General features: G+C 73.2%; 52 protein-coding genes, 2 tRNA genes and 1 pseudogene (1 of these 55 only partly in view). 20 read left to right on the top strand and 35 right to left on the bottom strand.

The window, feature by feature from the left end; genetic code table 11:
* The first annotated feature begins 132 nt into the window (after window positions 1–132).
* Complete coding sequence (locus ACGF5G_RS06775; RefSeq protein ID WP_393259599.1) at window positions 133–663, top strand: SigE family RNA polymerase sigma factor; 531 nt, start codon at window positions 133–135, stop codon at window positions 661–663.
* Entirely contained in the window at window positions 660–1,874 is a 1,215-nt protein-coding gene (locus ACGF5G_RS06770) for a hypothetical protein (RefSeq protein ID WP_393259597.1), read from the top strand. Before ACGF5G_RS06775 ends, ACGF5G_RS06770 begins: the two co-directional genes overlap by 4 nt.
* Window positions 1,875–1,897: 23 nt before the next feature.
* On the opposite strand, the gene ACGF5G_RS06765 is transcribed toward ACGF5G_RS06770, so the two are convergent.
* From ACGF5G_RS06765 to ACGF5G_RS06740, 6 genes are all read right to left on the bottom strand, one after another.
* Window positions 1,898–2,800 (bottom strand): sulfurtransferase, encoded by a 903-nt coding sequence (locus ACGF5G_RS06765; RefSeq protein ID WP_393259595.1) that lies wholly within the window; start codon window positions 2,798–2,800, stop codon window positions 1,898–1,900.
* 93 nt (window positions 2,801–2,893) lie between these two features.
* Window positions 2,894–3,340 carry a hypothetical protein gene (locus ACGF5G_RS06760; RefSeq protein ID WP_393259594.1) on the bottom strand — a complete coding sequence of 149 codons (447 nt, stop codon included), beginning with the start codon at window positions 3,338–3,340 and terminating at the stop codon, window positions 2,894–2,896.
* Window positions 3,341–3,343: 3 nt separating this feature from the next.
* Window positions 3,344–4,111 carry an SGNH/GDSL hydrolase family protein gene (locus ACGF5G_RS06755; protein ID WP_393259592.1) on the bottom strand — a complete coding sequence of 256 codons (768 nt, stop codon included), beginning with the start codon at window positions 4,109–4,111 and terminating at the stop codon, window positions 3,344–3,346.
* 185 nt (window positions 4,112–4,296) lie between these two features.
* Window positions 4,297–5,334, bottom strand: coding sequence for a hypothetical protein (locus ACGF5G_RS06750; protein WP_393259590.1), 1,038 nt, complete (start codon window positions 5,332–5,334; stop codon window positions 4,297–4,299).
* Between the two features lie 166 nt (window positions 5,335–5,500).
* Entirely contained in the window at window positions 5,501–6,676 is a 1,176-nt protein-coding gene (locus ACGF5G_RS06745) for a hypothetical protein (RefSeq protein ID WP_393259588.1), read from the bottom strand.
* Window positions 6,673–7,203 carry a SigE family RNA polymerase sigma factor gene (locus ACGF5G_RS06740; protein ID WP_393259586.1) on the bottom strand — a complete coding sequence of 177 codons (531 nt, stop codon included), beginning with the start codon at window positions 7,201–7,203 and terminating at the stop codon, window positions 6,673–6,675. The genes ACGF5G_RS06745 and ACGF5G_RS06740 overlap by 4 nt, the downstream gene beginning before the upstream one ends.
* 152 nt (window positions 7,204–7,355) lie before the next feature.
* On the opposite strand from ACGF5G_RS06740, the gene ACGF5G_RS06735 reads away from it, so the two are divergent.
* The 4 genes from ACGF5G_RS06735 (at window position 7,356) to ACGF5G_RS06720 (ending at window position 10,761) form a co-directional block, all read left to right on the top strand.
* Window positions 7,356–9,122 carry a proline--tRNA ligase gene (locus ACGF5G_RS06735; RefSeq protein ID WP_393259584.1) on the top strand — a complete coding sequence of 589 codons (1,767 nt, stop codon included), beginning with the start codon at window positions 7,356–7,358 and terminating at the stop codon, window positions 9,120–9,122.
* A gap of 56 nt (window positions 9,123–9,178) precedes the next feature.
* Window positions 9,179–9,604: a CBS domain-containing protein gene (locus tag ACGF5G_RS06730; protein WP_393259582.1), complete on the top strand. Its 426-nt coding sequence runs from the start codon at window positions 9,179–9,181 to the stop codon at window positions 9,602–9,604.
* Between the two features lie 75 nt (window positions 9,605–9,679).
* Entirely contained in the window at window positions 9,680–10,108 is a 429-nt protein-coding gene (locus tag ACGF5G_RS06725; RefSeq protein ID WP_357705247.1) for a SufE family protein, read from the top strand.
* Window positions 10,109–10,128: 20 nt separating this feature from the next.
* Window positions 10,129–10,761 (top strand): DsbA family protein, encoded by a 633-nt coding sequence (locus ACGF5G_RS06720; protein ID WP_393259580.1) that lies wholly within the window; start codon window positions 10,129–10,131, stop codon window positions 10,759–10,761.
* Window positions 10,762–10,815: 54 nt separating this feature from the next.
* Here ACGF5G_RS06720 and ACGF5G_RS06715 read toward each other — a convergent pair whose 3' ends face one another.
* The 6 genes from ACGF5G_RS06715 to ACGF5G_RS06690 form a co-directional block, all read right to left on the bottom strand.
* The gene (locus ACGF5G_RS06715; protein ID WP_393260645.1) at window positions 10,816–11,370 is read right to left on the bottom strand and encodes a YbaK/EbsC family protein; all 555 of its coding nucleotides are present in this window, start codon (window positions 11,368–11,370) and stop codon (window positions 10,816–10,818) included.
* 125 nt (window positions 11,371–11,495) lie between these two features.
* Window positions 11,496–11,690 (bottom strand): hypothetical protein, encoded by a 195-nt coding sequence (locus ACGF5G_RS06710; RefSeq protein WP_350702403.1) that lies wholly within the window; start codon window positions 11,688–11,690, stop codon window positions 11,496–11,498.
* Window positions 11,691–11,727: 37 nt separating this feature from the next.
* The gene (locus ACGF5G_RS06705; protein WP_393259578.1) at window positions 11,728–12,513 is read right to left on the bottom strand and encodes an SDR family oxidoreductase; all 786 of its coding nucleotides are present in this window, start codon (window positions 12,511–12,513) and stop codon (window positions 11,728–11,730) included.
* Between the two features lie 90 nt (window positions 12,514–12,603).
* On the bottom strand, window positions 12,604–13,245 hold the full coding sequence (locus ACGF5G_RS06700) for a GAP family protein (protein WP_393259577.1): 642 nt from the start codon (window positions 13,243–13,245) through the stop codon (window positions 12,604–12,606).
* Window positions 13,246–13,467: 222 nt separating this feature from the next.
* Window positions 13,468–14,868 carry an MFS transporter gene (locus ACGF5G_RS06695; RefSeq protein ID WP_393259575.1) on the bottom strand — a complete coding sequence of 467 codons (1,401 nt, stop codon included), beginning with the start codon at window positions 14,866–14,868 and terminating at the stop codon, window positions 13,468–13,470.
* A gap of 145 nt (window positions 14,869–15,013) precedes the next feature.
* Window positions 15,014–15,274 carry a hypothetical protein gene (locus ACGF5G_RS06690; protein ID WP_393259574.1) on the bottom strand — a complete coding sequence of 87 codons (261 nt, stop codon included), beginning with the start codon at window positions 15,272–15,274 and terminating at the stop codon, window positions 15,014–15,016.
* A gap of 219 nt (window positions 15,275–15,493) precedes the next feature.
* On the opposite strand from ACGF5G_RS06690, the gene ACGF5G_RS06685 reads away from it, so the two are divergent.
* Window positions 15,494–19,996 (top strand): HAD-IC family P-type ATPase, encoded by a 4,503-nt coding sequence (locus ACGF5G_RS06685; protein WP_393259572.1) that lies wholly within the window; start codon window positions 15,494–15,496, stop codon window positions 19,994–19,996.
* A 319-nt stretch (window positions 19,997–20,315) separates the two neighbouring features.
* Here the strand turns inward: ACGF5G_RS06685 and ACGF5G_RS06680 are convergent, their stop codons facing one another.
* Both ACGF5G_RS06680 and ACGF5G_RS06675 read right to left on the bottom strand, forming a co-directional pair.
* On the bottom strand, window positions 20,316–20,735 hold the full coding sequence (locus ACGF5G_RS06680) for a CBS domain-containing protein (protein WP_393259570.1): 420 nt from the start codon (window positions 20,733–20,735) through the stop codon (window positions 20,316–20,318).
* A gap of 130 nt (window positions 20,736–20,865) precedes the next feature.
* Entirely contained in the window at window positions 20,866–21,849 is a 984-nt protein-coding gene (locus ACGF5G_RS06675; protein WP_393259568.1) for an L-threonylcarbamoyladenylate synthase, read from the bottom strand.
* 280 nt (window positions 21,850–22,129) lie between these two features.
* Here ACGF5G_RS06675 and ACGF5G_RS06670 point away from each other — a divergent pair, with 280 nt between their 5' ends.
* A complete protein-coding gene (locus tag ACGF5G_RS06670; RefSeq protein ID WP_393259566.1) occupies window positions 22,130–22,732 on the top strand; it encodes a hypothetical protein in 603 nt (200 codons plus the stop codon).
* 154 nt (window positions 22,733–22,886) lie between these two features.
* Here ACGF5G_RS06670 and ACGF5G_RS06665 read toward each other — a convergent pair whose 3' ends face one another.
* From ACGF5G_RS06665 to gyrB, 9 genes are all read right to left on the bottom strand, one after another.
* Window positions 22,887–24,029, bottom strand: coding sequence for a hypothetical protein (locus ACGF5G_RS06665; protein WP_393259564.1), 1,143 nt, complete (start codon window positions 24,027–24,029; stop codon window positions 22,887–22,889).
* A complete protein-coding gene (locus tag ACGF5G_RS06660) occupies window positions 24,026–24,544 on the bottom strand; it encodes a SigE family RNA polymerase sigma factor (RefSeq protein ID WP_393259562.1) in 519 nt (172 codons plus the stop codon). The genes ACGF5G_RS06665 and ACGF5G_RS06660 overlap by 4 nt, the downstream gene beginning before the upstream one ends.
* 151 nt (window positions 24,545–24,695) lie before the next feature.
* Window positions 24,696–25,916, bottom strand: a complete 1,221-nt coding sequence (locus ACGF5G_RS06655; protein ID WP_393259561.1) for a low temperature requirement protein A — start codon at window positions 25,914–25,916, stop codon at window positions 24,696–24,698.
* A gap of 247 nt (window positions 25,917–26,163) precedes the next feature.
* Window positions 26,164–26,239, bottom strand: a tRNA-Ala gene (locus tag ACGF5G_RS06650).
* Between the two features lie 40 nt (window positions 26,240–26,279).
* Window positions 26,280–26,408, bottom strand: a complete 129-nt coding sequence (locus ACGF5G_RS06645) for a DLW-39 family protein (protein ID WP_320068343.1) — start codon at window positions 26,406–26,408, stop codon at window positions 26,280–26,282.
* A 45-nt stretch (window positions 26,409–26,453) separates the two neighbouring features.
* Window positions 26,454–26,527: transfer RNA gene (locus tag ACGF5G_RS06640), tRNA-Ile, on the bottom strand.
* A 220-nt stretch (window positions 26,528–26,747) separates the two neighbouring features.
* Complete coding sequence (locus ACGF5G_RS06635; protein WP_393259559.1) at window positions 26,748–27,662, bottom strand: DUF3566 domain-containing protein; 915 nt, start codon at window positions 27,660–27,662, stop codon at window positions 26,748–26,750.
* A gap of 4 nt (window positions 27,663–27,666) precedes the next feature.
* Window positions 27,667–30,186: a DNA gyrase subunit A gene (gene gyrA / locus ACGF5G_RS06630; protein WP_393259557.1), complete on the bottom strand. Its 2,520-nt coding sequence runs from the start codon at window positions 30,184–30,186 to the stop codon at window positions 27,667–27,669.
* Between the two features lie 130 nt (window positions 30,187–30,316).
* Window positions 30,317–32,263, bottom strand: coding sequence for a DNA topoisomerase (ATP-hydrolyzing) subunit B (gene gyrB / locus ACGF5G_RS06625; protein WP_357450208.1), 1,947 nt, complete (start codon window positions 32,261–32,263; stop codon window positions 30,317–30,319).
* Window positions 32,264–32,770: 507 nt separating this feature from the next.
* Between gyrB and ACGF5G_RS06620 the strand changes: the two genes are divergently transcribed.
* Window positions 32,771–33,325, top strand: coding sequence for a hypothetical protein (locus ACGF5G_RS06620; protein WP_350677718.1), 555 nt, complete (start codon window positions 32,771–32,773; stop codon window positions 33,323–33,325).
* Here the strand turns inward: ACGF5G_RS06620 and ACGF5G_RS06615 are convergent.
* Window positions 33,310–33,816 (bottom strand): MarR family winged helix-turn-helix transcriptional regulator, encoded by a 507-nt coding sequence (locus ACGF5G_RS06615; protein WP_393259554.1) that lies wholly within the window; start codon window positions 33,814–33,816, stop codon window positions 33,310–33,312. The genes ACGF5G_RS06620 and ACGF5G_RS06615 overlap by 16 nt on opposite strands.
* A gap of 82 nt (window positions 33,817–33,898) precedes the next feature.
* On the opposite strand from ACGF5G_RS06615, the gene ACGF5G_RS06610 reads away from it, so the two are divergent.
* Window positions 33,899–34,126, top strand: coding sequence for a hypothetical protein (locus tag ACGF5G_RS06610; RefSeq protein WP_393259552.1), 228 nt, complete (start codon window positions 33,899–33,901; stop codon window positions 34,124–34,126).
* A 3-nt stretch (window positions 34,127–34,129) separates the two neighbouring features.
* On the opposite strand, the gene ACGF5G_RS06605 is transcribed toward ACGF5G_RS06610, so the two are convergent.
* From ACGF5G_RS06605 to dnaA, 5 genes are all read right to left on the bottom strand, one after another.
* The gene (locus tag ACGF5G_RS06605) at window positions 34,130–34,774 is read right to left on the bottom strand and encodes a DUF721 domain-containing protein (RefSeq protein ID WP_393259550.1); all 645 of its coding nucleotides are present in this window, start codon (window positions 34,772–34,774) and stop codon (window positions 34,130–34,132) included.
* A complete protein-coding gene (gene recF, locus ACGF5G_RS06600; protein WP_393259549.1) occupies window positions 34,764–35,897 on the bottom strand; it encodes a DNA replication/repair protein RecF in 1,134 nt (377 codons plus the stop codon). Before recF ends, ACGF5G_RS06605 begins: the two co-directional genes overlap by 11 nt.
* Window positions 35,898–35,913: 16 nt before the next feature.
* A complete protein-coding gene (gnd, locus tag ACGF5G_RS06595; protein WP_393259547.1) occupies window positions 35,914–36,786 on the bottom strand; it encodes a phosphogluconate dehydrogenase (NAD(+)-dependent, decarboxylating) in 873 nt (290 codons plus the stop codon).
* Between the two features lie 40 nt (window positions 36,787–36,826).
* Window positions 36,827–37,960, bottom strand: coding sequence for a DNA polymerase III subunit beta (dnaN, locus tag ACGF5G_RS06590; protein ID WP_393259545.1), 1,134 nt, complete (start codon window positions 37,958–37,960; stop codon window positions 36,827–36,829).
* Window positions 37,961–38,749: 789 nt separating this feature from the next.
* Window positions 38,750–40,612 (bottom strand): chromosomal replication initiator protein DnaA, encoded by a 1,863-nt coding sequence (gene dnaA / locus ACGF5G_RS06585; protein WP_393259544.1) that lies wholly within the window; start codon window positions 40,610–40,612, stop codon window positions 38,750–38,752.
* A 633-nt stretch (window positions 40,613–41,245) separates the two neighbouring features.
* Here dnaA and rpmH point away from each other — a divergent pair.
* From rpmH to ACGF5G_RS06540, 9 genes and pseudogenes are all read left to right on the top strand, one after another.
* On the top strand, window positions 41,246–41,383 hold the full coding sequence (gene rpmH / locus ACGF5G_RS06580) for a 50S ribosomal protein L34 (RefSeq protein WP_091100492.1): 138 nt from the start codon (window positions 41,246–41,248) through the stop codon (window positions 41,381–41,383).
* A gap of 37 nt (window positions 41,384–41,420) precedes the next feature.
* Window positions 41,421–41,837, top strand: coding sequence for a ribonuclease P protein component (gene rnpA, locus ACGF5G_RS06575; RefSeq protein ID WP_393259542.1), 417 nt, complete (start codon window positions 41,421–41,423; stop codon window positions 41,835–41,837).
* A 44-nt stretch (window positions 41,838–41,881) separates the two neighbouring features.
* Window positions 41,882–42,121, top strand: coding sequence for a membrane protein insertion efficiency factor YidD (yidD, locus tag ACGF5G_RS06570; protein ID WP_393259541.1), 240 nt, complete (start codon window positions 41,882–41,884; stop codon window positions 42,119–42,121).
* A gap of 3 nt (window positions 42,122–42,124) precedes the next feature.
* A complete protein-coding gene (gene yidC, locus ACGF5G_RS06565; protein WP_393259539.1) occupies window positions 42,125–43,114 on the top strand; it encodes a membrane protein insertase YidC in 990 nt (329 codons plus the stop codon).
* A gap of 215 nt (window positions 43,115–43,329) precedes the next feature.
* Complete coding sequence (locus ACGF5G_RS06560; RefSeq protein ID WP_393259537.1) at window positions 43,330–43,920, top strand: protein jag; 591 nt, start codon at window positions 43,330–43,332, stop codon at window positions 43,918–43,920.
* A gap of 199 nt (window positions 43,921–44,119) precedes the next feature.
* Window positions 44,120–44,833 (top strand): 16S rRNA (guanine(527)-N(7))-methyltransferase RsmG, encoded by a 714-nt coding sequence (rsmG, locus tag ACGF5G_RS06555; protein ID WP_393260642.1) that lies wholly within the window; start codon window positions 44,120–44,122, stop codon window positions 44,831–44,833.
* Between the two features lie 283 nt (window positions 44,834–45,116).
* A complete protein-coding gene (locus ACGF5G_RS06550) occupies window positions 45,117–46,436 on the top strand; it encodes an AAA family ATPase (protein ID WP_393259536.1) in 1,320 nt (439 codons plus the stop codon).
* Window positions 46,437–46,463: 27 nt separating this feature from the next.
* Complete coding sequence (locus ACGF5G_RS06545; RefSeq protein WP_393259534.1) at window positions 46,464–47,486, top strand: ParB/RepB/Spo0J family partition protein; 1,023 nt, start codon at window positions 46,464–46,466, stop codon at window positions 47,484–47,486.
* Between the two features lie 1,602 nt (window positions 47,487–49,088).
* A pseudogene (locus tag ACGF5G_RS06540) lies at window positions 49,089–49,799 on the top strand (hypothetical protein); the annotation flags it as partial.
* Window positions 49,800–49,890: 91 nt separating this feature from the next.
* Here the strand turns inward: ACGF5G_RS06540 and ACGF5G_RS06535 are convergent.
* Both ACGF5G_RS06535 and ACGF5G_RS06530 read right to left on the bottom strand, forming a co-directional pair.
* Window positions 49,891–50,889 (bottom strand): D-alanine--D-alanine ligase, encoded by a 999-nt coding sequence (locus ACGF5G_RS06535; protein ID WP_393259532.1) that lies wholly within the window; start codon window positions 50,887–50,889, stop codon window positions 49,891–49,893.
* Window positions 50,890–50,896: 7 nt separating this feature from the next.
* Window positions 50,897–52,210, bottom strand: coding sequence for a PLP-dependent aminotransferase family protein (locus ACGF5G_RS06530; protein WP_393259531.1), 1,314 nt, complete (start codon window positions 52,208–52,210; stop codon window positions 50,897–50,899).
* Between the two features lie 292 nt (window positions 52,211–52,502).
* Between ACGF5G_RS06530 and ACGF5G_RS06525 the strand changes: the two genes are divergently transcribed.
* The gene (locus tag ACGF5G_RS06525) at window positions 52,503–53,168 is read left to right on the top strand and encodes a GNAT family N-acetyltransferase (protein WP_357450258.1); all 666 of its coding nucleotides are present in this window, start codon (window positions 52,503–52,505) and stop codon (window positions 53,166–53,168) included.
* 86 nt (window positions 53,169–53,254) lie between these two features.
* Here ACGF5G_RS06525 and ACGF5G_RS06520 read toward each other — a convergent pair whose 3' ends face one another.
* The 4 genes from ACGF5G_RS06520 to ACGF5G_RS06505 all read right to left on the bottom strand — a co-directional run.
* Window positions 53,255–54,418: an N-acetylmuramoyl-L-alanine amidase gene (locus ACGF5G_RS06520; RefSeq protein ID WP_393259529.1), complete on the bottom strand. Its 1,164-nt coding sequence runs from the start codon at window positions 54,416–54,418 to the stop codon at window positions 53,255–53,257.
* 151 nt (window positions 54,419–54,569) lie between these two features.
* Window positions 54,570–54,893 carry a thioredoxin gene (trxA, locus tag ACGF5G_RS06515; RefSeq protein ID WP_132235478.1) on the bottom strand — a complete coding sequence of 108 codons (324 nt, stop codon included), beginning with the start codon at window positions 54,891–54,893 and terminating at the stop codon, window positions 54,570–54,572.
* A gap of 29 nt (window positions 54,894–54,922) precedes the next feature.
* Window positions 54,923–55,876 carry a thioredoxin-disulfide reductase gene (trxB, locus tag ACGF5G_RS06510; RefSeq protein WP_393260640.1) on the bottom strand — a complete coding sequence of 318 codons (954 nt, stop codon included), beginning with the start codon at window positions 55,874–55,876 and terminating at the stop codon, window positions 54,923–54,925.
* A 182-nt stretch (window positions 55,877–56,058) separates the two neighbouring features.
* Window positions 56,059–56,753 carry the 3' portion of a hypothetical protein gene (locus ACGF5G_RS06505; RefSeq protein WP_393259527.1) on the bottom strand. 385 nt of this gene lie beyond the right edge of the window, so only the last 695 of its 1,080 coding nucleotides appear in the window; its start codon lies beyond the right edge, outside the window; the stop codon is at window positions 56,059–56,061.

The raw sequence follows: 56,753 nt of genomic DNA, 5'->3' as shown, positions 1-56,753 counted from the left end.
GGCGCAGCCTAGCCGGGCACCGCCTGGCGGTGGTGCATCGCGATCCGGCGCTGGGACCGCCCAACCTTTTCCGGGGGCCCGTGCGTCTGCCAGGTGACGCCGCACGCGACGGCTGGCCGGAGGGGAGGGCGGATGGGACCGGCGACGACCGACGACGGGCGGGACGGCTACGTCACCTTCGTCGAGTGCCACCAGCACCGGCTGCTGCGCGCGGCCTACCTGGTCTGCGGCAACCGGCACCAGGCCGAGGACCTGCTCCAGGACGCGCTGCTCAAGCTCGCCCTGCGCTGGCCCACCGTGCGGCACGGCGACCCGGCCGCGTACGTGCGGGCCATCCTCTACCGCGACGCCGTCTCCTGGTGGCGGCGACGCCGACGGGAGTGGCTGAGCGCGTACCCGCCGGAACGGGCGGCGCAGGAGGGCGACGGGGCACTGCGGCTCGCGCTGCGCGACGCGCTCGACCACCTGCCACCCCGGCAGCGGGCGGTGCTGGTGCTGCGCTACTTCGAGGACCTCACCGAGGCGGCCACCGCCGAGGCCCTCGGCGTCACCGTCGGCACCGTGAAGAGCCAGTGCCACGCGGCGCTGCGCCGGCTCCGCGAGGTCGCACCGGAACTGGGCCGCGACGACGGCCTGGCGAGCGGGATGGAGGTGACGTCGTGAAGGAAGAGGAACTGACCCGACTGCTGACCCTGGCCGCCGAGGACGTCCGGCCGGCACAGCCGGCGACGGCGGGCTGGGAACGTGCCCGCCGGGTCCGGCGCACCCGCCGCGCCGCCGGTGCCGCCGCGCTCGCGGTCGCGCTGCTCGCCGGCGGTACGACAATCGCACTGCGCCCCACCGACCCATCGCCACCGGCCACCAGCGCGACACCGAGCCCGACCCGGCACCCCGCGCCCGTGCAGACGCCGCCGGCCGAGCTGAGCTACCCCGGTGATCCGCTGGGCCGGCTCGGTGACCCGGTCGGCGCGACGCTCTCGGCCAAGCCGGTCCGCCGGGCGCTGGCGCTGCACCAGCCGGTCGACCCGCAGACCGGCACCGAGGGGCGGATCCGGGTGCTCGGCGACGACGGCATCGTCCGCGACCTCGACGTGGTCACCCCGGCCCGGACCCGCGACGCCGAGGGCAACGAGGCGGTGCCGCTGAAGACCGGCAGCCTCTCCCGGGACGGGCGGACGGCCGCCTTCGCCCAGACCGACGAGGTGATCGTGGTCGACCTGACCACCGCGGCGGTCCGCCGGTTCCCGCTCAAGGGCTACCTGGAGCACGTCCTCTGGTCCGGCGACCGGCTGCTCGTCGGCGACGACGCGACGACGTACGAGGTGGACCCGCGCACGGGCACCGCCCGGAAGCTGCCGGTGTCGCCCTGGAACGTCGTCACGCCCGACCCGGCCGCCCCCGACCTGCGCGACCCGGCCGACCCCGGTCGGGGCGACCGGCCGAACGTCCTGTTCGAGCTGGGCGGTACGCCGCTGAGCCTGACGCGGATCGAGTGGGGCGGCGGCGACACGCACCGGGGCAGCCGCGCGGTCGACGTCCGCGCGCTGCCTCCCGGCAACCTGGTCGAGGATTTCTACGGGCGCGGCTGGCAGCGCGGCGACCTGGTGGCCCGGGCCGGCTGGATCACCACCGGCAACACGGGTTCGCTGGAGGGGGTCGCGGTGCTGAACGCCCGGACCGGGGTGGTGACCCACCTGCTCAACCTGGGCCGGGACGTCTGGAAGGGCTGCTGCGAGGTGCTCGGCTGGGACCGCGACGGCTCGGTGCTGCTCCGCCACAGCCCCGGCGGGGTGCTGCGCTGGCGGCCGGACACCGTCGAGATCACCGGCGTGACGCGGAACCTGTACGGCGCGGTCTCCCTCGCCGCCGGCTGAGCCCCACGGGACCGGCCGGCGCGTCAGCTCGGCAGGCCGCCGGGCTGGTCGCCCTTCACGACGGGGGCCCGGACCAGGTTGCCCCACTCGGTCCACGAGCCGTCGTAGTTGCGCACCTGCGGGTAGCCCAGCAGGTGCCGCAGCACGAACCAGGTGTGGCTCGACCGCTCGCCGATCCGGCAGTAGGCCACGATGTCGTCGTCCGGGGCGAGCCCGAGCTGGTCGGCGTAGATCGCCCGCAGCTCGTCGGGCGACTTGAACGTGCCGTCGTCGTTCGCGGCGGACTTCCACGGCTTGTTCACCGCGCCCGGGATGTGCCCGCCGCGCAGCGCGCCCTCCTGCGGATAGTCGGGCATGTGCAGCATCTCGCCGGTGTACTCGCCCGGCGACCGGACGTCGACCAGCGGGCGACCCGCCGCGACGTGCGCCATCACCTGCTCCCGGTACGCCCGCAGCGGCGCGTCGTTGCGCTGCGGCACCGGGTAGTCGGCGCGCGGCCGGGACGGCTTGTCGCGGGTCAGCTCCCGACCCTCGGCGGCCCACTTCTGCCGCCCGCCGTCGAGCAGCCGCACGTCGGGGTGGCCGAAGAGCGAGAACACCCAGAGGGCGTACGCGGCCCACCAGTTGAAGTTGTCGCCGTAGAAGACGATCGTGTCGTCCCGGCCGATGCCCTTGGCGGCACACAGCTCGGCGAAGCTCCTCGCGTCGAGGTAGTCCCGGGTCACCTGGTCGTTCAGCTCGGTGTGCCAGTCCACCTTGACGGCGCCCGGGAGGTGGCCGGTGTCGTAGAGCAGCACGTCCTCGTCGCACTCGATGACGACGAGGCCCTCGTCGCCCAGGTGATCGGCCAGCCACTGGGTGGTGACGAGCCGCTGCGGGTCCGCGTACGACTGGAGTCGGGGATCGGGATCGCTCGGCACAGGCATGATCCCCAAGGTACGCCGGATCGTGGGCCGGCGGCCCGCCATCGGCAACCGGGTCGCCGGAGACGGGTGCGGGCAGCGATGCGGGGGCGGCGGTCAGGCGCGGCGGTGGGCGATCCGACCGGCGACCACGGTCACCAGGCAGGCGCCGTCGGCGTCGAACACGGCCAGGTCCGCGCGACCGCCCGGCACCAGGGCCGGGGGCACGGCGGCGGCCAGCACCCGCAGGTCGCCCCGGTCCACGGCGGCCCGCAGCGCGGGATCGGCCGCCTGTCGCGCCAGCACCGCGGTCACTCCCCGACGCAGCAGCGCGTGCACCCGCTCGCGCGGGGTGTCGGCGGCCGGCAGCGGGGCGTCGTGCAACAGCCCCGGCCCGAGCGTGCCCGGCCAGCGGCGGACCCGGGCCCCGGCGTACGTCCCGGTCAGCTCGGCCAGCGGCCCGACCGCGACGATCCGGTCGGCCCGGACCACGACGGCGGCCCCGGCGGTCGGCGGGGCGTCGGGAGCGGTCCGCAGCAGCGGCGCGGTGTGCAGGGTGAGCACGGCTCAGTCCGTGACCGGGCCGAGCGCCGGCCGCTTCGCGGTCACCGTGTCGCCGGACGAGCGGCCGGTGAGCCGGCGCTTGATCCACGGCGCCAGGTGCTGCCCGGCCCAGCGCAGGTCGGCGGCCCGGGCGGCCAGCCAGGGCGTCGGCGCCGGGTGCGGCGGCACCATCAGCCACTCCTCGTCGCAGCCCACGCCGAGCGCGGTCAGCACCTGCCCGGCCACCCGCCGGTGCCCGGCCGCCGAGAGGTGCAGCCGGTCGGTGCTCCACAGCATCGGGTTCAGGTAGGTGTCGTCGGCGTACAGGTCGACCAGGATCGCGCCGTGCCGCTCGGCCGTCTCGCCGACGGCCCGGTTGAGCAGCTGCACCCGGGGCGCGACGAGCCGCTGACCGGGCAACCGGGCCATCACGTCGGCGAACCGGAAGAGGACCACGTCGGCGCCGCCGGAACGCAGGTCCCGCACCACGTCGTCGAAGCGGGCCACCAGCGCGTCCGGGTCGAAGGTGCGGCGCAGCACGTCGTTGCCGCCGGCGGCGAAGCTGATCAGGTCGGGCTTCATCGCGAGCGCCGCCGGCACCTGCTCGGCCACCACGTTCGGGAAGAGCCGGCCCCGGATGGCCAGGTTCGCGTACCGGAAGTCGGGGCCGGCCTCGGCGGCGAGCCGGGTGGCCACGAGATCCGCCCAGCCCCGGTACGTGCCGTCCGGGTACGCGTCGTCCATGCCCTCGGTGAAGCTGTCTCCCACCGCCACGAAACTGCGCCAGCGCACCCGCGCCTCCCTCTGTCGCCCCGGTCGACGCCGGCCAGTCTGTCACCGGGCCGCCCGGCCCGTCACCGCGCCGACCGTCCGACGTGGCGGAGGTCCCACCGGACACGCCGGGGCCGTCGCGCCCCGTGTCGCGACGGCCCCGGCGATGGTGGGCGCCGGGTCCGACCGGCGCACGTGTCCGCGCCTCAGGCGCGGTGACCGATCGGGCGGCCCAGCGCCGCCGGCTCCGGGCGGCTGGTCACCTCGCCGGAGGCGCTCACCTCGTGGATCCGGGCGGGCTGGCCGTTCTCGTGCACCCGGATCACCATCGCGCCGCCCGCGCCGAGGAAGAGGGAGAGGTGGCCGCGGGTGGCCTCGACCGGCAGCGACGCGTTCCGGCCGGTGGCGGTGTCGACCAGCGTCCAGCCCGAGACGATCCGCGAGGGATCGGTGGCCTGCGGGCCGACGGCGACGTAGCGGCCGTCGTCGGAGACGCCGGTGACGGTGAAGCCGCCTTCCTCGGTCTCCGCGCCGTGCCGGACCTCACGGACCAGCCGGCCCCGGGCGTCCCGGACCACGATCCGGTCGTCCGCCCGGTACGCCTGGAAGTCGCCGTTCGCCGAGCGGACCGTGTCCCGGGCGAACTGCTCCGGCGTCTGCGCCGTGAAAGCGCCGGTCGCCAGGTCGAGCAGGCCCTTCGTGCCCGAGCCGACCAGGATCACCTTCATGGAGCCGGAGTCGCCGGCCCAGGCGGGGTGGTTGCCGAGGCAGTAGACCCGCTGCGGCAGGGTCTTCCGGTCGGAGCCGTCCAGGTTCGCCACGGTCAGCCGCCCCTCGCCCCGGTCGTTGCCGGTCACCCAGGCGACCCGCCGGCCGTCGGGCGACACCGAGACCGAGTTGCCCACGCAGTACCGCTCGTTCGGCACCTCCGCGTGCCGGGTCACCCTGCCGTCGCGCAGCGAGGTGACGTACTGGCTGCCGCCGTCGCGGGTCAGGTAGTAGAGGGTGGCCGGGCCGCCCGCCCCGCCGCCGTTGCCGGTGGTCGACACGGTGGAGGAGCCGGCCGGCTGGACCGCCGGGGCGACGGCTGGCGGGTCGGCGGGGGCGGCGGGGGCGGCGACCGGCCCCGAGACCGGGGCGGAGCAGGCCGCGCCGCCGAGGAGGGCCAGGGCGGCCACCGAGAGGGCCACGGCCCGCCGGAGGGTCTGGGTGCTGCGGGCGGCGCGGGCGACGGCAACGGTCATGATTCTGTCCTCTGTGGATGGTGGTGCGCGGTGGTGACGCCATCCCAGACGTCACCTCGATCGCACGGGGTTGCCGGTCGCCGAAAGAAATTCCGCGAACTCTTTCGACGCGAAAGGCGGGCCACCCCGGGGAGGGGTGGCCCGCCTTCGACAGGGCAGATCCGGCTCAGTCGGCGACGCCCAGGATCTGCTGCGCCTTCAGGGACGTCGGCTCCGGCGTCTCGCTGATCTTCCGGCCGTCGCCGTCGAGCAGCACGAGCAGGTTGCGGTCACCCGCGCCGACCCTGGCGACCAGCGTCCCGTCCGCCTGGAAGTACGCCTGGAGCAGCTTCCGCCCGCCGAGTTCCAGGTCGCGCTTCCTGCCGGTACGCGTGTCGAGCACCGCGTTGACGTCGAGTTCCCGCGCCACGTCGCCCGACTCCTCGCCCGGCCCCCGCAGGCGCAGCGCGATCCGGGAGCCGTCCGGGGAGAGGCTCGCGACGTCGAAGCAACTCCTGTCGGCGTTCCCGCCCAGGTTCGGGACGGACCGGCTCTTCCGCCCGTACTGGTCCGTCAGCGTCACCCGACCCGACGAGGCGTCGGGGAAGGCGAGCACCTTCCCGTCGGCGGACCAGAGCGGGTGGCAGCCCCGCAGGTCGCCGATCCGGGTGAACTTCCCGGTCGACAGCTCGACCACCCCGACCTCGGTGACCAGGCTCGGCTCGGCCGAGACGACCCGCAACACGGTGACTCGCTGCGAGTCGGGCGCCCACGCCGGCGTCCAGCAGTCCGGGTCGACGAGGTTGCCGCGGTAGGTCCGCGCGCCTGTGCCGTCGACGTCGGCGACGTGGAGGTACGAGGAGTCGTCGACCCAGGCCACCCGCTCGCCGTCCGGCGAGACGACCGCGTTGCTGATCGCCGCGTCGGTCGGAACGGAAAGAAGCCGGACGGGCTCGGAGCCCGGTCGGAATGACCAGAGGCGCACCGGGCCCGCGCCCTCCGCACTGCGCTGCGGGCCGTAGAAGACCCGCCCGATGGTCGCGGTCGGCCCCGCCGCCCCGGAGCTCACTGCGGCCTCCGGGGAGGCGGTGGTCGTCGGCGTCGCCTCGCTCGGGGTCGGGGTCGGGGTGAGGGTGGTCGAAGGGGTGGTGGCCGGCACGGGCGCGGGGCCGTCGTCGCGGGGCATCAGCGCGAACGCGGTGCCGGTGGCCGCGCCCAGCATCACCACTGCGGCGGCGGAGGTGGCGACGGCGCGCTGGACGCCGAGCCGACGGGAGGTACGCAGGGCCCGGTCGCGCAGGTCGACCGGGCTGACCTCGTCGGCGAGCGCGGCCAGGTCGAGCCGGAGGCGGTCGTCGTTCATCGGGCGCTTCCTTCCAGGACGTACAACTCGGCGAGTTCCGGGGCGACGGTGCGCAGCTTGGCCAGGGCCTTGGAGGTCTGGCTCTTCACGGTGCCGACGGTGACGCCGAGCAGGTCGGCGGCCTCGGCCTCGGTGCGGTCCTCGAAGAACCGCAGGACCAGCACGGCGCGCTGCTTGGCGGAGAGCTTCTGCAACGCGGCCCGCAGGGTGAGCCGGAGCGTGGTCTGCTGGGCGTGGTCGGGGGCCGAGTCGCCTCCGCGCGGCTCGGGCATCTCGCCCGGCATCGACTCGGCGACCCGGCGGCGCCGCCACCAGGAGACCTGCAGGTGGTACATGGTCTTGCGGGTGTACGCCTCGGCGTTTCCGCTGTGGTGCAGCCGGTTCCACGAGCGGTGGGTCCGGGCCAGCGCGGACTGGACGAGGTCCTCGGCGAGGTGCTGGTCGCCGGTGAGCAGGTAGGCCGACCGCAGCAGCGCCGGGGTGCGGGTCCGGACGAACGAGTCGAACTCACTCAGGAGAGGGTCCACACGAGCCGATCCTTGGGGGTAGGTGGTGCAGGGTCGTGACGCCATCCCAGACGCCACCCCGATCCGGCGGGGTTGCCGCCGGCCGCGAAAATCTTCCTCGCGCGCGACAAATCGGATCGCCGACCCGTCGGCGCCCGCCGTACGCTGCGCCAATGCTGCTACGCATGTCGACCCTGCTGCTGCGGACCCTGCGCGAGGACCCGGCCGACGCGGAGGTGCCGAGCCACCGGCTCCTGCTGCGGGCCGGCTACATCCGTCGCGCCGCACCGGGCGGCTACACGTGGCTGCCGCTGGGCAAGCTGGTGCTGGACCGGGTCACCGAGGTGGTCCGGCAGGAGATGACGGCGATCGGCGACCAGGAGGTGCACTTCCCGGCGCTGCTGCCGGCCGAGCCGTACCGGACGAGCGGCCGGTGGACGGAGTACGGCGACGACATCTTCACCTTCGCCGACCGGCGCGGCGCCGAGCACCTGCTCGCGCCCACCCACGAGGAGTTGGCCGCGCTGCTGGTCAAGGACCTGTTCACCTCGTACCGGGACTTCCCGGTGACGCTCTTCCAGATCCAGACGAAGTTCCGGGACGAGGCCCGGCCCCGGGCCGGCCTGCTGCGCGGGCGCGAGTTCCTGATGAAGGACGCCTACTCGTTCGACCTCGACGACGCGGGCCTGGCGGCGGCGTACGACCGGCACCGGGGCGCGTACCGGCGGATCTTCGACCGGCTCGGGCTGGAGCACACGATCGTGCGGGCGACGTCGGGGGCGATGGGCGGTTCGGCGTCGGAGGAGTTCCTGGCGGCGACGCCGGTCGGCGAGGACACCTTCGTCGGCTGTACCGCCTGCGACTACGCCGCGAACACCGAGGCGGTGACCACGCCCGCCCCGCCGGCCGGCGACCCGGACGCGCAGCCTGCGGCCCAGGTGCACGACACTCCCGAGACCCCGACCATCGCCAGCCTGGTCGAGTTGGCCAACGCCCGCCGGCTGGGCGGCCGGGACGACTGGACCGCCGCGGACACCCTGAAGAACGTGGTGCTCCGCCTGCGCCGGCCCGGCGCGGAGGAGGCCGAACTGCTGGTGGTGGGGCTGCCCGGCGACCGCGAGGTGGACCTGAAGCGGCTCGGCGCGACGGTCGCGCCAGCCACCGTGGACGTCTTCGACGGCTGGGACGCCCACCCTGAGCTGGTCCGCGGCTACATCGGCCCGCAGGTGATGGCGAAGCTCGGCATCCGCTACCTGGTCGACCCGCGGGTGGTGCCCGGCACCGCCTGGCTGACCGGCGCGAACGAGCCGGGCCGGCACGCCACCGGCGTGGTCTGTGGCCGGGACTTCGTCCCGGACGGCACGATCGAGGCGGCCGAGGTGCGGGTCGGCGACCCCTGCCCGGCCTGCCGCACCGGTGAGCTGACCATGCGGCGGGGCATCGAGATCGGGCACATCTTCCAGCTCGGCCGCCGCTACACCGACGTCTTCGCCGTCGACGTGCTCGGCCCGGCCGGCAAGCCGGTCCGGCCGACCATGGGCTGCTACGGCATCGGGGTGTCCCGGGCGGTGGCCGCGATCGCCGAACAGCACCACGACGAGCGGGGGCTGGTCTGGCCGGCGGCGGTCGCGCCGTGTGACGTACACCTGATCGCCGCCGGGAAGGGACCGCAGCTGGAGGCGGCGCTGGAGCTCGGCGGGCGGCTCGCCGCCGACGGCCTGCGGGTGCTGGTCGACGACCGGACGCACGTCTCGGCCGGGGTGAAGTTCACCGACGCCGAGCTGGTCGGCATCCCCCGCGCCGTCGTGGTCGGCCGCCGCCTCGCCGAGGGGTACGTCGAGCTGCGCGACCGGGCCTCCGGCGAGCGCGTCGAACTGCCGGTGGACGGGCTGGCGGGGCGACTCGTCGCGGAGGTGCGCCGGGAGCGCGGCGACGTGTAGCGGGCGCGCCACGGGGTACCGCAGTCGGATCGGCCGGATGTTCTCTGGAGGCTCTCATGACCGGTTACCGGGTCAGCGACGTGATGACGAAGCAGGTCATCTACCTGCCCGCCGAGACCACCCTTGACGAGGCGGCCCGGGTGATGAAGGAGGCGGACATCGGCGACGTGGTGGTCACCGACGGTGCCACCCTCGCCGGCATGCTCACCGACCGGGACATCGTGGTGCGGGCGGTGGCGGAACGCAGCGATCCGGCCGCCACCACGATCGGCTCGATCGTCACCCGGGAGGTGGTGATGATCGAGCAGCACTCGACGGCGGCCGAGGCGGCGGCCCTGATGCGGGAGCGGAGCATCCGGCGGGTGCTGGTCTGCGACGCCGATCGCAAGCTGGTCGGCATCGTCTCCCTCGGCGACCTCGCGATGCAGCTCGACCCCCAATCGGCGCTGAGCGAGATCAGCGAGCAGGCCCCGACCGCCTGAGGTGCAAGGAAGGGCCCCTTCCTAACGCCTCCGGTAGAGGAAGGGGCCCTTCCTAACACCGGTAACCTCGGGAGCATGTCTTCCATGCCGGCCAGGCTGGCCGAGATCGTCGACGAGTTCGCCGCCGCGCCCCGCGACGTGGTGCTGGAGATGCTGCTGGAGTACGCCGACGTCGTCCCGCCGCTGCCCGCCGGCGCCACCGACCGGGAGGGCATGGAGCAGGTGCCGGAGTGCCAGACGGCGTTCTTCCTGCGCGCCCGGGTGACGCCGGAGAAGACGGTGGAGACCCTCTTCGACTGCCCGCCCGAGGCACCCACCACGCGGGCGTTCGCCGGCATCCTCGCCGAGGGGCTGGCCGGGGCGAGCCCGGACGAGGTGCTCGCCGTCCCCGACGACCTCTACCAGCGGATGGGGCTGGCGCAGGCGATCAGCCCGCTGCGGGTGCGCGGCGGCACGGCGATCCTGGCCCGGCTGAAGCGGCAGGTCCGGGAACAGATCGGCTGACCTGCGGGTTGTCAACCGGCATGGAGATCGAGATCTACGCCGACGTGGTCTGCCCCTGGTGCTACATCGGCAAGCGTCGGCTGGAGCAGGCCCTGGAGTCGTACGACGGCGAGGTGACCGTCCGCTACCGGCCGTACCAGCTCGACCCGTCGCCGGTGCCCGAGCCGCGCCCGCTGGTCGAGGCGATGGCCGCCAAGTTCGGCGGGCAGGACCGCGCCCGGCAGATGTTCGGGCACGTCACCGAGGTGGCTGCGGGCGCCGGGCTGAAGCTCGACTTCGACCGCGCGGTCGCGGCGAACACCTTCGACGCGCACCGGCTGGTCTCCTGGGCCACCGACCGCGGCCGTGCCGCCGAGACGGTCGACGCGCTCTACCGCGCCCACTTCACCGACGGGGTCGACGTCGGCTCCCGGGACGCGCTCGCCGCGCTCGCGGGCGAGGTCGGCCTGGACGCGGCGGAGGCGCGCCGCTTCCTCGACTCCGACGAGCGGGTGGCCGACGTCTCCGCCGAGCTGGCCGCCGCCCGCCAGATCGGGGTGACCAGCGTGCCGACCTTCGTCCTGGCCGGCAAGTACGCGGTCACCGGCGCCCAGGAACCGGAGACGCTGCTCGCCGCGCTGGCCGAGGTGGGGCGCCGCGAGTCCGCCGGCTGAACCGACGAGCCCGACCGGACGCCGATGTTTCACGTGCAACGGTATCGACGCCGGTCAGCGGCTAGCCGGTCGGGCCAGGTCCTCCACCACGCGGGCGCCGGGCAGCGCGCCGAGCGCCGGCCCCGGCAGCGCGATCTTGCTGTGCCGTACGCCGGACCCGATGATCACGTGTGGCGTGGCGATCACCCGGGAGTCGACCAGGATCGGCCACTGCTCCGGCAGGCCGATCGGGGTGATGCCGCCGTACTCCATGCCGGTCAGCTCCACCGCGTCGGCCATCGGCGCGAAACTCGCCTTGCGGACGTCGAGCGCCCGGCGGGCCACCCCGTTCACGTCGGCGCGGGTGGTGGCGAGCACGACGCAGGCCGCGTAGCGGACGACCCCCTCGCGCTTGCCGGCCACCACCACGCAGTTCGCCGACACGTCCAACCCCACCTCGTACGCCGCGCAGAAGGCGGCGGTGTCGGCCAGCTCGGCGTCGATCGGCGCCACCAGCACGTCGTCGACGTCCACCGGAGCATCGGCGGGCCACTGCCCGATGGCGGCGGCGACCGGCGGGGCGAGCAGGTCGAGCCGGGTGCGGGCGGGTTCGGTCTTCAGCGTCCCCATCACGCCTGCGATCCTCGCACCGCTCCGCCCGGACCGCCCACCGGAGCCCGGCCCGTCCCGGGGACCGGTCACCCGTCCCGGGGACTACCCGCCCGGCAAGCGGTCACCGGGCGGTCGGACGTCGGTCAACTGCCGGTGAGGAAGCCGTTCTCGCGGAGCAGCGTCCGGTCCCGCGCGGCGGCCAACTCCTCCGCCCGCTCGGCCTGGATCCGGCGCACCTCCATCTCCTCCAGGGCGTGGCGGATGGCGAGTCGGATGACGCCGTACAGGAAGACGAACCCGGCGACGTAGAGGATGACGGTGGCGACCATGGCGAACATGGCGTCACGGTAGGCCGGACGTGAACGCGCGGGCCGTTCATCTTGCGCCGGTTCCCCCGTACGTGTCGGCCAGGTGGTCGGCCCAGGTCCGGGCACCCGTCGGGGTCGCCTCGGTGACCAGGCCGCCGGAGCGCAGGGCGCGGCCGACCCTCCCCGGGATCCGCACCGGCAGCAGCGGGCGGCGGGACCGCCGGGCGGCGTTCCAGGCCCGGACCGCCTCGTCGAAGCGGATCACCTCCGGCCCGCCGTACTCCTCGACGCCATGCAGCGGACCGGCCGTGAGCCGCTGGACCAGCCGGCCCGCGACCTCGCCGGGGTCGACCGGCTGGGCGAGCACCGCCGGGTCGCCGATCACCGGGCCGAGCCGGCTCGCGCCGCGCAGCATGCCGTCGAGGAACTCGGGGAACTGGGTGGCCCGCAGCACCGACCAGGGCACCGGCCCGGCCGCCACGACCTGCTCGGCGGCGAGTTTGTGCCGGTAGTAGGGGATCGGGACCCGGTCCACCCCGACGATCGAGACGTAGCCGAGGTGCCGTACGCCCGCCCGACCGGCGGCGACGACCAGCCGGCGGGTGCCGAGCACGTCGACCCGGTGGGTCTGCCGCCCCCGGTTCGGCGACGAGGCCAGGTGCAGCACGGCGTCCACGCCGGCCACCGCCTCGGGCAGCCCTTCCCCGGTGGCCAGGTCGACCACCACCCACTCCGCCGACGGATCGGTACGCGGCCGCCGGCTCGTCGCCCGCACGCTCCAGCCCTCGTCGCGCAGCCGCGGCAGCACCACCCGCCCGAGCCGACCGCCCGCCCCGGTGACCAGCACCCGCATGGTTTCCTCCTTCTCCGGCGTCCCGCGCCCGCCGCGCGGCCACAGGGCTGACGGCGCCGCCCCGACGGGCGTGACGGGCTGTGCGCCGGCTCACCGGAGCAGGTCGGCCGCCGTCAGCAGCACGAAGAACCCGATCACGATCTCGCTGACCACCCAGGAGTGCTGCCGGGCCCAGTCCCGGATCCGGGGCAGCACCGTCGCGGCCCGGTGCCCGAGCAGCAGCAGCGCCAGCAGGGGCAGGGCCAGCAACGCGAGGGTCAGCAGGACGAACGGCAGCAGGTGCCACCAGGGCAGGTCGTGCCGGGCGGCGCTCGCCCCCACGGTGACCATCGTGAGGTCGTCCGACGGCATGGCCAGGAAGAGCAGCACGCCGAGCCGCAGCGCGTAGCCGGGGCCGGCCCGCTGGAGCCCGCCCATCCACTTCGGCGTGCCCGCGGTGTGCCGGCGCAGGAAGACGACCACCGCCAGGACGACCAGCAGCGCCAGCACCACCACGTCGATCCGGCTCTCGACCGCGCGGCGTCCGCCCCCACCGGCCCCGACGTTGACCTTCACGGCCCGGGTGACCAGCCAGCTCGCCGTCACCCCGCCCGAGACCACGAGCCCCGCGCCGGCCAGGTAGCCCAGCGAGGCGGCACGCGGCCGGTCGGCCGAGGCGAGGAAGACCGCCGCGACCAGCTGGGTCCCGGCGACCATCACCACGGCCATCGGCAGGATGGTCAGGAAGTTCATCGCCCGCCCATCCTCCCGGTCGCGCCGTCCGCCCCGGGTCGATTCGCACATCCCCGGTGCCGGCCGGGGGCGGACGGCGGCAAGCCCGGAGCCGGCCCACCGCGCATCCGGCGGGCACGGGGCCCGGCCGGCCGGATGCGCGGTCAGCAGGACGCGGGCACGGGGCCCGGCCGGATGCGCGGTCAGCAGGACGCGGGCACGGGGCCCGGCCGGATGCGCGGTTCAGCCGGCCGCGCGAACTCCGGACGCCCCGGGCGCCACCCGGCCTGCGAGCAGGACCCCCACCAGGGCCAGCCCGCTCGCCACCGCGAGCGTGCCGGCGTAGCTGCCCGGTCCCGGGGCCGCGCCGGCGGCGAGCACCGCGCCGGTGAGCGCCAGCACGGTCGCCGCGAAGAGCGAGTCGCCCAGTTGCAGGGACGAGCTGTTGCGGCCCTGCTCGCCGGGGGCGGACAGCTCCAGGGTGAGCACCGACAGCGAGGGGTAGAGCAGCCCCATGCCGAGCCCCGCGCCGGCCCAGCCGACCACTCCGACCCACACCGGCACCGCCGGCGCGACGGCGACCGCCACCACGGCGATGCCGGCCGTGATGCAGGCCAGCCCCGCTCTCGGCAGGGTGGCCCGGGAGCGCGGCGCGGGCATCCGCCCCTGCGCCCAGGAGCCCACCGACCAGGCGAGCGCACCGGTGGTGAGGACCAGGCCGGCCGCCGTCGGCGACAGGCCACGCTCCCGGGAGAGCATCAGCGGGATCACCACCTCGGCGCCGACGAACGCCGCCGAGGCCAGCCCACGCAGCCCGATCACCGTCGGCAGGCCCCGGCCGGCCCGCAGGAACCCGGCCGGCAGCAGCCGCGGCGCGCAGACCAGCAGACCGACCAGCGCCAGGGCCACCAGGCCGACGGCGGTGGCACCGCGCTGCTGGCCCCCGATGTGCAGCAGTGCGGCGCTCACCCCCGCCCCGCAGGCCCAGCCGATCCGGGCCGCCGCGCCGGCCGACGGTCCCGTCGTCGCCGTGGCCGCGCCGACCGCCCGCAGCCCGGGGTGGATCAGCAGCACCGCCGGCACCGCCACCACCGGCACCGCCAGGAAGACCCACCGCCAGCCGAGGTGCTCCACGATCAGGCCGGCCAGCGCCGGCCCGACCAGCGACGGTACGACCCACGCGGCGGCGAACGCCGCGAAGATCCGCCGGTGCAGCGTCTCCGGGTACGCCTGCCCGACGATGACGTAGAGCGCCACCGAGAGCAGGCCGGAACCGAAGCCCTGCACGATCCGGCCGGCCACCAGGGCGCCCATGGCCGTGGCACTGCCGGCGACGACCAGCCCCACCACGAACCAGACGAGCCCGTGCCACATCGGCGCCCTGGGGCCCCGGGCGTCGCACCAGATGCCGGAGGCCACCATCGCGAGCACGCCGGCCGCGAACGGGCCCCCGAAGGCGATCCCGTAGAGGGCCAGCCCGTCGAGGCTGCGGGCGACGGTCGGCATCGCGGTGCCCACCGCGAGCGCCTCGAACGCGAGCAGCGAGACCAGCGCGACGCTGCCGACCGTCATCGCCCGCAGCCGGGGCGCGAAGAGGCCGGCCGCGGGCGGAACCGGGACGGTCGACGCCGCCGTGGCGGTCACCGCCGGCCCGCCGGACGGGGCAGCCGGTGGCGGGCGCGGACCCGGGGGTCGGCCGGGCCCACCAACTCGGAGCGGAGCAGTTCGATCAGCATGGGGTCAGCCTCCGACCTCAACCCGCATTGAGGTCAAGGGTGACCCACCTCTCTCAGGCCGCCTCCAGCGCCTCCCCGAGCCCCTTCGCCAGCCCGGACAGGTGCTGGTCGGCCAGCAGGTGGCCGGCGGTGATCACCAGCGCCAGCGGCCACTCGACGACCTGGAGCGCGGCGAGCACCCCGAGGCCCGCGTAGTAGGCGAGCTTGTCCGGCGGCGGGACGGCGACCTCCCCCAGCCCCGGAACCTCCACCCGCCGGGTGAACGCCCGGACCGTCTCGTGCGCCCCGCTGAGCTGTCGCGTCAGTGTGCTCATCCCGGCCTCCCCGATGACGGTGACAGTGGATCCGGGATTCCACCGGCGCGGCCGTCCATGCACCGCCGGTGGGGAGAAACTTCCCCTGCTCGGAGGGCATAACGGACGGCCCGCCGGGAAGCCAGGGCGCCGGAGCGGAGGCGTGGGAGGCGAGATGGCGTACGGCGGGAGCAGCAGCAGCGGGGGGCCTGGCCGGCGCCTGTCCGGTCGTACGCCTCGATGACCTCGCTGGGCCGCGCCGCCGGCCGGCTCCTGCCGTCGGTCGCCGTGCCGCAGGTCGTCGGCGAGGCGTCCCGGACCGTCGGCGCCGCCGCCACCCGGCTGGCCCGGGTGGCCGGGCTGACCAAGCGTCGGGTCTGGTCCCGGCCCGGGCGGCACCACATCGAGGTGCACGGCGTCTGTCAGGACGGCGGCGACACCCTCGCCCGGCAGGTCGAGGCGGCGCTGGAGCGGCTGCCGGGGGTGGAATGGGCCCGGGTCAACGCCCCGTCGGGCCGGGTGGTCGTGGCCGTCGGTACGCCGGAGCCGAGCCTGCGCGACCTCGTCGCGACCGTCGCCCGCGCGGAACGCACCTGCCCGCACGAACCGGACCCGGAGATCCCGCCGCCGCACCCTCCCGAGGAGGGGCCCCGCACGCCGCGCACCCTCGGCGGGCTGGCCTCCGACGCCCTCGGCCTGACCATCTCCGCCGCCACGAGGATCCTGCCGTTCACGCCGGTGCCCGGGGAGGTCGCCGGGCTGCTCGGCGCGGTCGACCTGCACCCGAGGCTGCACGCGCTGGCCGACCGGGGCCTGCGCGCCGATCCGCGCGCCGACCTGCTGTTCCCGCTGGCCGAGGCGGTCGTGCAGGGCCTGACCGGCGGCTGGGCCGGGATCGTGCTCGACGGCGCGCAGCGGGTGGTGCAGTGGGGTGAGGCGCGGGCCCAGCTCCGGGCCTGGGCGCAGGCGGAGCCACGGCTGACCGGGGACCCGGAGCGGGCCGTCGCCCGGACGCCGAAGGTCGAGCGTCCCCGCCCGAAGCCGGACGGCCCGGCCGAGAAGTACGTCGTCCGGATGCTCACCGCCGGCGCCGCCGCCGCGGCCGCCGCCGCGCCCGTGGTGGGCCGGAAGCGGGCCGCCGCGCTGGGGCTCTCCGCGCTGCCGAAGGCTCCCGGCAGCGGCCGCGAGGGCTACGCCGCGCAGCTCGGCCGGATCCTCGCCCGGCGCGGCGTGATTGCGATGGACCGCAGCGTGCTGCGCGAGCTCGACCGGATCGACACGCTGGTGCTGGACGCGGCGGTGCTCGGCTCCGACCGGGGCGTACTGGCGAACCTGGCGCCGCTGGACGGGGCGGACGTCGGACAGGTGGCGACCCGCGCGTTCACGCTGTTCGACCCGGCCGCACCGTGGGAGCTGCGGCGCGCCGACGGCTGGCGGCTCGGGCCGCTGGACGCGCTGGACGCCGAGGACCCGGGTGACACCGCCGACAGCCGCCGGCTGCGCGAGGGCGGCGGATCCCTGCTCGGCCTGGCCGACGGCGACACCCTCGCCGCCGTGCTGCGGGTCGACCCGGAGCCCGCGCCGGGCGTGGACGCCCTGCCCACCGCCGCCCGCCAGGCCGGCCTGCGGGTGGTCGTGGCCGGCGACGACGACCGGCGGTACGGCTTCGCCGACGCCCACCTGCCCGGCGGCGACCGGTTGGCCGAGTCGGTGCGGACGCTGCAGTTCGCCGGGGCGGTGGTGATGGTTGCCTCCGGCGACCGGGCCGCGCTCGGCGTCGCCGACTGCGGCCTGGGGATCTCCGCCCCGGAGGACCTGCCGCCCTGGGGTGCGCACCTGCTGGTCGGCACCGACCTGCGGGTGGTGGCGCTGCTGATCGAGGCGACCGGGGTGGCCCGCCGGATGACCCGGCAGAACCTCGGCCTGGCCCTGGCCGGGACGGGCCTCGGCGCGCTGGGGGCGTTCACCGCCGCACCCGAGCTGCTGCCCGGCCGCACCCTCGCCACCGTGAACGGCGCGGCCGCGCTGGCCTTCGCGCACGGCGTCGTACGGGCGCGCCGCCTGCCCGACCGGGCGGACACCCCGGCGCCGGCGGTCACCGCCTGGCACCTGATGCCGGCCTCGGCCGTCCTCGACCAGCTCGGCACCGCGCCGGGCGGGCTGGCCACGGCCGAGGCCGAGCGCCGCCGGAACGGCGGGACCGGGCAGCCCGCCGGGCCGACCGGGCTGCTGCGCGCCTTCGTCGACGAGCTGGCCAACCCGCTGACGCCGGTGCTCGCCGCCGGGGCGGTGCTCTCCGCCACCTTCGGCTCGCTGGTCGACGCCGCCCTGGTCGGCGGGGTGGTCGGCGGGTCCGCGCTGCTCGGCGCGGTGCACCAGCGCAACACCGAGCGGTCGCTTGCCGAGCTGCTGTCCCGCTCGGCGGTGACCGCCCGGGTGCGCCGGGACGGCGCGGAACGGGTGCTGCCCGCCGAAGACCTGGTGCCGGGGGACGTCGTCCTCCTCGAATCGGGGGACGCCGTCCCGGCCGACTGTCGGGTGCTGGAGTCGGCCGGCCTGGAGACCGACGAGTCCTCGCTCACCGGCGAGTCGCTGCCGGTCGGCAAGACCGACCAGCCGGTCGTCGCCGCGGCGGTCGCCGACCGGCGGTCGATGCTCTACGAGGGCACCACCGTCGCCGCCGGCAACGGCACGGCGGTGGTGGTGGCGACGGGCGCGAACACCGAGGCCGGGCGGAGCCTGGCGATGGCCCGGCAGGCCCCTCCGGCGAGCGGCGTCGAGGCCCGGCTGGGCCGGCTAACCCGGGCGGCGATCCCGCTGGCCGCCAGCTCGGCGGTGGCGGTGGCCGGCGCGGGCCTGCTGCGGGGCGTGCCGCTGGCGGAGACCGCCGCGACCGCCGCGAACCTGGCCGTCGCCTCGGTGCCGGAGGGGCTGCCGTTCCTGGTCAGCGCCGCCCAGTTGGCCGCCGCGCGGCGGCTGGCGGAGCACGGCGCGCTGGTCCGCAACCCACGCACCATCGAGGCGCTCGGCCGGGTGGACGTGCTCTGCTTCGACAAGACCGGCACGCTCACCGAGGGGCAGCTGATGCTCGCCGGGGTCGGCGACGACAGCCGGCACGCCCCGGTCGACCGACTCGACGACGGTCAGCGCGCCACCCTCGCCGCCGCCCTGCGGGCCACCCCGGCCGCCGCCGACCCGCACGAGCTGGCCCAGCAGACCGACCGCGCCGTCCGCTACGGCGCCCAGGCGGCGGGGGTGGTCGAGCAGACCGGCGCGGACGGGTGGGAGGCGGTCGGCGGCCTGCCGTTCGAGCCGTCCCGCGGCTACCACGCCACGGTGGGGCGCAGCGGGGGCCTGCTGCTGCTCAGCGTGAAGGGGGCGCCGGAGTCGGTGGTGCCCCGATGCTCCGCCTGGCGTACGCCGGGGGGACGCGACGAGCCGCTCGACGACGAGGGGCGCGCCGGGCTGCACGCGACGCTCGCCGACCGGGCCGGGGCGGGGCACCGGATCCTCGCCGTGGCGGAGTGCCGGGTCTCGTCGCCCGGCGTCACCGACGAGCAGGTGCGCGACCTGACCTTCCTCGGCTACCTGGCCCTCGCCGACGGGGTGCGGGAGAGCGCCGCCCCGGCCGTACGCCGGATCCGCCAGGCCGGCGTGCACACCATCATGATCACCGGAGACCACCCGGCGACCGCCGAGGCGATCGCGGCCACCATCAGCGACCACGACGAGCAGCGGGTGGTCACCGCGACGGAACTCGACCAGCTCGACGACGAGGCCCTCGCGGCCCGGCTGGCCGCCACGGACGTGGTGGCCCGGTGCACCCCCGCGCACAAGGTACGCATCATCCAGGCGTTGCAGAAGTGCGGGCGTACGGTCGCGATGACCGGGGACGGTGCCAACGACGCGCCGGCGATCCGGCTGGCCGACGTGGGCATCGCGCTCGGCCAGCGGGGCACCCCGGCGGCCCGGGCGGCCGCCGACCTGGTGGTCACCGACGACCGGTTGGAGACCATCATCGCCACCCTGGTCGAGGGCCGGGCGATGTGGTCCTCGGTACGCCACGCACTCAGCATCCTGGTCGGCGGCAACCTCGGCGAGATCGCGTTCAGCGTGCTCACCGCCGCCGCCACCGGCCGGTCGGCGCTCACCGGGCGGCAGCTCCTCCTGGTCAACCTGCTCACCGACCTCGCTCCGGCGCTGGCGATCGCGATCCGGCCCCCGGCCGCGGACCGCACCGACGGCCTTCTGCGGGAGGGGCCGGACACCTCCCTCGGCGAGACGATGACCCGGGAGATCGGGCTGCGCGCGGCCGCCACCACGCTGGGCGCCACCACCGGCTGGACGCTGGCCCGCTACACCGGGCGGCCCCGGCGGGCGGGCACGGTCGCGCTGGTGTCGCTGGTCGGCACCCAGCTCGGGCAGACCGTGCTGGCCGGCGGCACCAGCCCGGCCGTGCTCGCCTCCACCGCCGCGTCGCTCGGGGCGCTGGCGGTGGTCGTGCAGACGCCGGGGGTCAGCCAGTTCTTCGGCTGCACGCCGCTCGGCCCGGTCGGCTGGACCATCGCCACGGGCTCGGCGCTCGGCGCGACCTTCGCCAACGGCGCGCTCACCCGCCTGGTGGAACGCCTGCCGCAGTCCGGCCCGCACGGCGCGGAACGATCCGACGGCGGCGCGGAACGATCCGACGGCGATACGGGCGAATCCGACGGCGGCGCGGGCGAAGCGGCGTCGCAGCGGTGACCGCCGCTTGAGCCGTCGGCCCTTCCGTGTCGACGCTGTCGAGCTGCCCCCACAGACGGGGCAGGCCCGTCCGCCTCACGCCCGTCGGCGTCAGCCGTGGGCCTCACCGTGAGCTTCACCTGGGCCCGGCCGCCCGTGGCCTTCACCTGGCCGCCACGCCCATCGGTCTCATGGATGGGGCAGCTCGACAGGACCCCGGCCGGGCCGGTCGGAGCCGTCCGGGCGCGTCGGGCAACAACCTGCAAGGGGCCGATCCCCCAGCGGCCGATCGCCGCCTCCCGGCCGGGGCCGGAGGGCGGCGACCGGTCGGGCCGTGCGGTCAGCCGCGCTCGGAGATGGCCTCGATGAGGTCACCCACGGGACGCTCGGGCAGGGAGCGGGCCACGTCGGCGACGGCCACGATGCCGACGAGTTCGTGCCCGTCGATCACCGGCAGCCGGCGCACCTGGTGCTGGCTCATGGTCCGCAGGATCTCGGCCGCGTCGTCGTCGGCACCGATGGTCACCGCCTCGCCCTGGGCCAGCTCACCGGCGGTGACGCTGCCCGCGTCGCGGCCCTCGGCGAGCACCTTCACCACGATGTCGCGGTCGGTCAGCATCCCCTTGAGCCGGTTGTCGTCCCCGCAGATCGGCAGCGACCCCACGCCCAACTGGGCCATCTGCCTGGCGGCAGTCCTGAGGTCGTCCTGCGCACGGATGCAGGTCACGTCGTCCGTCATGATCTCGCGTGCGGTCGGCATTGGCATGACACCTCACTTCCGGGGGTTGTTGCCGTTTCTCCTACCCCCGCCGCCCCGGCCCATGCACCGGGCCGGGTGCGCGGGCCACTCGCCCGCGAGGCGTCGAGCCCCGCCCGCCCCCGGTCGGGCGTCAGTCCGCCGGCTGCCAGGTGGCGGCGGCGCGGCGCAGCCGGTCGTTGATCGCGCGGCCGACGCCGACCTCGGGAACCGGCTCGACCACAATCTCGCCGACCCCGGTGGCGTCCAGTTCGTGCAGCGCGTCGAACAGCCGCGCGGCGGCCTCGGTCAGGTCACCGGCGGCGGAGAGCACCTCGACCGCCGCCCAGTCGCCCGCCGCCGGCTCGCGGAAGGCCAGGAAGCCGCGCCGGACCCCGTCGGCCGCCGGCGGCTCCCCGCCCGACGCCAACCGCAACGGCGTACGCGGGGCGTAGTGCGCCGCCAGCGTGCCGGGCGCGACCGGCTGCCCCGAACTGCCTGGGCGTACGGTCACCGGGCCGACGGCCTCCTCCAGCGCCTCCAGCGGCAGCGCGCCGAGCCGCAGCACCACCGGCCGCTCGCCCCGGGCGTCCACGATGGTCGACTCGATCCCGCACCGCGTCGGCCCGCCGTCGAGCACCACGTCCACGGCCGAGCCCATGCCCCGCACCACGTGCTCGGCCCGGGTCGGGCTGAGCTGACCGAACCGGTTCGCGCTCGGCGCCGCCACCGGCACCCCGGCCTCGGCGATCAGCGCCCGCGCGTACGTGTGGTCCGGCACCCGGACCGCCATCGTCGCCAGCCCGGAGGTGACGATCGGCGGGATCGCCGCCGGCCGGTCCACGATCAGCGTGAGCGGCCCCGGCCAGAAGCGCTCGGCCAGCGTCGCCACCGCCGGCGGCACCACCCCGACCAGCTTCTCCAGCTCGGCCGCGTCGGCGAGGTGCGTGATCAGCGGGTCGAAGCTGGGCCGCGCCTTGGCCTCGAAGATCCGGGCGGCCGCACGGGGGTCCAGCGCGTTCGCGCCGAGCCCGTAGACGGTCTCGGTGGGAAAGGCCACCAGCCCGCCGGTACGCAGGACGGAGGCGGCCTCGGCGATGCCGCTGTCGGCCGCGAGCACGCGCGGGGATCCGGTCACGCTCCGACGCTAACGTGCCGGGCCGGGCGGAGCGCAGGCGGCCACCGATGTCACCGCGCTGTCCCACGGCGGCACGTGCCGGTGAGGGGCTCCGGCTCGTGGGCCGCGCGTCGCAACTCCGCACGTCTGCTTATCACGGCCGTGGGGCCCGTGGGGGAAGACCCCCAATCAGCCGGTACGCAGGGGTCGACCGTGGTTACCTGACGGCGGGTCGCGCCCCACTTTCACGAAGTGTTCATGGAAATACCACATCGGGGTGATTTTGTTGACAATAAGGACATTGGCCCGCCTGGGAGCAGCGACCATCCTGGCCGCCGCGATCGGCCTCGGACCGGCCGCACCAGCCTGGGCCGGCACCACCATCAACATCGATCCAGCGGACGTCGGCACGACAGCGGCCGCGTTCGGCACTCAGAGATGCGATCCGAACCTCGGCGGCGGCCCCTTCCAGGGCGAGGACGTCTGGGTCTTCGCCCTGCCGTCTCCCAAGCAGCAGGGCACCTTCACCTCACTGACCATCGAGTTCGCCACGGAGGGTGGCCCCGTCACGGAGACCATCACGACCACGCCCGCCGGCGACCGGGCGATTGTCGGCGACAAGGCGTGGATCAGGACGCCCGCCGGCCTGTCCTCGACCGGGGAGTTGGTGAATCCGTTCGCGCTCACCAACGCGACAGCGGTGATCACGGGCACCGACGGCACCTTCGACCTGGCGCAGACCTGCCCGGCGACCGGCGGGACAGCCCGTCCGAGCCTGCCCGTGACCGACACGGGGATCTCCGGCCCGGCGCTCGGCAGGCTCGCCGCGATGGGCGGCAGCCTCATCGCTGCCGGGCTCGTACTGCTGCTGCTCATGCGGGTGCGTCGCCGCTACGAGACATGAGTTGAGCTTGAAACAGACCTGACCCGCGGACCGGAACCAGGGGCATGGCCCACGACGCGATGTCGTGGGCCATGCCGCCGACGCATCCGCCTTGGGGTACGCCACCGGGCACCTCGGCGGGGGAGAGCCGTTCTCGCGATCAACGATCAGCCGGTCAGAACGCGAGCTTCTCGGCAGCTGTACCGAGCGATGGTCCGACATGCACCCGCTGCGCGGTGTCCGATCCCTCCGCGAGCTGTACCGTCTGTGTCACCTTGCCGGCCAGGTCGACAACCTTCAGGCTCGGCCGTTCGGTGAGGCCCCGATCGCCGTAGTCCTTCACGATCAGGTGCGTGCTGTCGTACCAGCCCACCACGGTTCCGGCGGTCGGTACGGAGAACTCCTGTCCGACGGTGCCGGTGGCAACGTCCACGATCTGGATCCGGTCGCTCACGAACCGGTTGTCCAGCGCGATCCGGCTGCCATCGGGTGAGAACCCGCTGCCCTCGTTGAGCGAGCCGCCGGTGACGCGGAGGGTACGGGTCGGCTTGCCGGAGAGGTCATAGAAGCCGATACCAGTCACTCGGCCCGGCTCGCTCTCGCTGTCAGAAACCGAGTGGGTCAGGGCAACCTCCGTTCCGTCGGGTGTCCAGACAAAGGCCGATCCGTTGGTGTTCTGCGTGCTGACGTCGGGCACCTCGACCTGGCGGGCGGCCAGCGTCGCGGCGTCGACAAGCAGGAAGCCAGCACCGGGGCCGTCTTTCGGCCGATTGGTGATCAGGATCTGCCGACCGTCCGGCGACCAGCTGGCACCCGAGGTGTAGCCGGCGCTGCCCGGCAACCACCGAACCTCCCCGCTCTCCCGGTTCAGCACCCCTCTCCTCGACGGATGCGCCAGGCTGTTGTCGCCCTCGTGCACCAGCACCTGGCTGCCGTCCGGGGATGGCACCACCTCGTTGAACGGGACCTTGTCGTACTCACCGGTGTCCGGGTCGAGCAACAGCGAATAGTCGTCCGCCGGCCCCGGATCTCCCGGGTTGTTGACCCCGCTGTACGCCGTCACGACGAACGGCTTGACGGCCGGTCCCGGGCCCATCCCGGCGGGCGACAGATCGTCGCCGGGGACGGTCAGGACGCCGATAGCCAGCGGCACAGCGGCCAGTGCCACGGCAAACGCGGCCACGCTGGCCACCACCAGGCGCGCGGTTCGCTGCCGGCCGGCCGTACGAATCGCGGCCTGAGCCAGGTCCGCCGGCGGGGGCGCGTCGGCGAGCTGGTCGAACGCTTCCCGAACGGCGTTCTCAAGCTGGGTGGTCACTGGTGAACCTCCTGCTCTAGACGATGGTCAAGTTCAGGGCAGAGTGAGCGGATCCGGTCGAGGGCGCGGGAAGCCTGGCTGCGTACCGTCGCCGGCTTGCAGCGCAGAATGTCGGCGATCTCCTCGTCGGGCAGGTCCTCGAGATATCGCAGCACGAGTACCGCCCGCTGCTTCGGCGCCAGGCGATCCAGGGACGCCCGCAACGCCAGGCTCAGGTCGACTCGGCCGGTGAGGTCCGTGTCGGCCAGGTCCGGAAGCTGATCGGTAGAGACTTCTCGGCCCCGCATCGGCCGACGCCACCAGCTCACCTGCTCCCGGTACAGCGCTCGACGCAGATACGCCTCGGGCTGACCATGGCGGACCTTCCCCCAGTGCCGGTACGCCTTGGCCAGCACCGTCTGCAACAGATCCTCGGCCTGCTGCCGATGACCGGTCAACGCCAGCGCGGTCCGAAACAGCGCATGCGACCGTGCTGCGACAAAGGCGGTGAAGTCCTGCCGCGTCTCAGGATCCATGAAAGCTCCCGCATCTCATGCTCTTAGAAACGCGAGATCAGCATGGCCTGCTGCTTCGCCGCACCCGCAATCCTGGCCCGCTCCCTGACAGCACACGGTCGGCACACGCCAGAGACCCCACCGTCCGTGGACCTCTTGCGAACTGTCCCCGCTACGCGGACGGGGACGGGGTTTCCGGTGGGCGGCCGGCCGCGTGTAGAGCGTCCGCGACGGCGACACCGAGCAGCACGACGGCAGCGGCGCTGGCGGCGAGCAGTGGCGGGCCGAAGACCAGCGGCGGAGCCAGCAGAGCAAGAGCGGCGATGCCAACGACCCGGCGCAGGGCGAGCCGGTTGAAGACGATCCGTTCCAGCCGAATGCGGCCCAACAGGAAGACCGCCGGCCCACCGAGGATGATCGCCAGCCAGGCCAACTGGGACCGCCCACCAGGATGCGCCAGCACGATTTCCGAGCCAGTCGCGGCGGCGACGATGCCGAGCACCATGAGCACATGGGCAGCGCCAGCCGTCCGGCCGGCAACCTCCCGGTTCGTCGACATCGCGACGGCCTCGGCCAGCACCTGGCCGGCGCGGTAGAAGTAGAACCGCCAGATCAGCACGGACGAGACGAATGTGATCACCAGGGCCGCCGTCGTCGCGAGCGTGGCGGGGTGTTTGGCGTAGGTGACGCCTATTGACACCACCGTCTCGCCGAGTGCGATCAGCAGCAGTTGCTGGTAGCGCTCGGGGAGGTGTCGGGTGCTGGCCATCCCCCAGCCGCTGATGGCTGGTCGGCGCAGGCCGGGTATCGGCCAGCTGAACTGCGCCACGACCAGGTCCACCGTGATGGCGATCAACCACAGGGCCACCCGGTGGTTCCCGTGCATCACCGCCCCGGAGAGCCAGATTGGGCCGGAGACGCTCGCCCAGAGGGCCAGGCGGGTGTAGAGCGCCCGTACCTCCTCGTGCTCCCGCAACAGCGGCCGGAGCAGCAAGGGGCGTCCAACATGCAGCAACACGTACACGACGGCGAACGAGGCCCCGCGTGCCTCGAACTCGTACGGCAGGGACGTCGCCATGATCAGCAGGCCGAACGCGCTGGCCAGGACCAGCAGCTGGATCCAGCGGTTGCGGCAGTCGAACCGGCTCGTGATGTACGCGGTGGTCGTCCACAACCAGAGCAGCGGCAGGGCAAGAACTATCGTGTACGGCAACGACAGCCACTGCTGGCGCACGTTGTTCGAGAGAAGGTCCGGCACCATCCGACTGACGACCCCGAGCAGGGCGAAGACCAGCACCAGGTCGAAGAACAGTTCCAGGAAGTTGGCCTGCCGAGCGTCCTCCTCGCCACGCAGGATGTTCCCGGACTGCGCCGGCTCCGATGCCTGCCCCATCCGGCCATGATCGCCGAAGGATTGTCTTACGCGCCGATTTCGGCCGCTTCATCACCCGGTCGACCTCACGGCGCAGCCGCGGGCCCTCGAGGCCTGGCCGACCGAATGCCCACTATCCCGGATGACGGCCGACACCTACGGGCACGTCCTGCCGGCGCGGCCTCGCCATCGACCGAGTCCTGAGCGAGGAGGGGACGGCGTGACCGCCTTGGTTGCACTCGGGACCGAGATCAACCAAGGAAAGTGCTGGTGGAGCCCAGGGGACTCGAACCCCTAACCCCTGCCTTGCAAAGGCAGTGCTCTGCCAGTTGAGCTAGGGCCCCGGGGCGGACGTGCCGCCGGTGCTGGCAGTGGTCGGTGCGGTCAGCGCAGGTCGGGCGCGGTGGTCGCCTCGTGCCAGAGGGCGCGCTCGTCGTTGGAAGCCTTGATCTTCCTGGCGACCACGGCCGCCACCCCGACGACGCCGGCCAGGATCAGAAGCTTCTTGAACATTGGGGCCTACCCCTCGCGCTCGACTGCCGTCGGACGAATGTGCGGTGGGGCTAGCTGGAATCGAACCAGCGACCTCAGAGTTATCAGCTCTGCGCTCTAACCGACTGAGCTATAGCCCCGCGTAGCGACGAGCAACATTAACCCATCCGCCCGCCCGGCCCCAAATCGGGGGCCGCCCGGACATCGGGTGTCGCCGTCGCCCCTGAACCTACCGGAGGCGCCGCGCCCGGCCCAGGCGATTTCGCCCGGCCACGCGGCACGACGCGCCCGGCGCCTGCTCCCCGACGCACGGAAGCCGGGGCTCCGCGCATCGGCGGTGCCCCGGCTACCCGAGGTGGATCAGTCGCGCTCGGCGAGGGTCAGCTCGATGCCCCCGACCAGGTCGGCGCAGACGTTGTAGACGAACGCCCCGAGCGTGGCGAGCGCCGTGAACAGCACGACGTTGACCAGGCCGATCAGCGCCGAGCTGAGGATCACGCCCTTGGCGGTGATCTGGAAGCCGCTGGTGCTCTGGCCGCCGCCCGCGCTGACCAGGTCGGTCAGGCTGTCGTTGACGCTGGTGAACACGCCCATCGCGTCGAGGGCCAGGTAGAGCACCGAGGTGGCCACCACCACGACGATGAAGAGCACCACCGAGACGGCGAAGGCGAACTTCATCACGGACCAGGGGTCGATCCGCTTGAGGTTCAGCCTGGCCCGGCGCGGTCCGCGCGACGCGGCCGAGCTGACCGACGTACGCGCTGCGCGTACCGCCTCGCCCACGCGCGCGGCCCCGACGGCGGCCGCGCCGCTGATGCCCGGCGGCAGGCCGCCGCCGTTGGCCGGTCGGCCGGCACCGGTCGGCCGGCCACCGTCCGGCTGCGGCTTGGCCGTGCCGGTGACACGGGGCTGGGTGCCGGTGGCAGTGCCCGTGACCCTCGGCTGTGTGCCGGTGGCGCCGGTCGGCTGGCCGGCGCCGACTGTGAGCGGCTGGGTCGTCGTCGGGTTGGCGGCGGTCGGCTTGGCGGCGGGGGCCGGCTTGTCGACCCCCACCGTCTCGGTCCTGTCCGCCGCGTCCGCGTCCTCGGAGGGCTTGTCCGGCGGCGGTGTCATGCCGGGGGCCCGGGTGAATTTCGGGGCAGGCGCATCGGCGGGGACAGTCGCCCGGCCCACGGCCGCGCGGCCGGTCGCTGGTGTGCCGCTCTTGGCGGCCTCCTCGTCGACCGGGTTGGCCGAGGTCCCCGTGTTCCCCGACTTCGCCTGTGTCTCCGTCATTCAACTAGTCCTGTTCGTCAGGCTCGTCGGCATTGCGAGCAATCGCCACGATAGTCACGCCGTCCGGAAGGTCCATCAGCTTGACCCCCATTGTGTTCCGATCACGCGTACGGCGTACAGGCTTCACCGGAGTCCGAATGACACCACCGTTGCTGGTGATCGCGAACAGCTCGTCGTCCGGGTCGATCACCACCGCGCCGACCAGACCACCACGGCGCTCCGTGATCTTCGCAGTCAGCACGCCCTTACCTCCCCGGCCCTGGACCGGGTATTCCTCGATCGGGGTACGTTTCGCATAACCCCCGTTCGTGGCCACCAGGACGTCCAGCCCCTCGCGGACCACCTCCATGGCCAGCAGGACGTCGTCCTCGCTGAAGCGCATGCCGATCACGCCCGAGGTGGCCCGACCCATCGGGCGGAGCGCCTCGTCGCTCGCGTTGAACCGGATCGCCTGCGCGTTCTTGGAGACCAGCAGCAGGTCCTCCTCCGGGGCGACCAGCGCCGCCCCGACCAGCTCGTCCTCGTCGCGCAGGTTGATCGCGATGATGCCGCCGGACCGGGGGGAGTCGAACTCCTCGAGCCTCGTCTTCTTCACCAGGCCGTTCTTCGTGGCGAGCACCAGGTAGGGAGCCACCTGGTAGTTCGGGATCTCGATGATCTGCGCGATCTGCTCGTCGGCCTGGAACGCGAGCAGGTTCGCCACGTGCTGGCCCTTGGCCACCCTACTGGCCTCGGGAAGCTCGTACGCCTTGGCCCGGTAGACCCGACCCTTGTTGGTGAAGAACAGGATCCAGTCGTGGGTCGAGCAGACGAAGAAGTGGCTGACGATGTCGTCCTGCCGCAGCGTCGCCCCGCTGACGCCCTTGCCGCCGCGCCGCTGGGAGCGGTAGAGGTCGACCTTGGTCCGCTTGGCGTAGCCGGTGCGGGTGATGGTGACGACCACGTCCTCGCGGGCGATGAGGTCCTCCATCGAGACCTCGCCCTCGAACGGCACGATCTTCGTCCGCCGGTCGTCGCCCCACTTGGCGACGATCTCGCCGAGCTCCTCGGAGACGATCTTCCGCTGCCGCTCGGGCTTGGCGAGGATGTCCTTGAGGTCGGCGATCTCCAGCTCCAGCTTGGCCAGGTCGTCCAGGATCCGCTGGCGTTCCAGCGCGGCGAGCCGGCGCAGCTGCATGTCCAAGATCGCGGTCGCCTGGATCTCGTCGATCTCCAGCAGCCGGATCAGGCCCTGTCGGGCGTCCTCCACCGTGGGCGAGCGCCGGATCAGGGCGATCACCTCGTCGAGGGCGTCCAGCGCCTTGGACAGGCCGCGCAGGATGTGCGCCCGCTCCTCGGCCTTACGCAGCCGGAACGCCGTCCGCCGGCGGATCACGTCGATCTGGTGGTCGACGTAGTAGCGGATGAACTGGGCGAGGTTGAGCGTGCGCGGCACACCGTCGACCAGCGCCAGCATGTTGGCGCCGAAGGTCTCCTGGAGCTGAGTGTGCTTGTAGAGGTTGTTCAGCACCACCTTGGCGACGGCGTCGCGCTTGAGCACGAGCACGATCCGCATGCCCGTACGCCCGGAGGACTCGTCGCGGATGTCGGCGATGCCGGCGAGCTTGCCCTCCTTGATCAGCTCGGCGATCCGCTCGGCGAGGTTGTCCGGGTTGACCTGGTAGGGCAGCTCGCTGACCACCAGGCAGGGGCGGCCACGCTTGTCCTCCTCGACCTCCACCACGGCGCGCATCCGGATCGACCCGCGCCCGGTGCGGTAGGCGTCCTGGATCGCCTGGGTGCCGACGATCAGGCCGTGGGTGGGGAAGTCGGGGCCCTTGACGATGTCCAGCAGCGCGTCGAGGGTGGTGGCCTCGTCCTCGTCCGGGTGCTCCAGGCACCACTGCACCGCCGCGCCGATCTCACGCAGGTTGTGCGGCGGGATCTTGGTGGCCATGCCGACCGCGATGCCCTCGGAGCCGTTGACCAGCAGGTTGGGGATCCGCGACGGCAGGATGGTGGGCTCCTTGGCCCGGCCGTCGTAGTTGTCCTGCAGGTCGACGGTGTCCTCGTCGATGTCCCGCAGCATCTCCATCGCCAGCGGGTCGAGCTTGCACTCCGTGTACCGCATCGCGGCGGCCGGGTCGTTGCCGGGCGAGCCGAAGTTGCCGTTGCCGTCGACCAGCGGGTAGCGCAGCGACCAGGGCTGCGCCATCCGGACCAGGGCGTCGTAGATCGCCGAGTCGCCGTGCGGGTGGAACTGACCCATCACGTCGCCGACGACGCGGGAGCACTTCACGTAGCCGCGGTCCGGGCGGTAGCCGGAATCGAACATGGCGTAGAGGATCTTGCGGTGGACCGGCTTGAGCCCGTCCCGGACGTCCGGCAACGCCCGCCCGACGATGACGCTCATCGCGTAGTCGAGGTAGGAGCGCTGCATCTCCACCTCGAGCCCGACCGGTTCGATGCGGTCGTGCGCGACGACGGCGCCGACCGTCTCGGGAACCTCGGGCTCGTTCGGTGTGGACTCGGGGATATCGGTCACTGTTAACCCTTATCAGACTCAGAGTCGTTTTCGTGCTGTGGATAACGGCTGTGGAAACCGGCCATGCTGTGGATAACTCTGTGGATCGCCGGGCCGCCCGGTGGATGACCGGTCGGCCCGGCGAGCCCCGTCAGATGTCCAGGAACCGGACGTCCTTGGCGTTGCGCTGGATGAACGAGCGGCGCGCCTCGACGTCCTCACCCATCAGCACGCTGAACAACTCGTCGGCGGTTGCCGCGTCGTCGAGCGTGACCTGACGCAGCGTACGCGTCGCCGGGTTCATCGTGGTCTCCCACAGCTCCGGGTAGTTCATCTCGCCGAGACCCTTGAACCGCTGGATGTCGTCCGGCTTCGCGTTCGGCTTCTTCTGCTGGCGCAGCGCGATCAGCCCGTCCCGCTCCCGGTCCGAGTACGCGTACTGCGCGTCGTCGCCCCGCTTGTTCCACTTGATCTTGTAGAGCGGCGGGGCGGCCAGGTAGACGTGCCCCAGCTCAACCAGCGGGCGCATGAAGCGGAAGAGCAGGGTGAGCAGCAGCGTCTGGATGTGCTGGCCGTCGACGTCCGCGTCGGCCATCAGCACGATCTTGTGGTAGCGCAGCTTCTCGATGTCGAAGTCGTCGTGGATGCCGGTGCCCAGCGCGGTGATCAGCGCCTGGACCTCGTTGTTCTTCAGCACCCGGTCGATCCGGGCCTTCTCCACGTTGAGGATCTTGCCGCGGATCGGCAGGATCGCCTGGGTGCGCGGGTCGCGGCCCTGCTTGGCCGAGCCGCCGGCCGAGTCACCCTCGACGATGAAGACCTCGGACTCGCGCGGATCGGTCGACTGGCAGTCGGCCAGCTTGCCGGGCATCGAGCCGGACTCCAGCAGCGACTTGCGCCGGGCCAGCTTGCGCGCCTGCTGGGCGGCGATCCGGGCCCGGGCGGCCTGGGACGCCTTCTGGATGATGATCTTCGCCTCGGCCGGATTCCGGTCGAACCAGTCCACCAGCCACTCGTTGCAGACCCGCTGCACGAAGCTCTTCACCGGGGTGTTGCCGAGCTTGGTCTTGGTCTGGCCCTCGAACTGCGGGTTGGTGAGCTTGACCGAGATGATCGCGGCCAGGCCCTCGCGGATGTCCTCGCCGGAAAGCTTCTCGTCGCCCTTGAGCAGCTTCTTCTCCGCGCCGTACCGGTTGACGACGCTGGTCAGCGCGGCCCGGAAGCCCTCCTCGTGGGTGCCGCCCTCGTGGGTGTTGATGTTGTTGGCGAAGGTGTAGACCGACTCGCCGTACGACTCGTTCCACTGCATGGCGATCTCGACCGACATGCCCTCCTCCTCGGCGCCGAACTCGACCACCGTCCGGTGGATCGGGTTCTTCGAGGCGTTGAGGTGCCGGACGAAGTCCGCGATGCCGCCCTCGTAGCGGAAGGTGACCTCGCGGATCTTGCCTTCCTCGCCCTCCGGAACCCGCTCGTCGAGCAGGTGGATGGTGAGGCCGCGGGTGAGGAAGGCCATCTCCTGGAGCCGCCGGTAGATGGTCTGGAAGTCGAAGTCGACCGTCTCGAACACGTCCGCGTCGGGCCAGAAGGCGACCGCGGAGCCCGTCCGGTCCGTCGTCTCGCCCTTCTCCAGCGGCGTCGGCTTGGAGTTGTGGTACTGCTGCCGCCAGACGAAGCCGGACTTGTGGATCTCCACCGCCATCTTCGTGGAGAGGGCGTTCACCACGGAGACGCCCACGCCGTGCAGACCGCCGGAGACCGCGTACGCCTTGCCGTCGAACTTGCCGCCCGCGTGCAGCACCGTCAGCGCCACCTCGACACCCGGCTTCTTCAGCTTCGGGTGCAGGTCCACCGGGAAGCCCCGGCCGTTGTCGGTGACCCGGACCCCGCCGTCGGCGAGCAGCACCACGTCGATGGTGTCGCAGTGCCCGGCCAGCGCTTCGTCCACCGCGTTGTCGACGACCTCCCACACCAGGTGGTGCAGACCACGCTCGCCGGTCGACCCGATGTACATACCGGGCCGCTTGCGGACCGCCTCCAGACCCTCGAGAACGGTGATCGACTCTGCGCCGTACTCCTGCTTGTCCTGCGCTGCCACCCTCGGCCACTTTCTCGCGCCGTCCGCGCCTGGTGGCGCGTCGGGCGCGGGTTCGGCGGACAGGACGCGACGTCGGCACGCGGACCGGCACCGGGGACAATTCCGGGGTACGGGTCGAACGCGCCGGTCGCCGCGGTTGCCCGCGGATCGCGATCGGCTCGACCCGGCATGGAGAATGATCGCGGGCCCCGCACCGGGCCCGTGTCTCGTCGCTCCGCACCGGGTCTTCGTCTCGGGGTCAATCTTACTGTGCGGCAGCGACAGAACCACCACTCGGCACCCCTGCGAGGCGTCTCAGACCGACGTAGCCGGCCGAACCGCGCCGCCCGCGACTCCCCCTACACGCCAGGGCCCGATCGGGGGCGCGACCGGCCGACGATCGGTGTCGGCCGGTGGCCAGGAGAGACCCGCCCCGCCGCGCCGACGGCCCGGCCTTGATCTTTTCCTGCCGGAACCGGACGATCGACCCGATCGAACCGACACACGCTCATTAAGAGGTGACACCAGATGGGGCTGGACAACGTCGCGGTGCAGTGGCCGCGGACCGGCCGCTTCTACGACCCGGTCGCGCCGGCGGAGTTCGTCGACTTCGGCGACATCGTCGACATGCCGCGCATCTCCGCGCCGACGGCGGCGCTCGCCGAGCTGATCGCCAAGACCGGCACCGTCCGGGCCACCGCGTACACCGAGCTGGTGGACCTGTTGCTCGGGCTCGAAGGTGTGCTCTACGCCACCGACGCCGCCGCCGAGGACGAGGACCCGGTGATCGACCCGGACGGCTGCGCCTGGATCGCCGGCGGCATCGAGCGGTTCGTGGCGGGCCACCGCCCGCACGGCGAGGCGGTGACCTTCGACTCGGTGAGCCAGGTGCTGCGGTCGCTGCTCGCCGACGGGCGGCTGGCCGAGCAGCAGTTGCGCTGGCTCGACAGCCGGCTGGACGCGCTGCGCGACGAGAGCGGCGCGCCGCCGCAGTGGAACTTCACCTGTGCCGAGCTGAGCGTGCTGGCCGCCTTCTACCGGCGCTGCGCCGACCGCGGCTTCGCCGTCTACGCCGACGCCTGACCCGGCGCCCCGCCCGACCCACGCGGGTCGGTCGGGGCCGCGGCGCCGGCGCGGTTGGCGGCGGTGATGACCCGGGTCAGCACGGTGTGCAGGTGACGCAGGTCCGCGATCGGCAGGCCCAGCCGCTCGACGATCGCGGGCGGGATCTGCTCCGCGCGCTCCCGCAGGGCCTCGCCGGTCGGGGTCAGCGTCACCGCGAGGCTGCGCTCGTCGGCGGGGTCGCGCTCCCGCCGGACGTAGCCATTCGCCTCCAGGCGCTTGAGCAGGGGCGACAGCGTACCCGGGTCGAGCTGCAACAGGCGGCTGAGGTCGCGTACGGACAGTGGCGCGTACTGCCACAGGGCGAGCATCACCAGGTATTGCGGATGGGTCAGCCCCATCGGCTCCAGCAGCGGCCGGTAGACCGCGACCACGCCGCGCGCGGCGACGGAGAGCGCGAAGCACACCTGCTGCTCCAGCGCCAGGGGATTCCCGTCGAAATCGTCGGGCACGGGCTGGACCTCCTCGTCGTCGTTGGTATCGTACCAATGGTTGGGGTACTAATTATTTGCGCGCTAACGGAAGGGTCAGTCGATGAGCAACGAGAAGCCGGCTCCGAAGGGCTCTGGCGAGGGTGGCTGGCTGATGGCGTGGGCCTTCCGGCGCTGGGCCGGCCCGCCGGAGGTGCAGGGCGCCGTGCAGGGTGGCTCCAACGAGGCCCGCGAGGCCTGGAAGCAGGACCTGGAGCGCCGCAAGCAGTGGAGCCGCGAGCAGCGGGAGCGCAAGCGCGCCGAGCGGGAGGCCCGGCGCGGCGGTCACTGACCGTCAGCCGTAGGTGTCCCGGGGGCCGCGTCCGCGTACCCGGCGGGGGCCCTTCGACCAGGAGGGCGCGGCGGGGCCGTGGATGTGCAGCTTGCGCACCACGTTGTGACCGACCTCGCGGGCGATCTGCTGGAGCAGTGAGCCGGCCAGCAGCCGAAGCTGGGTGGCCCAGGCGGTCGACCGGGCCTCCACGGTCAGCTCGCCGTCCTCCAGCTTGACCGGCCGGCTGTGCTGGGCCACCTCCGGGCCCACCACCCGCTCCCAGGCGCCGAACACGGTCGCCTCCGCCGCCGGCTGCTGCCAGCCGCGCGCCTTCACCAGCCGGTTGAGCACCGCGCCGAGGGGCTGCGGGTCCCGCGGGTCCGGCCCCGGGCCCGAGTAGCCGCGCAGGCGCCGCTGCGGGCCGCCGTCGCCGTCGCCACCCGCGCCACCGCCGGGGGCACGCCGGCGCGTGCGCGCCGCCGCCTCCCGCCGGGCCCTGGCCGCGTCGAGCACCGCCCGGGCCAGCTCCGGCCCGCTGGCGCCGGCCGACGCGTCCCCGCCGCCCGCCGCGCCGCCGGGATCACCCGTCGTCCTGCCGGAGTCGCCGCCGGCCGGCCCGCCACGCCCCGGGCCCAGGCGGGCGGGGGGCAGCTGCTCATCCGACACGGCGCACCGTCCGGTCGCCGACGGCGTACCGGGTGCCGCGCAGGGACGCCGGCACGTCGTCGTCGACCGCGCAGGTCACCAACAGCTGGCTCGCCCCGCCGACCAGCCCGGCCAGCCGCTCCCGCCGCCCGGCGTCCAGCTCGGCGAAGACGTCGTCGAGCACCAGCACCGGCTCGATGCCGTCGGAGCGGAGCAGGTCGTACCCGGCCAGCCGCAGCGCCAGCGCGTACGACCACGACTCGCCGTGGCTGGCGTACCCCTTGGCGGGCAACGGGCCAAGGGTCAGCGCCAGCTCGTCGCGGTGCGGGCCGACCAGCGTGGTGCCTCGGTCGACCTCGGCGGTGCGGGCCTCGGCGAGCGCGGCGGTCAGCGCCGCCGCCAGCGTCTCCCGGTCGGTGGTCGGCTCCGCCAGTTCCACGGAGGGCCGGTACGCGATCCCGGCCGCCCCCCGGCCCGCCGCCACCGCGTCGTACGCCTTGGCCACGTGCGGGGTGAGCGCGGCGACCAGCTCCAGCCGGCCGGCGAGCAGCTCCGCGCCGTGCCGGGCCAGATGGGTGTCCCAGACCGCCAGGGTCGACAGGTCCCCGCCCCGCGACCCGCCCGTCTTGCGGGCGAGGTACGCCGTGCGCAGCAGGGCGTTGCGCTGCTTGACCACCCGCTCGTAGTCGGCGCGCACCCCGGCGTAGCGGGGCTGGCGGCTGACCAGCAGGTCGTCGAGGTAGCGGCGGCGCTCCGCCGGGTCGCCCCGGACGAGCTCCAGGTCCTCCGGGGCGAACAGCACGAGCCGCAGCGCGCCGAGCACGTCCCGCGCCCGGCGGGCCGGGGAGCGGCCCAGCCGCGCCCGGTTGGCCTTGCCCGGCACGATCTCCAGCTCGACCAGCAGCTCGCGTCCCTCGTGCACCACGGCGCAGCGGATCACCGCCGAGGCGGCGCCCATCCGGACGAGGGGGGCGTCCGTGGCGACCCGGTGCGAATCCAGGGTCGCCACGTAGCCCAGCGCCTCGACGAGGTTCGTCTTGCCGACGCCGTTGGCGCCGATCAGGACGTTCGCCCCCGGCTCCAGGTCCACGCCGACCCGCTCGTACGAGCGGAAGTCGACCAGTTCGAGCCGGCGGACGTACACAGCCTGTGGATACCGATCAGCGCTTGCGGACGGCGTGCCCGCCGAACTGCTGACGCAGCGCGGCGACGGCCTTCATGGCCGGCGAGTCGTCCTGCCGGGAGGCGAACCGGGCGAAGAGCGAGGCGGTGATCACGTTCAGCGGCACGGCGAGCCGGACCGCCTCGTCGACCGTCCACCGGCCCTCGCCGGTGTCCTCCGTGTAGCCGCTCAGCTCGGCCAGCTCCGGGTCCTCGTCGAGGGCCCGGTCGAGCAGGTCGAGCAGCCAGGAGCGCACCACGGTGCCCTCGCGCCAGGACTTGAACACCCCCGGCACGTTGGTGACCAGCTCGGACTTCGCCAGCAGCTCGTAGCCCTCGGCGTAGGCGTGCATCAGGCCGTACTCGATGCCGTTGTGCACCATCTTGGCGTAGTGCCCGGCGCCGACCGGCCCGGCGTGCACGAAGCCGAACTCGCCCTCCGGCTTCAGCGACTCGAAGATCGGCATGAGCCGGTCGACGTGCTCCCGGGCGCCGCCGACCATCAGCGCATAGCCGTTCTGCCGGCCCCAGACGCCGCCGGAGACGCCGGCGTCGAGGTAACCGATGCCCTGCTCGTTGAGCCGCTCGGCGCGCGGCGCGTCGTCGCTGAACCGCGAGTTGCCGCCGTCGATGATGATGTCGCCCTCGCCGAGGACGCCGGCGAGCTCGTCGATGGTCGCGTCGGTGACACCGGCGGGGACCATGACCCAGACCGCGCGCGGCGACTCCAGCTTCTCCGCCAGCTCCGCCAGGGTCGCGACGTCGCTCAGCTCCGCGTTGTGGTCGAAGCCGACCACCTCGTGCCCGGCGGCGCGCAACCGCTCGCGCATGTTGCCGCCCATCCGGCCGAGCCCTACCAGGCCGAGCTGCATGTGTTCCTACCTCCGTGCGTCGGGGTCTTCTCGGGCGCGATCAGCGGGAGACGCGGATCGGCATGATGAGGTAGCGGTACCCCGGGACGACCTCGCCATCCTCGCCGGCGGGCGAAATCACCGCGGGCTTGAAGGCGTCGACGAACGAGAGCACGGCGAACTGGGCCCCCAGGTTGGCGAGGCCGTCGATCAGGTACTGCGGGTTGAAACCGATGGTGAGCGGGTCGCCGGTGAAGGTGGCCTCCATGGCCTCGCTGGCCCGCGCCTCCTCGGTGCCGCCGGCCTCGACCACCAGGCCGTCGGCGCTGAAGCTGAGCAGCACCGGGGTCGTCCGCTCGGCCACCAGGGCGACCCGCTTGACGACCTCGATCAGGGTGCTGACGGGCACCCGGGCGTCGGCGTTGTGGGCGGCCGGGAAGAGCGAGCGCACCGGCGGGTAGTTCGCGCCGTCGAGCAGCCGGCTGGTGGTGCGCCGGGTGCCGCCAGCGAAGCCGATCATCCCCTCGCCGGCCGCGCCCTGGGAGAGCGCCATGGTGACCTGGCCGCCGAGCGGGCCGAGGGCCTTGGCGGTGTCGTGCAGGGTCCGGGCCGGCACGAGGGCGTTGATGCTGACCTCGGGGTCGTCCGGGTTCCACTCCATCTCGCGCAGGGCCAGCCGGTAGCGGTCGGTGGCGAGCATGGCCAGCGTGCCGCCGGAGAGTTCGATGCGTACGCCGGTCATCATCGGCAGCGTCTCGTCGCGGCCGGCGGCGACGGCGACCTGGGCGACGGCGGCGGCGAAGGCGGCCGCGTCGACGGTGCCGGCGCTCTCCGGCATCTCCGGCAGGGACGGGTAGTCCTCGACCGGCATGGTGGGCAGGGTGAACCGGGCGCTGCCGCAGACCAGTTCGAGGTGTGCCCCGACGGCGGCGATGTCCACCGGCTTGGCCGGCAGCGCCTTGGTGATCTCGGCAAGCAGCCGGCCGGAAACCAGGGCGGCCCCGTCGGCGTCCCCCTGGACCTCGACGGTCACCTGGCTGGAGACCTCGTAGTCGAAGCCGGAGACCTGCAGGTTCCCGTCGGTGACGCGCAGCATCACGCCCGCGAGCACCGGCACGGACGGCCGGTTGGGCAGGCTCTTCGCGGTCCAGGCCACGGCCTCGGCGAGCGCGTCGCGCTCCACTCGGAACTTCATCAATGCCTCCGCGTCGACGTCAGCGACAACTCTCTCATGCCGACCGCTGCCTACCGACCCGCCTGTCCGTGCGGGTACCCATCGCACCTTAGGGCGCGCGGGCATCGGCTGTGCGCCCGACCCCGTGGACTTCCCGGTGCCGGAGGCCCGCCCACGGCGGGTCCGGCCAATCCACAGGAAGTCCAACGGTGGTGATTGGTTTTTGTTGTCTTAGAAGAGATAACCCGTCATCTTCATCGCACCTGTGCAAACTGTGGAGAACCGCCGTCTGCGCAGGTCAGACACGTTATCCACCGGTGGGTTGGCTGTGGAGAACCAGGGGTACAACCCGTGTCGCGATCCACAGGCGGCGACTGCCCCCAGGTTTTCCACCGTTGTCCACCGGTTGTCCACCGGTAATCCACGGACTTTCTCCCCAGTCCTGTGGACAGACGGAACCGGCTCGACGGGCGTCATCCCCAGAACCTTCAACAGCTTGCCCACAGGCGGACCGTCGTCGGTGGACAACGACGACGTTGTCCCCAGGCGTCCACAGCGTCGTCCCCAGGGTTTCTCCACAACCTGTGGGTAACCGAGGATTGTGCGGACGGTAGTTATCCACAGGCGGTGGACAACGAGCTGTGGACAACGATCCGGGCGGTGGACGGACACGGCTTCGATGGTGTGGTCTCCACCATGTCGAGGGTCAAGCCCGGGCCGGCTGTGGAGAGACGGAAACGCCCGGCCGGTGGTCCGGCCGGGCGTTTCCGTCACTTCTCGCCCACCGCGCGTGACGGTTGGGCGTACGCGTCAGGTGTTCTGCTTGATCCGGTTCGTCAGCTCGGCGATCTGGTTGTAGAGCGAGCGGCGCTCGGCCATCTGCTGGCGGATCTTGCGGTCGGCGTGCATGACGGTGGTGTGGTCCCGTCCGCCGAACGCCTGCCCGATCCGGGGCAGCGACAGGTCGGTCAGTTCCCGGCACAGGTACATGGCCACCTGGCGGGCGTTCACCAGCACCCGGGAGCGGGAGTGCCCGCGCAGGTCCTCCAGGCTGACGCCGAAGTACTCGGAGGTGGAGACCATGATCTGGTCGGCGGTGATCTCCGGCCCGGCGCCGTCGGGGATGAAGTCCCGCAGCACCTCCTCGGCCAGCGACAGCTCGACCGTGGACCGGGTCAGGCTGGCGAACGCCGTCACCCGGATCAGCGCGCCCTCCAGCTCCCGGATCGAGTTCGACACCCGCGAGGCGATGAACTCCAGCACGTCCGGCGGGGCGTAGAGGCGCTCCTGCGCCGCCTTCTTCTGCAGGATCGCGATCCGGGTCTCCAGGTCCGGCGGCTGGATGTCGGCGAGCAGCCCCCACTCGAACCGGGTACGCAGCCGGTCCTCCAGGGTGGCGAGCTGCTTCGGCGACCGGTCGGAGGTGATCACGATCTGCTTGTTGGCGTTGTGCAGGGTGTTGAAGGTGTGGAAGAACTCCTCCTGGGTGCGCTCGCGGGTCTCCAGGAACTGGATGTCGTCGATCAGCAGGATGTCGACGTCGCGGTAGCGCCGCTGGAACGCGCTGGTCTTGTCGTCCCGGAGCGAGTTGATGAAGTCGTTGGTGAACTCCTCGGTCGAGACGTACCGGACCGAGCGGGCGTTGCCCAGCGTCGTGGCGTAGTGCCCGATGGCGTGCAGCAGGTGCGTCTTGCCCAGCCCCGAGCTGCCGTAGATGAACAGCGGGTTGTACGCCTTCGCCGGCGACTCCGCCACCGCGACGCTCGCCGCGTGGGCGAAGCGGTTGGACGAGCCGATGACGAACGTCTCGAACATGTACTTCGGGTTGAGCCGGTTGCCGCCGCCCTCGACGCCGCCGGGCAGCCGCCGGTCGTCCCGGCCGCCGGGACGGTGATCCACGCCACCCCGACCCGGCCCGCTGTCGGTGCCGGTGTCCCGGGGCAGCGCCCGGATCACGTGCTGGTCCCGGGGGGAGACGGCGTCCTCGCGGTAACGCGGCTCGAACCCCCGGGTGTCCGCGGTCGGCGGGTCCAGCCGGGCGGCCTGCTCGTCGAAGCCGCGTCGGTCGGGCGCGCGCCGGGCCGGTGCCGTCCGGTCGGGCCGCGGCGGCTCGGCGAACGCCGTGCTGAACAGGGCCTCCTGGCCGTCCCGGTCGTCCAAGCCGGGCCGGAGCCCGTCGTCGACCGGCCGGGCGGCCGGGACCGGGCCGTCCGGCCGCCGCTCCGGGTGCGCCTGCTCGGGGATGAGCGGCGGTTGCTGCCCGGGGTCGAGGGCCGCGCCGTCCAGCAGGCCCACCGCCGCGCCGTCGAACGCCACCGGCCCGTCGCCGAAGTCGCGCGGCCCACCGCCGTCGTGGTCCAGCGGCTCGGGGGCGCTGCGGTAGACGGTGCCCGCCGGGCGGCCGGAGCTGTCGTCGGGCACGCGTACGGTCACCGCGACCTGGATCGGCCGGCCCAGCCGGCGGGTGAGCGCCTCGGTGATCGCCGGGCGCAGCCGGGACTCGATCACGTCCCGGGTGAAGGCGTCCGGGACGGAGAGCAGCGCGGTGTCCTCGACGATGGCCCGCAGCCGGGTCAGCCGCAGATACGCCCGCTGCTGCGCGGAGATGATCTCATCGGCGAGCTCGTCGGTCGTCGCCGTCCACACCGCGGCAAGGTCGGTCGTGCCGGTCACCGTCGTGCCACCCCCTCGCCTCTGCTCCGCCGACGCCGCCGTCTTCTCCGGTCGGTCGCCCCGGGCCCGCCGCGTTCACGGGCGGAACGACACCCACCCGGACGGCCGACCGGTCCTCGTCCACAAGTTATCCACAGCCTGTGTACGTACCGATTGTGGCCGCCCGCCGGATGCGGGTCGGACCTGCCCCCTGCCTGAACGGGCGCTGAAGCGGGTTCACCGTGCCGAACGATTCACTGCCTTGTCCGGTCTTGCCCGCCAGCGACGACCGGACCTTTCGACGCTGACCGCAATCGGGCACGGTAACAGCGTTGTCCGCGCGCCATCAACCGCCGACGCGCGGCGACCCTTGGCAACATCAGCGAAAACCGCCGCTTCGGTCGTGGGCGGAGCACCGGTGTCCGCCCTGGTGAGCGTGTTTGACGGTGGTTGCCCGCCTGCGTAGGCTGGATCGGCTGCTCTCTCGCCCTCTGCTAGGGTGATGGGTGCTTGCTGTCCGCGGTCGCTTCCCCGCATCGCCGAGGTCCCGCATCGCCGGGCAGCACCGATCGGGGGCCACCGCCGAGGTGGCCTGGACCACCACACGACCCCGGCGACCCCTCGCCCGGGGCGTACGAAAACGGAGAGCCTGACGTGAGCAAGCGCACCTACCAGCCGAACACCCGCCGGCGCGCGAAGACCCACGGCTTCCGGCTGCGCATGCGCACCCGTGCCGGCCGCGCCATCATCTCGACCCGTCGCTCCAAGGGCCGCGCCCGCCTGTCGGCCTGAGGCCGACCGGGTCAGGTCCGGGGGGACGTGGGCAGTCGTGCTGGCGGCCGCACAGCGACTGCGGCGCAGCACTGACTTCGCCGCAGCGGTCCGGGGTGGCCGCCGCGCCGGCCGTGGCGCGATCGTCGTCCACCTGAGCCTGCCGGCGACCCCTGACGCCGCGACAGCAACCTCGCCGGAGCCGGCGCGGAGCAGCGGTGCGGAGCAACCCTCCGCGCCGGCCCGCGCCGGCTTCGTCGTGTCCAAGGCAGTGGGCAACGCGGTCGTCCGCAACCGGGTCCGCCGTCGCCTGCGGCACCTGGTCCGCGAGCGGCTGACGGAACTGCCCCCTGGGAGCACCCTGGTCGTCCGCGCGCTGCCGGCCGCGGCCGAGGCGGCGTACCCGAGACTGGGCGCCGACCTGGACGCGGCGATCGCCGCCGCGCGGGCGCCCCGCGGACGGCGGTCGCGGTGACCGCCGGGCCGGCCGCGCCACGGCCTGCGACGATCGGTGCCCGGGTGCTGAGCGGGCCGATCGTCGCGTACCGTCGGTGGATAAGTCCGGCTCTGCCGGCCCGCTGTCGGTTCTACCCGTCGTGCAGCGCCTACGCCCTCGAGGCGGTGGCCCGGCACGGCGCTGTCCGGGGAGCTGGCCTGACGGTCCGGCGGCTGTTGCGCTGCCACCCCTTCCACCCAGGTGGACACGACCCGGTGCCGGAGCCGGGCGGACGCCGCCGTGCCGATGTGACTGGAGCCTGAGAATTGAGTCTCGACTGGATCTACTACGCGATTTCGTGGATCCTGCTGGCCTGGCATGGGGCCTGGGAGGCCATCGGGGTGCCGGACACGGCGGCGCTCGGCACGAACTGGGCCTGGATCCTCGCCATCGTCTTCCTGGTGGTCACCGTTCGGGTGATCCTCTTCCCGGTCTTCGTCAAGCAGATCAAGTCGCAGCGGGCGATGCAGGCGCTCCAGCCGCAGGTGAAGGCGCTGCAGGAGAAGCACAAGGGTGACCGGGAGACGCTCCAGAAGGAGATGATGGAGCTCTACCGGAAGGAAAAGGCCAACCCGCTCATGGGCTGCCTTCCGATGGTCCTCCAGATCCCGGTCTTCCTCGGCCTGTTCCACGTGCTCCGCCGACTCGATCCGGGGAAGAGTGAGAGCGGCAAGACCCTCTACGGCTGGACGGTCGGCCAGTTCGAGAGCGCCTCGGCCGCGAAGCTCTTCACCGCGCCGATCGCCGGCAAGTTCGGCTCGACCGCCGACGAGCTGGCGGCGCTGAACGCCAACGGCACCACCGTCAAGGTCATTGCCGGCATCCTGGTCTTGTTGATGATGGGCACGACCTACCTCACCAGCCGCCAGATGATCCTCAAGACCGGCTGGGCCGAGGATCCGCAGCAGCGGATGATCCAGAAGCTGATGCTCTACGGCATCCCGGCGTCGCTGCTCGTCTCCGGTGCCATCTTCCCCATCGGCGTGATCATCTACTGGGTCACCAACAACCTCTCCACCCTGGCGCAGCAGCAGTGGGTACTGCGCAAGTTCCCGCCGCCGCCGACCGCCACTACCGGCAAGCCGGGCACCTCGACCCGCAACCCGGTGCAGCCGGCCAAGACCGGCCTGCTGGGCCGCGCCAAGCCGGCCCCCCAGGCCCCGGCCAAGCCGGCCGCGCCGAAGGTCGCCGGCCCCAAGCCGGGCGCCAAGCCGGCCAACCCCAAGAAGGGCCGCCCCGCCAAGCGGCAGGGCTGAGGACCTCCGGGCCGCCGTCGGGAGACCGGCGGCGGCCCGTTCCGCACCGTGCAGCCGCCGTACGGCCGGCGCCGGGCGGAACCCGCCGCGCGCGGCGCGGTCACGGGCGACACTGCCCGTACGACAGACGTGCCCGTGGGCACCGGCGACCTCCCGTCGGCCCCGGGAAACCAGCGGACCCGACGGTCCGGCCGAGCGAGTACGGAGATGAGACCGTGACCGACACCAGCACCCCCCGCGCCGACCAGTCCCTGGACGAGGAGGGAACCGAGCCGACCGCGGTGAACGGCGAGACCGAGGAGGCCGACGAGGAGCCGGCCACCAAGGAGAAGAAGCCCGCCGGCGAGAGCGAACTGTTCCGGCAGAGCGAGATCGCGGCCGACTACGTCGAGGGCCTGCTCGACATCCTCGACTACGACGGCGACATCGACGAGCTGGTCTCCGGCGGCCGTCCGGTCGTCGAGGTGGTTGGCGGTCGGCTGCAGAACCTGGTCGGCCAGCGCGGTGCCACCCTGGAGGCGCTCCAGGAGCTCGCCCGGCTCGCCGTGTTCCGGCAGACCGGCACGCCGAGCCGACTGCTGCTCGACGTCGGCGGCTACCGGGCGAACCGCCGCAAGGAGCTCGCCGCAGTCGCCAAGAACGCCGTCGAGAAGGTCAAGGAGCACGGCGAGCCCGTGCGCCTGGAGCCGATGTCCGCATTCGAGCGCAAGTGCGTGCACGACGTGGTCAACGCGATGAGCGGCGTGGAGAGCGAGTCCGAGGGTGTCGAGCCGAACCGGCGCATCATCGTCCGGCCGGCGGACTGACCGGGTGGCTCACGACGACACCGCGGCCGGTGCCGCGGCCGGCCCGGGTGGCACGCCGCCCGGGCCGTCGCCTGTCCGGCCCGACTCGCCCGTGCCTTCCGACGCCGCCGCGTCGGCGGCCGATGGCGGTGCCCCGTCGCCGGCCGACGGCCGTGCCCCGTCGCCGGCCGACGGCCGTGCCCCGTCGCCGGCCGACGCGGTGCTGCCGCCCGAGCTGGCCAGTGCGGCACGCACCCTTTTCGGCGACCGGATCGACCTGGCCGCCGCGTACGCCGAGCTGCTGGTCACCGACGGCGTGGTCCGCGGCCTGATCGGGCCGCGCGAGGCCCCCCGGATCTGGGACCGGCACCTGCTCAACTGCGCGGCGGTGGCCGAGCGGATCCCGGAGGGTTCGGCGGTGCTCGATGTCGGCTCCGGGGCGGGACTGCCCGGTCTGGTGCTCGCGATCGCGCGGCCGGACCTGACGGTGACCCTGATCGAGCCCCTCGCCCGGCGCACCTCCTTCCTCATCGAGGCGGTGCAGCAACTCGGCTTGGCGAAGACGGTCCGGGTGTTCCGGGGCCGGGCCGACGAGGCGGCGACCGGGTCGACCGGGGTGGGCCCGCTGAGCGGGGACGTGGTCACGGCGCGCGCCGTCGCCCCGCTGGACCGGCTGTCGACGTGGTGCCTGCCGCTTGCCGTTCCCGGCGGTCGGCTCATCGCTCTCAAGGGCGCGTCGGCGGCCGACGAGATCGCCGAGCACGCGGAGACGGTGGCGCGGCTGGGCGGCGGGGAGCCCGAGATGCACCGCTGCGGCGAAGGAATCATCGACCCGCCGACGACCGTGGTGGAGATCGTGCGGGAGCGGGTGGTGAGGCCGGTCCGGCCCAAGGCGCCGAAGAGGTCGCGCGGCGGGCGGTCCCGTCGACGCTGACTCCACGTGGGAGGCGACGCCCGAGCGGGTGCCCCACCGGCGTCCCGGGCGGCGGTTGCTTCGTTGAACCGGTACGGGTGGACGGAAGGGATGAGAACCCGACGTGGACCGGCTGCGCCCGTGAGCCGTAGGCTGGCCGCGCGTCGATAGTGTGGAGCGGGCGGCAACGGACGTTCACCGGATCCCGACCGCTCCCGCCGGCCGCACGCTCCGCGGTGCGAGCACCACGTGCGGCCGGTTGACGGGGTGCGGACCGACCATCCGAAGCGGGCAGGGATGACAGGTGCATGACGACGGCAGGTACGACGATCCACGCGTGACCGGATCAGCGGGCGATCCGGTTTCACGTGAAACCGACTACCCGAGCTGGTCGCCCGACGGGCCGTTCCACGGTTCGTCGACCCGACCGCCGGACTGCGATCCGATCGTCCAACGGGACACCGCCGACCCGGCCGGGCCGGAGCTGCCGGCCGCCCGCCCGGCCTCCGACGGGCTGCCGCGCCCGGGCAACTCCGCCGGCGGTCGGGTGATCCCCATCCGCCGCAACCCCTCGGCCTCGGCGCGGTTCGAGGCGGCCGTGCCACAGCAGCCGACCCCGGATGCGGTGCCGGACGCCGCCCCCGTACCCGTACCCGTCACGGACACGCCCGCGTCCCCGGCCGCCGCCTACGGGCCCGCCGCGACCGAGGCCGCGTACGTTTCACGTGAAACCCCGACGCGCGAAGAGGATGACCCACCGTTGGCTATGGAGGCGATGCGCGCCGTGCAGATCCTGAATCCTAGTGGCGAGGTGACGATGCCTCGGCCGGAGCGGACCCGGGTCATGTGCGTCGCGAACCAGAAGGGCGGCGTGGGGAAGACCACGACCACGGTCAACCTGGCGGTGGCGCTCGCCCTGCACGGTAACCGGGTGCTGGTGGTCGACCTGGACCCGCAGGGCAACGCCTCCACCGGGCTCAACGTCCCGCACCACACCGGGGTGCCGGACGTCTACGACTGCCTCATCAACAGCGTGCCGCTGGAGGAGGTCGCCCAGGGGGTCGAGGGCATCCCCAACCTCTGGTGCGTACCGGCCACGATCGACCTGGCCGGCGCGGAGATCGAGCTGGTGTCGGTGGTCGCCCGCGAGTCCCGGCTGGCCCGGGCCATCGCGGCCTACCCGGGCCACTTCGACTACGTCTTCATCGACTGCCCGCCGTCGCTCGGCCTCCTCACGGTCAACGCGCTCGTCGCCGCGCAGGAGGTACTCATCCCGATCCAGTGCGAGTACTACGCGCTGGAGGGGCTGAACCAGCTGATCAACAACATCAACCTGGTTCGGCAGCACCTCAATCCGAAGCTCGAGGTCTCCACGATCCTGCTCACCATGTACGACCGGCGTACGCGGCTGGCCGATGCGGTCGAGCAGGACGTCCGGAACCACTTCGGCGACAAGGTGCTCCAGGCGGTCATCCCGCGCAACGTCCGCGTCTCCGAGGCACCGAGCTACGGCCAGTCCGTGATGACCTACGATCCGGGATCGCGGGGGGCGACGAGCTACTTCGAGGCCGCCCAGGAGATCGCCGAGCGTGGCGTCAGGGAGTCGGTGAGCCGGAATGCGTAGTGCGGAACAGTCGCTGGGAGGCGTGGCATGAAGAACCGTCCTCGGGGCGGTCTGGGTCGGGGCCTAGGGGCCCTCATCCCGACCGGACCGGCGCCGACCGCCGACCCCGCCACGGCTGAGCCGGCGGCACCCGCCAGCGATGCTGTCGGCACGCCTGCCGAGACGACGCCATCGCCGGTAAGTCCGCCCGTCGCGGCGCAGCCCGAGCCCGTGCTCAGCCCGGTCCCGGGCGCCCGGTTCGCCGAGATCCCGGTCGACGCGATCGTGCCGAACCCGAAGCAGCCCCGGCACATTTTCGACGAGGCAGCTCTGGAGGAACTGAAGACCTCGATCCAGGAGGTCGGCTTCCTCCAGCCGATCGTCGTACGACAACTCGACGACGAGAAGTACGAACTCGTCATGGGCGAGCGACGCTGGCGGGCCGCGCAGGCGGTCGGGCGGGAGAGCATCCCCGCCATCGTCCGGGACACCCGGGACGACGCCATGCTCCGGGACGCGCTGCTGGAGAACATCCACCGGGCCAACCTGAACCCGCTGGAGGAGGCCGCCGCGTACCAGCAGTTGCTGGAGGAGTTCGGCGCCACCCACGAGGAACTCGCCCAGCGGATCGGCCGGAGCCGCCCACAGATCTCGAACACCATCCGGCTGCTCAACCTCCCGGCGCCGGTGCAGAATCGGGTCGCCGCCGGCGTGCTCTCCGCCGGCCACGCCCGGGCGCTGCTGAGCCTCGACGACCCGACGGCGCAGGAGCAGTTGGCCAAACGGATCGTCGCCGAAGGGCTCTCGGTCCGCGCGACCGAGGAGATCGTGATGCTGGCGGTGAGCGACGACAGCGCCGGCAAGAAGGAGACGGCCAAGCGCCGGCCCAAGCCGCACGCGCCCGCGTTGACGGATCTGGCCGACCGGCTCTCCGACCGGTTCGACACCCGCGTCAAGGTGGACATCGGCCGGAGCAAGGGCAAGATCACAATCGAGTTCGCGACGGTCGACGACCTGGAGCGGATCGTCGGCCTCATCGGTGTCGGCCAGGAGGAGGAGCCGGAGGGCTGACCCTCCGACCGCCGGCCGCGTGACCCCACCGGGCCACGCGGCCGTTCCATGTCCGACGGTGGCGTCCACCCGCGGCGGTACGCCTACCCTGCCGGCGCCTCCGGCGGCGCGGCGCAACCAACGCCACCGACCGTGCCGGGGTGCCCCCTCATTCGAGCGCCAGGAGCCTGAGGTGGGCCCGCCCTGCCCGGACCCTGCTCGCTCGCGCTTCCGGCGCTGCGGGGCAGCAGGAGGCTTTCCGTCCGCCCCCCAAGTGGCCCTGCCTGGATCAGGGGGTGTGGACGTTGGTGGTAGCGGTGGCTCCCCGGTTTCACGTGAAACCGGGGAAGCCCACCAGGCGGTTTGCGGTCGTGGACGCTGGTGGCGGGGCGGCGGTCTCCCTTCGGTCACCGACACGTGCGGTGCTGGTGGGTGTGGCTCGTGAACCTGCGCGCACCGGCTCCACGAACCTTGAACCTGGAGGCGGGAGTTGCGCTGCCACCGAGGTTGCCGAATCTCGGGCTGTGCGGTTTCACGTGAAACGGTGCAGCGAACAGGTGGCCGCGCCCGCGCCGCCTTTCAAGGGAGGTGGGCCGGTGAGGCTGGGCCACGCCCGTCCTCCGCCGCCCTTCGGAAGCTGCCTCATGGCACCGCCGCCCCCTCCCGGTCCGGGTCTCGGCACTTGGCCCCGGCTCCCGGCCGTCGGTTCCGCCCACGCCTTGTCCCCGCCGCCGCCGGGCCCCTTGATTCCCGACCAGTGCCTGGCTGCCATATTTCGGCACCTGACCCCGGCCTGTGCAGCCCGGCCTGTCCAGCCTTGCCTTCGGCGTATGGCCCCTGTCTATGGTGCCCGGCATCGGCCTGTGCGGCCCCCAAGCTCCGTTGCCTGGCGTCGTCCTGTGCGGCCCCCGCCTCCGCGCCTGGCCCGCCTCTGGAGCCCGCGACACCTGCTTCCCGGGCCGGCTCCGGCAGCGATTGGAGGAGTCCAGCTTCCCCACCCGGACCCCGACCCCGGGCGACCCGACCCCGGCTCCCGGCTCCCGGCTCCGTGACCCATTCAGCCTGCGGCTCCGACGCTGGCCGCCCGGCTTCCCGCTCCCGCCCGGCGCACTGGCCCGCCGACGAACCGATGAAGCCGAGCGGGACGGCGTCGGGCGGGACGTCGACCGGAACGGCGTCGGCCGGAACGGCGTCGACCGGAACGGCGTCGACCCGAACGGTGTCGACCGGAACGGCGTCGACCCGAACGGTGTCGACCGGAACGGCGGATGGCGTTGACGGCGCGGAGAGGGTCGACGACCGAGTGCGCGAAGGCTCGCGGACGTCCCCCGGGGCGGCCGGCGTTTCACGTGAAACGGCTGCCCTCCCGTGGCGCCCGGACGGTGCGGATCGGGGCCGGAAGTTATCCACACCAGTTATCCACAGCCGGGCCTCGTTTCACGTGAAACCCCGCGTGAAACCCGTTGCTGGCCTGTGGATGACGGGGTGTGTTCCGGGTCTCAGCACCCTGTGGATAGCTGTGGACAAGCCCCTTGGGTGGCCCTCTCGCGGCTGCCGGCACAGAGCCGCCGTCGGCTCTTTCGGGTAGGGACACCGGTGCCGGAAGCGGTTAGTGTCAGCGTCGTGCGCGACACCCCTCCCTCAGTCCCGGACTTCGCCCAGTGGCCGTCCTTCCCCTTCGAGGGCGACCTCCGCGTCAAGCAACTCGATGATCCGGTCCCGGTCGAACCGCCCCGCAAGGGCGAGGGGCACCGGGAATGCACGGCCTGCAACGCCCCCGACGACGCCTACATCTGGGTGGGCGAGCGCTGGCGGGTGCGCGCCATGGACCGCCCCACGGGGCTGCCGATGGTGCTGATCCTGGAATCCCGCTCGCATCTGGACCTCGGCGACCTGCCGAACCTGCTCGCCGCCGAGCTGGGAGTGATGACCGTACGCCTGGAACGGGCGATCCGGTCCCTGGACGGGGTCGCGAGGGTGCACGTCAACCGCTGGGGCGACGGCTCGGCGCACCTGCACATGTGGTTCCTCGCCCGGCCCTACGGTCGACTCCAGCTCCGCGGGACCTTTCTCTCCCTGTGGGACTCGATCCTGCCGCCCATCTCCGAGGCACAGTGGCGAGAGAATCTCGCCCTGGTCGCGGCCTGGCTCGCGGAGTTCGGGGGGCGGACCCTGGCCGAGCCGTCGCGCATCCAGTGGCAGGCCCCGTCCAGCTTCACCGGGCAGCCCTCGCCTCGGGACGACGCCACCACCGGCGAGGCGGTGTCCGTGATCGAGTCCGCCGAGGAGGCGTACGTCCCGGCGGCCGACAGCCGGGAGGCCGACGCCGCCGCTCCGGAGGGCAGGCAGTCCGACGACTGACGCGGCACGGGCGGCCACCCGAGGTCGCGGGGTGGCCGCCCGTGCCGGCGGAAGGAACGGACGGTCAGGCCCGGCGCGTCGCGGCGCGCGCGACCAGCGTCCCGATCATCTTGCCGAAGTCCAGACCGGCGGCCTGCACGGCGAGCGGCAGCAGGGAGGTCTCGGTCATCCCCGGCGAGACGTTGACCTCCAGCACGTGCGGCTGCCCCGCCGAGTCCACGATCAGGTCGACGCGGCTGAGGTCGCGCAGGCCGAGCGCGGTGTGGGCGGCCAGCGCGACGTCGGCGACCGCACCGGCCACCTCCGGCGCCAGTCGCGCCGGCGTGTGCCACGTCGTCCGGCCGGCGGTGTAGCGGGCGGCGTAGTCGTACACCCCGTTGCGGGGCACGATCTCCACCGCAGGCAGGGCCTGTGGCCCGTCGCCCAGGTCGACCACGGAGACCGCCACGTCCATGCCGGGCACGTACCGCTCGACCAGCGCCGTCTGGTCGTACGCGAAGCAGCCGACCATCGCGGCCGGGAGGGACGCGGCGTCCCGGACGACGGCGGCGCCCAGCCCCGAACCGCCCTGGGCGGGCTTCACCATGAGCGGCAGCCCCAGCCGGTCGACGATGCGGTCCAGCACCGCCACCGCGCCCAGCTCCGAGAAGCGGTCGTGCGGGAGGGCGACCCAGTCCGGGGTGGGGATGCCCGCCTCGCGGAGCACCGCCTTGGCCGACGGCTTGTCCCAGGCGAGCCGGGACGCGCGGGCGTCGCACCCCACGTACGGGACACCGCAGAGGTCGAGCACGCCGCGCAGCGAGCCGTCCTCGCCGGTCGCGCCGTGCAGGGCGATGACGACGGCGTCCGGCGGGTCGACGGTCAGGGCCGGCAACAGGGTCACGTCGGCGTCCCGCAGCTCGGCCTCCATCCCGACGGCGCGCAGCGCGTCGAGCACCCGGCGGCCGGACCGGAGCGAGACGTCACGTTCGTAGGAGAGCCCGCCGGCGAGCACCAGCACCCGCAGGTCGGCGGTGACGGCGGAGTCGGTCACGACGGAACGGTCGGCAGCGGTGGGAGCCATGCCGGAATCATGCCAAGTCGGGACCCGGCGTGTCCGAGCCGGCCTGCCCCCGCCGCGATCCGGGGCGGCCGACCGCGCCGAACACCCGCCGCATGGCGATGTCCTGCTCCATGACGCCGGCCAGCCGGCGCACACCCTCGCGGATCCGCTCCGGGGGCGGGAAGGAGAAGTTGAGCCGCATGTTGCCGCTACCCGTGCCGTCGGCGTAGAAGCCGGTGCCCGGCACGTACGCCACACGCGCGGCGATGGCCCGCGGCATCATCGCCTTCGAGTCGAGGCCGTCGGGGAGGGTCGCCCAGACGAAGAGGCCGCCGCCCGGCGTCGTCCAGGTGGTGCCCGCCGGCATCAGGTCCTCCAGCGCGGCGAGCATCGCGTCGCGCCGTTCCCGGTAGACCTCGCGGTAGACCTTGAGCTGCTCCCGCCAGGGCATGGTGCCGAGGTAGGTGGAGACGGCGGCCTGTGCGTAGCCGCTGGGGCAGAGGATCTGCGCCTCGCTGGCGATCACCAGCTTGTCGCGGACGGCGTGCGGCGCCAGGATCCAGCCCACCCGCAGGCCCGGGGCGAAGGTCTTGGAGAAGGTGCTGAGGTAGAAGACCCCGTCGCGGCGCCGCGCGCGCAGCGGCGCGGGCGCGTCCCCCTCGAAGCCCAGCTGACCGTACGGGTCGTCCTCGACCACCAGGAGGCCGGCGCGCTCGCAGATGTCGAGCACCCGTTCCCGCCGCTCCTCGGTGAGCGTCACGCCGGTCGGGTTCTGGTAGGTGGGGATGGTGTAGAGGAACTTCACCCGGCGGCCGGCGCGCGCCTGCTCGGTGATGGCCGCCTCCAGCGCCTCCGGGACCAGCCCGTCGTCGTCCATCGGCACGTGCACCACCTGCGCCTGGGCGGCCTGGAACACCCCGAGCGCGCCGACGTAGGTCGGGCCCTCGGCGAGCACCACGTCACCCGGGTCGAGGAAGAGCCGGGCCACCAGGTCGAGCGCCTGCTGCCCACCGACGGTGACGACCACGTCCTCCGGGGAGGCGCCGCAGGCGGCGTCGATGCCGGAGAGCGCCATCACCTCGCAGATCCGCTCGCGCAGCTCCAGGGTGCCCTGACCGATGCCGTACTGGAGGGTGGTGACACCGTGCTCGGCGCCGAGCCGGCCGAGCATCTCACCGACGGCGTCGAGTGGCAGCGCCGCGATGTAGGGAGCGCCGCCGGCGAGCGAGACCACCTCCGGCCGGCTGGCCACCGCGAAGAGCGCGCGGATCTCCGAGGCGGTCATGCCCCGCACACGGCGGGCGTACCGGTCGGTGTAGTCGTCGAGCGTCGTGCCGGTCATGACATCACCTCGATGGCTGCTCGGGTGGATCCCGCCCCGGCGTACCCGGGACACCGGCGACCATGGCGACGCGGGACGCCGGGTGTCGATCCTAGTCGCCCCTGCCAGGAAGGCCGCTACGACGTGACCAGCGTCCACATCGCGGACCACCGGTGGCCCTCCCGGAGGTGGTCATTCGTGCGTCCCCTCCCGTGGCGTCCGGAACCGGCGTACGATCGCTCGTCGGGGGCAGGAAGGCGGCGTTGTCGTTCCGTGCCGGTCTCACCTCCGAGCCTAATGTGGGGATGCGCCAATGTCGCGACGTCTGGTCAGCTTGACCCTCGACACCCTGGAGGACGTGCCCCGTCCGTGCCGGCAGTGCGTCTACTGGGAGCTTGACCCGGTTTCGGCGGACCGGGCCTGCGCCGCAGGCGACCCGGGGCTGGAGAAGGAGGCATGGGTCTCGCAGACGCTGCTGGAGTGGGGGTCCTGCGGCAAGCTCGTCTACGTCGACGGCATGCCGGCCGGCTACGTCCTGTACGCCCCGCCGGCCTACGTGCCCCGCTCGATGGCGTTCCCCACCTCCCCGGTCTCGGCCGACGCGGCGCTGCTGATGACGGCCAACGTGGTGCCCGCCTTCGCCGGTGGCGGGCTGGGCCGGATGCTGGTCCAGGGGGTCGCCCGGGATCTCACCAAGCGCGGCATCAAGGCGATCGAGGCGTTCGGCGACGCGAAGTTCGGTGACGCGGCGGACCCGGCCGGCACCTGCGTCGCCCCGGCCGACTTCTTCCTCTCCGTGGGCTTCAAGACGGTCCGCCCGCACCCGCGCTTCCCCCGCCTCCGGCTGGAGCTGCGCACGGCCCTGAGCTGGAAGTCCGACGTCGAGTACGCGCTGGAGAAGCTGCTCGGCTCGATGAGCCCCGAGACGCTGCTCCGCCCGGTCCGCCCGGCCCCCGCCACCCGCTCCACCGCCGGCTGACCACGCCGACCGCCCACCCGGTCCACGACACCATCGGGCCGCTGCCCGGCCCACGCCCGCCCGTCCGCGACCGCGCCGACCGCCGTTCAGTCCACCACCGTGCCGGCGGCCACGACCGCCCGCAGCTCGCTCACGTCGATCGAGCCGGTGGGCACGTCCCGCTCCACGGGGAAGAACATCCGCTGCACCGCGGCCACGATGGCCTCGGCCACCAGGTCCCGGAACCGGGGGTCGACCAGCCGGGCCCGGTCGCCGGGCGAGGTGAGGTAGCCGACCTCGACGCGTACGGCCGGCATCCGGGTCAGCCGGAGCAGGTCCCACGCCTTCGCGTGCGTACGGCAGTCGCGCAGCCCGGTACGGGCGACGATCTCCCGCTGCACGAGCCCGGCGAGCCGTTCCCCGGTCGCCGAGGTGACCCCGTTGTCGGTGCCGTAGTGGTAGGTCGCGACGCCCTCGGCCGCCGGGTTGGCGTGCCCGTCGAGGTGCAGCGAGATGAACACGTCGGCCCCGAGCGAGTTGGCCAGCCCGGCCCGGTCGACGTCCGGCAGGCAGTCCTCCGGGGCCGGCCCGCGGGTGAGCTGCACCCGGACGCCGGAGGCGGCGAGCCGGCCCTCCAGCCGGCTGGCCAGGTCGTGCACCAGGTCCGCCTCGGTCCACCGCAGCCGCCCGTCCGGCACCACCACGCCCGGGTCGGTGCCCCCGTGACCGGGGTCGACGACCACGGTCCGCCCCACCAGCGTCGGGCCGGACTGCCGGATGGCGTCGGACTCGCGCAGCCACTGCGGCCGCCCGCCGACGACCTTGCGCCCGAGCCGGCGCAGCGCGTTCATGGTGTGCGGCCCGCACGAGCCGTCGGGCGTCAGCCCGACCTCGCGCTGGAACTGGGCGACCGCCCGCGAGGTCCGTACGCCGTAGATCGCGTCCGCGCGACCCACGTCGTACCCCATCTCCAGCAGTCGTTCCTGGAGCGACCGGACGTCCTCGCCGGTGAGCGGCTCGGGGACCGAGTGGTAGAGGGTGCGGGCGCCGAGCCGCCAGCGGGCGGCGTCCAGGGCCCGCCAGGTCTCCGCGCCGACCCGGCCGTCCACGCTGAGCCCCCGGGACTGCTGGAAGGCCCGGACGGCCCGTTCGGTGTGGGCGTCGAACTCGTCGACGTCGGGTGCCATCGGCGCGAGCAGGTCGAGGCCGGTCAGCACCGTACGGATCTCGGTGACCGCGGGTCCACGGTCACCGGGTCGGATCGGACGCACGCACGACCCCCTCTGCACGGACGCTGGCTGGCCGGGCGGCCCCGGGGTTGAGGTTATGCGTTCCGGGGACCTCAGGTGGGCGCGCCGGGAAAAGACGTCGACCCCGTCCCCCGGGCGGACCGGGTACGGGGTCGACGTGCGTACGTGCAGATCAGAGCGCCGATTCGATGAGCCTGACCAGCTCACCCTTCGGCTTGGCGCCGGCGATCGACTGCACCGGCTCGCCGTTCTTGAACACGGTGAGGGTCGGGACGGACATCACCCGGTACGCGCGGGCGGTCTCCGGGTTCTCGTCGATGTTGAGCTTGACGATGGTGACCTGGTCGCCCATCTCGCCGGCGATCTCCTCCAGCAGCGGCGACACCTTGCGGCACGGCCCGCACCACTCGGCCCAGAAGTCCACCAGAACCGGCTTGTCGGACTTCAGCACGTCGGCGGCGAAACTCGCGTCGGTGACCGACTTCGTTGCTCCCACTATGACCCTCCTCCGGAGTTTTCGGTTGTTCAGCCCTGCAGCGTGGCGATGAAGCGCTCGGCGTCCAGCGCGGCGGCGCAGCCCGTACCGGCGGCGGTGATGGCCTGCCGGTAGGTGTGGTCCACCAGGTCACCGGCGGCGAAGACACCGGGCACGCTGGTCCGGGTGCTCGGCGACTGGACCTTCACGTAGCCCTCGTCGTCCAGCTCCACCTGACCCCGGAAGAGCTCGCTGCGCGGGTCGTGGCCGATGGCCACGAAGACGCCGGTGACGTCGAGGACCTTGGACTCGCCGGTGTGCGTGTTGCGCACCCGTACGCCCGAGACCTTGCCGTCGTCGCCGAGGATCTCCTCGACCACGGTGTTCCACTCGACCTTGATCTTTTCGTTGCCCAGCGCCCGCTCGGCCATGATCTTGCTGGCCCGGAAGGAGTCCCGGCGGTGGATGATGGTGACCGACTCGGCGAACCGGGTGAGGAAGCTGGCCTCCTCCATCGCCGAGTCACCGCCGCCGACGACCACGATGTGCTGGTTGCGGAAGAAGAAGCCGTCGCAGGTGGCGCAGGACGAGACACCGTGGCCCAGGTACTCCTGCTCGCCGGGGACGCCCAGCGGACGCCACGCCGAGCCGGTGCTGAGGATGACGGCCCTCGCCCGGTAGGCGGTCTGACCCACCCAGACGGTGCTGACCGCGTCGGAGCCGACGCTGCCGGTGTCCTTCAGCTCCACCCGCGTCACGTCGTCGGTGAGGAACTCCGCGCCGAACCGCTCGGCCTGCTTGCGCATGTTGTCCATCAGCTCGGGGCCGAGGATGCCGTCGGCGAAACCGGGGAAGTTCTCCACCTCGGTCGTCGTCATCAGCGCGCCGCCGGACTGCACGCCCTCGATGATGAGCGGCTTGAGGTTGGCGCGCGCCGCGTAGACCGCCGCCGTGTAACCGGCCGGCCCGGAGCCGATGATGATCAGGTTGCGGACCTCGTCCACTGCCGTCTCCCGATAGGTGTTGTTCGCCATCGGCGCGCGCACCGATGCCGATCCGATGCCGACGCCCCTCGCGGTGCCGGCAGTCTGATGTGCAGAACGTCATCGTAGGAACCGGGGATTCCCGAGCCGGTCATCCGGTGGGTCAGGTCACGTGGACGGTCAAACGTCCGGTGGCCGCGAATTCACCCTACCCGCGTGCGGTAGCGGCTGTCCGAGCCGGATCCGGGCACCCCGCAATCCGGTCCGCTCACCCAGGCCCAGTGGGCGCCGCTGTTGTCGGTGAACCGGACGACCAGCGCTGGGCGGCCCTGGAACCGGGCGTAGTCGACCACCTCGACCACCAGCGGCCCGCCGCCGTGCTCGGCGCCGATCTCGTCGATGCAGTCGCTCAGCGAGGCCGGGTCGGTGAGCCGGTCGAGGCCGACCACGTCGCCGGGCAGCCGCCCACCCTCCGCCTGGGCATCGGGCCGGGGGCCGGCGCTGAACTGCTGTGCCCTCATCGTCGGCGAGACGTCGGCCAGGGACTCGGGTTTGTAGTCCCTCCCACTGCGGAGTGTGGGCTCGCCCGCCCGGAATGGCGTGCCGGCGGGGCCGGCGACCTCCGGTCTGGTCGGCCGGGACAACGCCGTGTCCGCGGCGCCGTCCCCCTGCTCCCCGGTGAACTGGCCGATGCCCAGCCCGACCGCCGCGATCGACGCCGCGGCGAGCGCGACCGGGCCGGCCAGCCGGGACCAGCGGCGGCGCCGTCGGCCCGGCCCCGTGGTCGCGCCCCGGCCGGGCTCCGAGCGGGGTACGCCGGCAGGGCGCCGCGCGGACCCGCCGAGCGGCTGCGCCGGCACAACCCCGCCCGACCTGCCCGTTCCCGGTTCGTCGGCCG

It is taken from the genome of Micromonospora sp. NPDC047730 (genome assembly GCF_043204765.1).
Lineage (GTDB): Bacteria > Actinomycetota > Actinomycetes > Mycobacteriales > Micromonosporaceae > Micromonospora.
Note: the sequence above shows the minus strand (reverse complement) of the source record. Positions and strands in the feature narration are given on the sequence as shown.

Coding starts and splice junctions, on each gene's coding strand:
- ACGF5G_RS06775 (WP_393259599.1), top strand. CDS start 133: ATGGGACCGGCGACGACCGACGACGGGCGGGACGGCTACGTCACCTTC.
- ACGF5G_RS06765 (WP_393259595.1), bottom strand. CDS start 2,800: ATGCCTGTGCCGAGCGATCCCGATCCCCGACTCCAGTCGTACGCGGAC.
- ACGF5G_RS06750 (WP_393259590.1), bottom strand. CDS start 5,334: ATGACCGTTGCCGTCGCCCGCGCCGCCCGCAGCACCCAGACCCTCCGG.
- ACGF5G_RS06745 (WP_393259588.1), bottom strand. CDS start 6,676: ATGAACGACGACCGCCTCCGGCTCGACCTGGCCGCGCTCGCCGACGAG.
- ACGF5G_RS06735 (WP_393259584.1), top strand. CDS start 7,356: ATGCTGCTACGCATGTCGACCCTGCTGCTGCGGACCCTGCGCGAGGAC.
- ACGF5G_RS06730 (WP_393259582.1), top strand. CDS start 9,179: ATGACCGGTTACCGGGTCAGCGACGTGATGACGAAGCAGGTCATCTAC.
- ACGF5G_RS06725 (WP_357705247.1), top strand. CDS start 9,680: ATGTCTTCCATGCCGGCCAGGCTGGCCGAGATCGTCGACGAGTTCGCC.
- ACGF5G_RS06720 (WP_393259580.1), top strand. CDS start 10,129: ATGGAGATCGAGATCTACGCCGACGTGGTCTGCCCCTGGTGCTACATC.
- ACGF5G_RS06715 (WP_393260645.1), bottom strand. CDS start 11,370: ATGGGGACGCTGAAGACCGAACCCGCCCGCACCCGGCTCGACCTGCTC.
- ACGF5G_RS06710 (WP_350702403.1), bottom strand. CDS start 11,690: ATGTTCGCCATGGTCGCCACCGTCATCCTCTACGTCGCCGGGTTCGTC.
- ACGF5G_RS06705 (WP_393259578.1), bottom strand. CDS start 12,513: ATGCGGGTGCTGGTCACCGGGGCGGGCGGTCGGCTCGGGCGGGTGGTG.
- ACGF5G_RS06700 (WP_393259577.1), bottom strand. CDS start 13,245: ATGAACTTCCTGACCATCCTGCCGATGGCCGTGGTGATGGTCGCCGGG.
- ACGF5G_RS06690 (WP_393259574.1), bottom strand. CDS start 15,274: ATGAGCACACTGACGCGACAGCTCAGCGGGGCGCACGAGACGGTCCGG.
- ACGF5G_RS06685 (WP_393259572.1), top strand. CDS start 15,494: ATGACCTCGCTGGGCCGCGCCGCCGGCCGGCTCCTGCCGTCGGTCGCC.
- ACGF5G_RS06680 (WP_393259570.1), bottom strand. CDS start 20,735: ATGCCGACCGCACGCGAGATCATGACGGACGACGTGACCTGCATCCGT.
- ACGF5G_RS06660 (WP_393259562.1), bottom strand. CDS start 24,544: ATGGATCCTGAGACGCGGCAGGACTTCACCGCCTTTGTCGCAGCACGG.
- ACGF5G_RS06655 (WP_393259561.1), bottom strand. CDS start 25,916: ATGGGGCAGGCATCGGAGCCGGCGCAGTCCGGGAACATCCTGCGTGGC.
- ACGF5G_RS06645 (WP_320068343.1), bottom strand. CDS start 26,408: ATGTTCAAGAAGCTTCTGATCCTGGCCGGCGTCGTCGGGGTGGCGGCC.
- ACGF5G_RS06635 (WP_393259559.1), bottom strand. CDS start 27,662: ATGACGGAGACACAGGCGAAGTCGGGGAACACGGGGACCTCGGCCAAC.
- ACGF5G_RS06620 (WP_350677718.1), top strand. CDS start 32,771: ATGGGGCTGGACAACGTCGCGGTGCAGTGGCCGCGGACCGGCCGCTTC.
- ACGF5G_RS06610 (WP_393259552.1), top strand. CDS start 33,899: ATGAGCAACGAGAAGCCGGCTCCGAAGGGCTCTGGCGAGGGTGGCTGG.
- gnd (WP_393259547.1), bottom strand. CDS start 36,786: ATGCAGCTCGGCCTGGTAGGGCTCGGCCGGATGGGCGGCAACATGCGC.
- dnaN (WP_393259545.1), bottom strand. CDS start 37,960: ATGAAGTTCCGAGTGGAGCGCGACGCGCTCGCCGAGGCCGTGGCCTGG.
- ACGF5G_RS06545 (WP_393259534.1), top strand. CDS start 46,464: ATGAAGAACCGTCCTCGGGGCGGTCTGGGTCGGGGCCTAGGGGCCCTC.
- ACGF5G_RS06535 (WP_393259532.1), bottom strand. CDS start 50,889: ATGGCTCCCACCGCTGCCGACCGTTCCGTCGTGACCGACTCCGCCGTC.
- ACGF5G_RS06530 (WP_393259531.1), bottom strand. CDS start 52,210: ATGACCGGCACGACGCTCGACGACTACACCGACCGGTACGCCCGCCGT.
- ACGF5G_RS06525 (WP_357450258.1), top strand. CDS start 52,503: ATGTCGCGACGTCTGGTCAGCTTGACCCTCGACACCCTGGAGGACGTG.